This window comes from Mariniflexile ostreae, from assembly GCF_042427585.1.
Classification (GTDB): Bacteria; Bacteroidota; Bacteroidia; order Flavobacteriales; family Flavobacteriaceae; genus Pseudalgibacter; species Pseudalgibacter ostreae.
The window spans coordinates 115,343-171,566 of sequence record NZ_JBHMFC010000010.1; the positions used below are offsets into that span (position 1 = coordinate 115,343).

General features: G+C 35.2%; 52 protein-coding genes and 1 tRNA gene (1 of these 53 only partly in view). 26 read left to right on the forward strand and 27 right to left on the reverse strand.

Translation table 11 applies throughout. The features are described from left to right. The 7 genes from topA to ACFFU9_RS03900 form a co-directional block, all read left to right on the forward strand. Positions 1-2,203: the 3' portion of a type I DNA topoisomerase gene (gene topA / locus ACFFU9_RS03870; protein WP_379860060.1), read on the forward strand. 287 nt of this gene lie to the left of the window's left edge; the window shows 2,203 of its 2,490 coding nt (coding positions 288-2,490); its start codon lies off the left edge, out of view; it ends in the stop codon at positions 2,201-2,203. Between the two features lie 142 nt (positions 2,204-2,345). Then, entirely contained in the window at positions 2,346-3,512 is a 1,167-nt protein-coding gene (locus tag ACFFU9_RS03875; RefSeq protein WP_379860061.1) for a formimidoylglutamase, read from the forward strand. Positions 3,513-3,676: 164 nt separating this feature from the next. After that, positions 3,677-5,047: a T9SS ring complex lipoprotein PorK/GldK gene (gene porK, locus ACFFU9_RS03880; RefSeq protein WP_446685828.1), complete on the forward strand. Its 1,371-nt coding sequence runs from the start codon at positions 3,677-3,679 to the stop codon at positions 5,045-5,047. A gap of 96 nt (positions 5,048-5,143) precedes the next feature. Next, a complete protein-coding gene (porL, locus tag ACFFU9_RS03885) occupies positions 5,144-5,785 on the forward strand; it encodes a type IX secretion system motor protein PorL/GldL (protein WP_379860063.1) in 642 nt (213 codons plus the stop codon). Between the two features lie 48 nt (positions 5,786-5,833). Next, complete coding sequence (porM, locus tag ACFFU9_RS03890) at positions 5,834-7,393, forward strand: type IX secretion system motor protein PorM/GldM (RefSeq protein WP_379860064.1); 1,560 nt, start codon at positions 5,834-5,836, stop codon at positions 7,391-7,393. A gap of 61 nt (positions 7,394-7,454) precedes the next feature. After that, complete coding sequence (gene porN, locus ACFFU9_RS03895; RefSeq protein ID WP_379860065.1) at positions 7,455-8,345, forward strand: type IX secretion system ring subunit PorN/GldN; 891 nt, start codon at positions 7,455-7,457, stop codon at positions 8,343-8,345. A gap of 135 nt (positions 8,346-8,480) precedes the next feature. Then, positions 8,481-9,527, forward strand: a complete 1,047-nt coding sequence (locus tag ACFFU9_RS03900; protein WP_379860066.1) for an NAD(P)/FAD-dependent oxidoreductase — start codon at positions 8,481-8,483, stop codon at positions 9,525-9,527. Between the two features lie 3 nt (positions 9,528-9,530). Here the strand turns inward: ACFFU9_RS03900 and ACFFU9_RS03905 are convergent, their stop codons facing one another. After that, the gene (locus ACFFU9_RS03905; protein ID WP_379860067.1) at positions 9,531-9,923 is read right to left on the reverse strand and encodes a DUF983 domain-containing protein; all 393 of its coding nucleotides are present in this window, start codon (positions 9,921-9,923) and stop codon (positions 9,531-9,533) included. Between the two features lie 156 nt (positions 9,924-10,079). Here ACFFU9_RS03905 and ACFFU9_RS03910 point away from each other — a divergent pair, with 156 nt between their 5' ends. The 4 genes from ACFFU9_RS03910 to ACFFU9_RS03925 all read left to right on the forward strand — a co-directional run bounded on the left by ACFFU9_RS03910 (position 10,080) and on the right by ACFFU9_RS03925 (position 13,356). Next, on the forward strand, positions 10,080-11,990 hold the full coding sequence (locus tag ACFFU9_RS03910; protein WP_379860068.1) for an ABC transporter ATP-binding protein: 1,911 nt from the start codon (positions 10,080-10,082) through the stop codon (positions 11,988-11,990). Positions 11,991-12,084: 94 nt separating this feature from the next. Continuing rightward, positions 12,085-12,912 (forward strand): Two component regulator three Y domain protein, encoded by an 828-nt coding sequence (locus tag ACFFU9_RS03915; RefSeq protein ID WP_379860069.1) that lies wholly within the window; start codon positions 12,085-12,087, stop codon positions 12,910-12,912. Positions 12,913-12,980: 68 nt separating this feature from the next. Further along, complete coding sequence (locus ACFFU9_RS03920; protein WP_379860070.1) at positions 12,981-13,160, forward strand: CPXCG motif-containing cysteine-rich protein; 180 nt, start codon at positions 12,981-12,983, stop codon at positions 13,158-13,160. Between the two features lie 123 nt (positions 13,161-13,283). Continuing rightward, a tRNA-Met gene (locus ACFFU9_RS03925) sits at positions 13,284-13,356 on the forward strand. A gap of 427 nt (positions 13,357-13,783) precedes the next feature. On the opposite strand, the gene fabF is transcribed toward ACFFU9_RS03925, so the two are convergent. Continuing rightward, positions 13,784-15,028 (reverse strand): beta-ketoacyl-ACP synthase II, encoded by a 1,245-nt coding sequence (fabF, locus tag ACFFU9_RS03930; RefSeq protein WP_379860071.1) that lies wholly within the window; start codon positions 15,026-15,028, stop codon positions 13,784-13,786. Positions 15,029-15,033: 5 nt separating this feature from the next. Then, complete coding sequence (locus tag ACFFU9_RS03935; RefSeq protein WP_379860072.1) at positions 15,034-15,585, reverse strand: TetR/AcrR family transcriptional regulator; 552 nt, start codon at positions 15,583-15,585, stop codon at positions 15,034-15,036. A gap of 750 nt (positions 15,586-16,335) precedes the next feature. Between ACFFU9_RS03935 and ACFFU9_RS03940 the strand changes: the two genes are divergently transcribed. From ACFFU9_RS03940 to ACFFU9_RS03965, 6 genes are all read left to right on the forward strand, one after another. Next, positions 16,336-16,680, forward strand: a complete 345-nt coding sequence (locus ACFFU9_RS03940; protein WP_379860073.1) for a single-stranded DNA-binding protein — start codon at positions 16,336-16,338, stop codon at positions 16,678-16,680. Between the two features lie 76 nt (positions 16,681-16,756). Continuing rightward, positions 16,757-17,206, forward strand: coding sequence for a JAB domain-containing protein (locus ACFFU9_RS03945; protein WP_379860074.1), 450 nt, complete (start codon positions 16,757-16,759; stop codon positions 17,204-17,206). Positions 17,207-17,216: 10 nt separating this feature from the next. After that, the gene (locus ACFFU9_RS03950; RefSeq protein WP_379860075.1) at positions 17,217-17,414 is read left to right on the forward strand and encodes a hypothetical protein; all 198 of its coding nucleotides are present in this window, start codon (positions 17,217-17,219) and stop codon (positions 17,412-17,414) included. Positions 17,415-17,844: 430 nt separating this feature from the next. Continuing rightward, positions 17,845-18,225 carry a BfmA/BtgA family mobilization protein gene (locus ACFFU9_RS03955; RefSeq protein WP_379860076.1) on the forward strand — a complete coding sequence of 127 codons (381 nt, stop codon included), beginning with the start codon at positions 17,845-17,847 and terminating at the stop codon, positions 18,223-18,225. Positions 18,226-18,236: 11 nt separating this feature from the next. Next, entirely contained in the window at positions 18,237-19,268 is a 1,032-nt protein-coding gene (gene mobB / locus ACFFU9_RS03960; RefSeq protein ID WP_379860077.1) for a MobB family relaxase, read from the forward strand. 11 nt (positions 19,269-19,279) lie between these two features. After that, on the forward strand, positions 19,280-20,860 hold the full coding sequence (locus ACFFU9_RS03965) for a type IV secretory system conjugative DNA transfer family protein (protein WP_379860078.1): 1,581 nt from the start codon (positions 19,280-19,282) through the stop codon (positions 20,858-20,860). Positions 20,861-21,010: 150 nt separating this feature from the next. On the opposite strand, the gene ACFFU9_RS03970 is transcribed toward ACFFU9_RS03965, so the two are convergent. The 17 genes from ACFFU9_RS03970 to ACFFU9_RS04050 all read right to left on the reverse strand — a co-directional run bounded on the left by ACFFU9_RS03970 (position 21,011) and on the right by ACFFU9_RS04050 (position 40,949). Next, positions 21,011-21,718, reverse strand: a complete 708-nt coding sequence (locus tag ACFFU9_RS03970) for a PP2C family protein-serine/threonine phosphatase (protein WP_379860079.1) — start codon at positions 21,716-21,718, stop codon at positions 21,011-21,013. Continuing rightward, complete coding sequence (locus ACFFU9_RS03975) at positions 21,715-24,810, reverse strand: type I restriction endonuclease subunit R (RefSeq protein ID WP_379860080.1); 3,096 nt, start codon at positions 24,808-24,810, stop codon at positions 21,715-21,717. Before ACFFU9_RS03975 ends, ACFFU9_RS03970 begins: the two co-directional genes overlap by 4 nt. Positions 24,811-24,815: 5 nt before the next feature. Further along, on the reverse strand, positions 24,816-25,589 hold the full coding sequence (locus ACFFU9_RS03980; RefSeq protein ID WP_379860081.1) for a hypothetical protein: 774 nt from the start codon (positions 25,587-25,589) through the stop codon (positions 24,816-24,818). Continuing rightward, entirely contained in the window at positions 25,582-26,733 is a 1,152-nt protein-coding gene (locus ACFFU9_RS03985) for an AAA family ATPase (RefSeq protein WP_379860082.1), read from the reverse strand. The genes ACFFU9_RS03980 and ACFFU9_RS03985 overlap by 8 nt, the downstream gene beginning before the upstream one ends. A 2-nt stretch (positions 26,734-26,735) precedes the next feature. Beyond that, positions 26,736-28,100: a GmrSD restriction endonuclease domain-containing protein gene (locus ACFFU9_RS03990; protein WP_379860083.1), complete on the reverse strand. Its 1,365-nt coding sequence runs from the start codon at positions 28,098-28,100 to the stop codon at positions 26,736-26,738. A gap of 23 nt (positions 28,101-28,123) precedes the next feature. Continuing rightward, complete coding sequence (locus tag ACFFU9_RS03995; RefSeq protein ID WP_379860084.1) at positions 28,124-29,419, reverse strand: restriction endonuclease subunit S; 1,296 nt, start codon at positions 29,417-29,419, stop codon at positions 28,124-28,126. Next, complete coding sequence (locus tag ACFFU9_RS04000; protein ID WP_379860085.1) at positions 29,416-31,770, reverse strand: type I restriction-modification system subunit M; 2,355 nt, start codon at positions 31,768-31,770, stop codon at positions 29,416-29,418. The genes ACFFU9_RS03995 and ACFFU9_RS04000 overlap by 4 nt, the downstream gene beginning before the upstream one ends. Next, positions 31,771-32,622: a nucleotidyl transferase AbiEii/AbiGii toxin family protein gene (locus tag ACFFU9_RS04005; protein WP_379860086.1), complete on the reverse strand. Its 852-nt coding sequence runs from the start codon at positions 32,620-32,622 to the stop codon at positions 31,771-31,773. Beyond that, positions 32,603-33,604 carry a type IV toxin-antitoxin system AbiEi family antitoxin gene (locus ACFFU9_RS04010; RefSeq protein ID WP_379860087.1) on the reverse strand — a complete coding sequence of 334 codons (1,002 nt, stop codon included), beginning with the start codon at positions 33,602-33,604 and terminating at the stop codon, positions 32,603-32,605. The genes ACFFU9_RS04005 and ACFFU9_RS04010 overlap by 20 nt, the downstream gene beginning before the upstream one ends. Positions 33,605-33,747: 143 nt before the next feature. Further along, positions 33,748-34,113: a hypothetical protein gene (locus ACFFU9_RS04015; protein ID WP_379860088.1), complete on the reverse strand. Its 366-nt coding sequence runs from the start codon at positions 34,111-34,113 to the stop codon at positions 33,748-33,750. Positions 34,114-34,120: 7 nt separating this feature from the next. Continuing rightward, positions 34,121-34,954 (reverse strand): DUF4138 domain-containing protein, encoded by an 834-nt coding sequence (locus tag ACFFU9_RS04020; RefSeq protein WP_379860089.1) that lies wholly within the window; start codon positions 34,952-34,954, stop codon positions 34,121-34,123. 27 nt (positions 34,955-34,981) lie between these two features. Then, positions 34,982-35,911 (reverse strand): conjugative transposon protein TraM, encoded by a 930-nt coding sequence (gene traM, locus ACFFU9_RS04025; RefSeq protein WP_379860090.1) that lies wholly within the window; start codon positions 35,909-35,911, stop codon positions 34,982-34,984. A 24-nt stretch (positions 35,912-35,935) separates the two neighbouring features. Next, a complete protein-coding gene (locus ACFFU9_RS04030; protein WP_379860091.1) occupies positions 35,936-36,553 on the reverse strand; it encodes a conjugal transfer protein TraK in 618 nt (205 codons plus the stop codon). 10 nt (positions 36,554-36,563) lie between these two features. Then, positions 36,564-37,406 (reverse strand): hypothetical protein, encoded by an 843-nt coding sequence (locus ACFFU9_RS04035; protein WP_379860112.1) that lies wholly within the window; start codon positions 37,404-37,406, stop codon positions 36,564-36,566. A 2-nt stretch (positions 37,407-37,408) separates the two neighbouring features. Further along, positions 37,409-37,984 carry a TrbJ/VirB5 family protein gene (locus tag ACFFU9_RS04040; RefSeq protein ID WP_379860092.1) on the reverse strand — a complete coding sequence of 192 codons (576 nt, stop codon included), beginning with the start codon at positions 37,982-37,984 and terminating at the stop codon, positions 37,409-37,411. Positions 37,985-37,988: 4 nt separating this feature from the next. Beyond that, a complete protein-coding gene (locus tag ACFFU9_RS04045) occupies positions 37,989-40,391 on the reverse strand; it encodes a TraG family conjugative transposon ATPase (RefSeq protein WP_379860094.1) in 2,403 nt (800 codons plus the stop codon). 270 nt (positions 40,392-40,661) lie between these two features. Further along, positions 40,662-40,949: a hypothetical protein gene (locus ACFFU9_RS04050; RefSeq protein WP_379860095.1), complete on the reverse strand. Its 288-nt coding sequence runs from the start codon at positions 40,947-40,949 to the stop codon at positions 40,662-40,664. 189 nt (positions 40,950-41,138) lie between these two features. On the opposite strand from ACFFU9_RS04050, the gene ACFFU9_RS04055 reads away from it, so the two are divergent. Next, the gene (locus tag ACFFU9_RS04055) at positions 41,139-41,792 is read left to right on the forward strand and encodes an N-acetylmuramoyl-L-alanine amidase family protein (RefSeq protein ID WP_379860097.1); all 654 of its coding nucleotides are present in this window, start codon (positions 41,139-41,141) and stop codon (positions 41,790-41,792) included. 124 nt (positions 41,793-41,916) lie between these two features. Further along, positions 41,917-45,171, forward strand: a complete 3,255-nt coding sequence (locus ACFFU9_RS04060; protein WP_379860098.1) for a DEAD/DEAH box helicase — start codon at positions 41,917-41,919, stop codon at positions 45,169-45,171. Positions 45,172-45,188: 17 nt separating this feature from the next. Here ACFFU9_RS04060 and ACFFU9_RS04065 read toward each other — a convergent pair whose 3' ends face one another. The 6 genes from ACFFU9_RS04065 to ACFFU9_RS04090 form a co-directional block, all read right to left on the reverse strand. Continuing rightward, complete coding sequence (locus tag ACFFU9_RS04065) at positions 45,189-45,851, reverse strand: P-loop NTPase family protein (RefSeq protein ID WP_379860099.1); 663 nt, start codon at positions 45,849-45,851, stop codon at positions 45,189-45,191. Next, complete coding sequence (locus tag ACFFU9_RS04070; RefSeq protein WP_379860100.1) at positions 45,835-46,554, reverse strand: hypothetical protein; 720 nt, start codon at positions 46,552-46,554, stop codon at positions 45,835-45,837. Before ACFFU9_RS04070 ends, ACFFU9_RS04065 begins: the two co-directional genes overlap by 17 nt. 3 nt (positions 46,555-46,557) lie before the next feature. After that, positions 46,558-46,842, reverse strand: coding sequence for a helix-turn-helix domain-containing protein (locus ACFFU9_RS04075; RefSeq protein ID WP_379860101.1), 285 nt, complete (start codon positions 46,840-46,842; stop codon positions 46,558-46,560). Positions 46,843-47,121: 279 nt separating this feature from the next. Next, the gene (locus ACFFU9_RS04080; protein WP_379860102.1) at positions 47,122-47,961 is read right to left on the reverse strand and encodes an RteC domain-containing protein; all 840 of its coding nucleotides are present in this window, start codon (positions 47,959-47,961) and stop codon (positions 47,122-47,124) included. 21 nt (positions 47,962-47,982) lie between these two features. After that, a complete protein-coding gene (locus tag ACFFU9_RS04085; RefSeq protein WP_379860103.1) occupies positions 47,983-48,378 on the reverse strand; it encodes a nuclear transport factor 2 family protein in 396 nt (131 codons plus the stop codon). A gap of 2 nt (positions 48,379-48,380) precedes the next feature. Next, positions 48,381-48,749 carry a hypothetical protein gene (locus tag ACFFU9_RS04090; RefSeq protein WP_198637899.1) on the reverse strand — a complete coding sequence of 123 codons (369 nt, stop codon included), beginning with the start codon at positions 48,747-48,749 and terminating at the stop codon, positions 48,381-48,383. A 124-nt stretch (positions 48,750-48,873) separates the two neighbouring features. Here ACFFU9_RS04090 and ACFFU9_RS04095 point away from each other — a divergent pair, with 124 nt between their 5' ends. The 7 genes from ACFFU9_RS04095 to ACFFU9_RS04125 all read left to right on the forward strand — a co-directional run bounded on the left by ACFFU9_RS04095 (position 48,874) and on the right by ACFFU9_RS04125 (position 54,447). After that, the gene (locus ACFFU9_RS04095; protein WP_198637898.1) at positions 48,874-49,881 is read left to right on the forward strand and encodes an AraC family transcriptional regulator; all 1,008 of its coding nucleotides are present in this window, start codon (positions 48,874-48,876) and stop codon (positions 49,879-49,881) included. A 115-nt stretch (positions 49,882-49,996) separates the two neighbouring features. After that, positions 49,997-51,229 (forward strand): TCR/Tet family MFS transporter, encoded by a 1,233-nt coding sequence (locus ACFFU9_RS04100; RefSeq protein WP_198637897.1) that lies wholly within the window; start codon positions 49,997-49,999, stop codon positions 51,227-51,229. Between the two features lie 177 nt (positions 51,230-51,406). Further along, entirely contained in the window at positions 51,407-52,015 is a 609-nt protein-coding gene (locus tag ACFFU9_RS04105) for a hypothetical protein (protein ID WP_198637896.1), read from the forward strand. Positions 52,016-52,291: 276 nt separating this feature from the next. Then, a complete protein-coding gene (locus ACFFU9_RS04110; RefSeq protein WP_379860104.1) occupies positions 52,292-52,450 on the forward strand; it encodes an alpha/beta fold hydrolase in 159 nt (52 codons plus the stop codon). 223 nt (positions 52,451-52,673) lie between these two features. Beyond that, positions 52,674-53,027 (forward strand): VOC family protein, encoded by a 354-nt coding sequence (locus ACFFU9_RS04115; protein WP_379860105.1) that lies wholly within the window; start codon positions 52,674-52,676, stop codon positions 53,025-53,027. A 184-nt stretch (positions 53,028-53,211) separates the two neighbouring features. Next, positions 53,212-53,910: a formylglycine-generating enzyme family protein gene (locus tag ACFFU9_RS04120; protein ID WP_379860106.1), complete on the forward strand. Its 699-nt coding sequence runs from the start codon at positions 53,212-53,214 to the stop codon at positions 53,908-53,910. Between the two features lie 3 nt (positions 53,911-53,913). After that, positions 53,914-54,447, forward strand: a complete 534-nt coding sequence (locus ACFFU9_RS04125) for a dihydrofolate reductase family protein (RefSeq protein ID WP_379860108.1) — start codon at positions 53,914-53,916, stop codon at positions 54,445-54,447. Positions 54,448-54,496: 49 nt separating this feature from the next. Here the strand turns inward: ACFFU9_RS04125 and ACFFU9_RS04130 are convergent, their stop codons facing one another. Next, positions 54,497-55,831: a tyrosine-type recombinase/integrase gene (locus tag ACFFU9_RS04130; protein WP_379860109.1), complete on the reverse strand. Its 1,335-nt coding sequence runs from the start codon at positions 55,829-55,831 to the stop codon at positions 54,497-54,499. Between the last annotated feature and the right edge of the window lie 393 nt (positions 55,832-56,224).

Here is a 56,224-nt window from a genome sequence, read left to right on the forward strand (position 1 = left end):
AACCCTTAAATTGGATAAAGCGAAAACAAAGCGTATTGTTTTTCATGAAATCACCAAAACAGCTATTCAAAAAGCTATTGAAAACCCAAGAGGTATAGATTATGATTTGGTAGATGCGCAGCAAGCGCGACGTGTTTTAGATAGAATTGTGGGGTACGAATTGTCTCCTGTATTATGGCGAAAAGTGAAAGGCGGATTATCGGCAGGTCGTGTGCAATCGGTTTCAGTACGTTTGATTGTTGAAAAAGAACGTGAAATTTATGAGTTTAATTCTGAAGCATCTTATAGAATTGATGCCGAGTTTTCCAATGAAGAAGGTCAGACTTTTAAAGCAAAATTACCAAAAAACTTTTCAACAAAAGAAGAGGCGCAAAGTTTTTTAGAAAAGAATATCAAAGCAGATTTTAAGGTTTCAGATTTAGAAAAGAAACCGGCTAAAAAATCACCAGCTGCACCTTTTACAACCTCTACATTACAACAAGAAGCAGCAAGAAAATTATATTTTTCGGTAAGTAAAACCATGACGATGGCTCAGCGCCTCTATGAAGCTGGTTTGATCACTTACATGAGAACAGATAGTGTCAATCTTTCAGATGAGGCCAGAAAAGGAGCTGAAGCAGAGATAAAAAATGCTTATGGAGTAAAATATAGTAAGCCAAGAAACTATAAAGGCAAGGCAAAAGGCGCACAGGAAGCGCATGAGGCGATACGACCAACCGATTTTTCAATACATGCCGTAGATATTGATAGAGATCAATCGCGGTTATACGATTTAATATGGAAACGTGCAATCGCTTCACAAATGAGTGAAGCAGAGCTGGAGCGTACCAATGTAAAAATAAGTGCCTCATCGCATAAAGAACTTTTTACAGCAAATGGTGAAGTCATTACGTTTGATGGGTTTTTAAAAGTGTATCTAGAAGGTACTGATGATGAAGATGTAGAGCAAGATGGTATGTTGCCGGCCATGAAAACCAACGAGATTTTACTTAATAATTATATTACAGCAACGGAACGGTATACACGTCCGCCAGCACGATACACAGAAGCATCTTTGGTTAAGAAGTTGGAGGAGTTAGGTATCGGTCGTCCGTCAACGTACGCACCTACTATTTCGACTATCCAGAATAGAAATTATGTTGAAAAAGGTACTGTTGAAGGACAGGAACGTAACTATGTTCAATTAACTTTAAAGAAAGGCGTTGTAAAAGATAAAACCTTAAGTGAAAAAGTTGGTTCAGATAAAGGAAAGCTAGTACCAACGGATATTGGTACTATTGTTACCGATTTTTTAGTGAATCACTTTGAGCATATTTTAGATTATAATTTCACAGCAAAAGTTGAAGCAGATTTTGATGAAATAGCAGAAGGTAGAGAAGACTGGACGAAAATGATGAAAGCCTTTTATAAAGACTTCCATCCTGTTGTGGTTGATGTTCAAGAAAATGCCGATAGAGAGTCTGGTGAACGTATTTTAGGAACCGACCCAAAGTCTGGAAAACAGGTGAGTGTGCGTTTAGGTAAGTTTGGTCCTATGGTACAAATAGGTACTGTGGATGATGAAGAGAAGCCTCAATTTGCTAGTTTAAGCCCCGATCAACAACTAAATACCATTACTTATGAAGAGGCCATGGACTTGTTTCAGCTTCCTAAAAATTTAGGCACCTATAAGGAAGAAATAGTTGAAGTGAATAATGGGCGTTTTGGACCTTATGTTAAGTTTGGAGATTCTTTTGTGTCGCTTCCAAAGGGCGTAGATCCCTTAAGTGTGGAACTCGATGATGCAATTGTTTTAATTAAAGAAAAAGAAAAAGCAGACGCTCCTATATATATGTTTCAAGACTTACCTGTTCAAAAAGGTAAAGGACGTTTTGGTCCATATATTAAATGGAACAACATGTTTATCAATGTTAATAAAAAATACGATTGGGATAATTTATCCGATGCTGATATTGTGGAATTGATAGAAACCAAAATTCAAAAAGAAATTGATAAGGTTATCCATAATTGGGAAGAGGAAGGCATTAGAGTTGAAAAAGCACGTTGGGGCAGACATAATATTATAAAAGGTAAGACCAAGATTGAATTGCCTAAAACCGTTGATGCTGCAAAGTTAACGCTTGAGGAGGTTGTTGCATTGATTGAAAAAAACGCACCCAAGAAAAAAGCAACAAAACGAAAAACAGCTACTAAGAAAAAATAACCTTGTGGGTGCTTTAAATAAAAGCAACACTTATTTATATATTGAAAACGTATAGAACGTTATTTTTATGGATTCAAAATACAGTTATCAATATATGTGCATATTTGTTTTTCATAAAAAATAAGGACAATTTATTAATTTCATGAACTTTAATTTTCTTTCTCCAGTACCAGATTCTGTCTTAGTATACAATGAGCTGCTATCGGCACAGATATTAGGCAGGAAGTTGCGCATACATTCCAAACAAGATGGTATTCCAGATTTAGAGGCTGTTAACATTGCCATTATAGGTGTTCTGGAAAATAGAAACGATGTTAATTATATAGGGGAACCCTTTAGCTTAAACGATATCCGGAAATCTTTTTATTCACTTTTTCCAGGCAGTTGGAGTACTACCGTTGCCGATTTAGGCGACATAAATAAAGGTGAAACTGTAGAAGATACATATTTCGCACTAAAAGAAGTTATTGGCATTTTGGTCAAAAAAGACATCATTCCCATTATACTGGGAGGTACACAAGATCTTACTTATGCAAATTATAGGGCTTATGATGCATTAATGCCTATGGTTAACTTGGTAAATGTAGACTGTAAGTTCGATTTTGGCGATTCTCAAAAACCGATAAAGAATAATAGTTTTGTTGGGAAAATCGTGCTAGAAGAGCCCTTTAATCTATTTAATTATGCTACTATTGGATATCAAACCTATTTTAATTCGCAAGAAGAGATAGATTTGATGGAAAAGCTATATTTTGAATCTTATAGATTAGGACAAATATCAAAAGATATTACAATTGTAGAACCTGTTTTAAGAGATGCTAATATCGTAAGTATCGATTTGTCGGCTGTAAAAGGCTCAGAGGTCAGTTCGCATCAAAAACATTCTCCAAATGGTATAGATGGCAAAGAAATATGTGCTATTGCGCGGTATGCGGGCATTAGTAATAAGGTGTCTTCTTTTGGTATTTATGAGTATAAACCTTCCATGGACGACGAGTTAACCTCGATGCTAGTAGCACAAATGATTTGGTATTTTATAGAAGGGGTTAACTACAGGGTGAAGGATGATGATTTTTCAAATGAAAACAACTATCAAAAGTTTATCACTTTGATAGATGATCAAGAATTGATTTTTTATAAAAGTATAAAAACGGGACGTTGGTGGATTGAAATCCCTTTTTTATCTGAAGTCAATAATAAATTAAAAAGACATACGTTATTACCTTGCACACATCAAGATTATATAGAAGCATGCAACAATACTATTCCAGACCGTTGGTATAAAGCCTTTCAGAAGAACTGTGTATGATAAGTAAAGTATGACTATATGGCTGATATTATCGGTAAAATGCATATTTTTTACGATGAAGCGTGTATTTTTTATAAAAAAAGTTGTTTTTTAAAATTTATATAAATATGTTTACGCTCTCAAAAAATGGAACCAAAATAATTAACCTCGAGTTTTCTATGAATATGAAGAAGTTTGTTTTATTAACCGCAGTATTACTATTGCTTGCTAGTTGTGGCTCTAAAGATAGAGGAGAGCTAGTTGGAGTGCAAGGAAAAAAATGGCACCCAGAAAAACCTTATGGAATGGAATTGATTCCAGGCGGCGCTTTTATTATGGGTAAAGCAGACGACGACCTTGCGAGTATCCACGATTCTCCTGCAAAAACAGTAACCGTAAGATCATTCTATATGGATGCTACGGAAATTACAAATAGCGAATACCGCCAATTTGTAAATTGGGTAAGGGATTCCACTATTAGAACCAAACTTGCCATTCTTGCCGATGAGGTGGGAGCTGCTCCTGGAGATGAATCAGGTATCGGGCAATTTGCTTTTGTTGATGCGAATGTAGATGAAATGAATGTGTATGAAAAATACATGTACGATAACTACACAGGCTTAGGGCCAACGGGTCACGAGGGTAGAAAGCTTAATAAAAAAGTAGACCTTATTTTTGATACCTCGAAGTATCCAGACGAGTATTATGCAGAGGTTATGGACACGATGTATATCCCATTAGCAGAATCTTATAATGGGCAGCGCACCTGGGATGTTAAGAAATTTAAGTTTCAATATACCTATATGGATATTGAAAAGGCTGCTAAAAACAGAAATTTAGAGCGTAAAGACGTTATTATAAAGGAAGAGGTGCAAGTGTACCCTGATACTACAGTATGGATTAGAGATTTTGCATATTCTTATAATGAACCCATGCATAATGATTACTTTTGGCATGATGCCTATGGGGATTATCCTGTGGTAGGGGTCACATGGCAACAAGCAAAAGCATTCTGCCAATGGCGAACCTTATGGAAAAACTCATACCAAAAATCGAAAAAAGGAGCGGCGCTAGTAAACTCTTTCAGGTTACCATCAGAATCTGAATGGGAATATGCTGCAAGAGGTGGATTGCAAGCAGCAACCTACCCATGGGGTGGCCCTTACACAAAAAGCGATAGAGGTTGCTTTATGGCCAACTTTAAGCCTGTACGAGGTGATTATGCAGCAGATCAAGCTCTGTATACCGTTGAGGCTAAGTCTTATGATCCAAACGATTACAATTTATATAACATGGCAGGAAATGTGGCAGAATGGGTAAATGCTTCTTATGATCCTTCATCTTACGAATATATTTCAACAATAAACCCGTCTGTTAACGACGCAAGTAACCAACGTAAAGTAGTAAGGGGAGGTTCTTGGAAGGACGTTGCGTACTTCTTGCAAGTTAGTACCAGAGATTACGAATATGCAGATTCTGCAAGAAGTTATATCGGATTTAGAACTGTTCAAGATTACATGGGGACACAAGTAACAGCAAGTGGCAGTGGTCGATAAACCGTATTGAGAATCGCATTATATTAATAATAAATAACCATTCAATTAACCTACTTAAGTATGTAATGTACTTATATTTTTAAAAAACCGAAAATTATGGCAGTATTAAGCAAAAAAGTCATGAATATGGCTTACGGATTAGGAGCATCTATTGTAATCATTGGAGCTTTATTTAAAATCACGCATTATGAAATTGGATTTTTAACAGGTAACGTCATGTTAACGCTTGGTCTTGTAACCGAAGCCATTATCTTTGCATTATCAGCATTTGAACCTGTGGATGGCGAATTAGATTGGGCCTTAGTGTATCCAGAACTGGCAGGAGGCGTGGCGTCGTCTAAAGAGAAAAACAATAGTCCTAAAGAAGCAGAGGGGCTGTTATCTAAAAAATTAGACGAGTTATTAAAAGAAGCTAAAATTGATAGTGAATTGCTAAGTAGCTTAGGGGATAGTATCAAAAATTTTGAGGGTGCAGCAAGAGGAATTTCACCAACTGTAGATGCTATTCAGTCTACAAAAAAATATGGCGAAGAACTATCTTTGGCCGCCGCACAAATGGAATCTTTAAACAGTTTGTATAAAGTACAATTGGAAAGCATAAACAAACAAGCTACAATTAATGAGGAGTCTGTAGAAAATGCTGCGAAATTAAAAGAACAAATGCAATACTTAGCATCAAACCTGTCTTCTTTAAATGGCGTTTATGGGGGTATGTTGTCTGCAATGAACAAAAACTAGTTAGGGGGTTTATCTCAAATTATTAATTAACCAAAAACCTAATTAAATATGGCAGGAGGAAATTTATCACCTAGACAGAAAATGATCAACTTGATGTATTTAATATTTATAGCGATGCTCGCGTTAAATATGTCAAAAGAAGTGCTTTCAGCATTTGGATTAATGAATGAAAAGCTTACAGAATCTAATGAAGCTGCAACTTCAAGAAACTTGAGTTTTATGGCTGGATTGGAGCAGAAGGCTTCAGAGCAACCAGAAAAATATCAGCCTTTAAAATCTAAAGCAGATCAAATACATGTTTTAGCAAGTAATTTTGATAAGTATTTAGAGGATTTAAAAGCTAAAATGACAGAGAAAATCGAAAATCCTAGAGATTATGAAATCATGGATACAGGCGATTATCTAGATAATAATTTCTTTAAAGGGAGTAAGCTTAAACCAGAGGGCGAAGAGTTTTTAAATCAAATCAATACATTTAAAAATGGTGTTGCCGAAATTCTATCTGATGAGAAAGGCATGCAAAATGTTGTAAAAGATGTTAAAAAGAAATTTGGTACAGAACCTGAAGTTAATAGAGATGGTGTTAAAATAGATTGGTTGGATTACCATTATAAAGGGTTTCCTTTGGTAGCTTCATTAACGAAAATGACGCAATTACAATCCGATATTAAAACCACTGAGTCTGAAGTGTTATCTAATATGATGCAGGGTACGCTTTCTAGTGAAGTGTCCATGACAAACTACACCACGTTAATGGAAACCTCAAAATCGGCTTACTTTAACAATGAGCAATTTGATGGGGAAATTGTTTTAGGCCGTAAAGATACGTCCACCAAGCCAAATAGAGTAGAATTGACATTGGATGGCAGAGCGCTTACAGAAGATCAATATGCTATTGAAGATGGTAAAGTAAAACTTAAAATCAATACTGGTGGTGTAGGAGAGCATAAGATTGAAGGTAATTTGATTTTCTTGGAAGATGGTGTAGAAACCTTAGTGCCGGTTAATCAATCATTCGCAACAGTAGCTAAACCAAACTCGGCTACAATCTCTGCAGACAAAATGAATGTGGTGTATCGTGGTGTCGATAACCCTATGACTATTTCATTTGCTGGAATAGCAGATAATAATGTAAGTGCTTCTGCTCCAGGTTTAAGAAGGGTTAGTGGTAGTAAATACATGATGAATGCAACTACTATTAAAGGAAGGGAAGTGACTATTAATGTTACTGGTAAAATAGAAGGGACATCCGTAGGCGATAGGGCAACTTTCAGAATTAAAGATTTACCAAAACCAACAGGTACAGTAAGAGGTGAAGACGGCACGGTTAAGATGCAACGAAAAAGCCTTGAGATCTCTACGGTTGGTGCTAAATTTGATGATTTCGATTTTGAATTGGCTTTAAATGTTACAGGATTTAAGTTTAAAGTGTCTGGACAACCAACAGTTGAGATAAATGGAAATAAATTAGACAGCAGAGCGAAACAAGTGTTGAGTAAAGCAAAACGTGGATCGGATGTTCAAATATTTGATATTGAAGCTAGATCTAGTGGTGTAAGTGTGATCCTTAAGAAGGTGTCTCCTGTGTTTATTGAGCTTACAGACTAGAGTTAGGGAATAAATGATATTACATCGCAGTCAACCTAATAATTTAAAAAGTATTAAAGAGATGAAATTAAAAAGTTTTTTATTAATCCTTGCAACGGTTTGTTCAGTGGTTACTTCGTTTGCGCAAGCTAATATTTTAAATGCTAAAAGCCCTGATGAAATTGGGGTTAGAACAGATGCGCAAAAAGCAATCGATAACGATAAACCTCTTGAATATGGTTATGTTGACGATAGGGATATTCTTTTTTCTAAAATAGTTTGGGAAAAGATAGTATTAGATGAACGCGCAAATTTCCCACTTTACTATCCTATTGACACCAATAATATAGGTAGCAACAGACGCTCGTTGTACGATGTACTGATGAAAAGTATAAAATCGAATAAAATAAAAAACATTTATGATGATTCTTATTTCAGCTCAAAAAGAACTTTAAAGGATATTGAAGCGTCTTTAAGTAAAGTGGATACCACAGAGATGGGGATTGAACAGCTAAATGCTGGAGAAAATCTATCTGCAGAGTATATCGATAGAAGAGATATCACAGCAGCAGATATCCAAGAGTATCATATTAAAGGACTTTGGTATTTTGACAAGCGCCAAGCTGAGCTTAAATACAGGTTATTGGGTATAGCTCCAGTAGCTCCAGATGTAAACTTTATCGATACAGAACAGCCCGATTTGGTAGAGCTTTTTTGGGTGTTTTTCCCAGATGCTAGAGAGGTGTTGCACGAGGCTAAATCATTTAATAATCAGAATAGCAGTATGCCTTTTTCTTTCGATCATATATTGAATTCTAGACGGTTCCATGGCTATATATATAAAGAAGAAAATGTTCAAGGGGATAGAACGATTACAGAGTATGTTTCACAAAACTCATTGATGCAATTGTTGGAGTCTGAAAGGATTAAAGACAAAATTAGAGACTTTGAACTGGATATGTGGACATATTAGATCTTGCATAACTTTTATAATACTTAAAACGCCCGCCCTTTTAGCGGGCGTTTTTACATTTAATGCATACCATAGAAACTTTTTTATCTTTCTTGTGCATGTGGAAATCTGCTTTCTCGTTATCTTCGCCGTATTATGGAAGTAGATTATATAATTATAGGGAACGGTTTAGCTGGCATTAGCTTTTGTGAGCAGTTAAAAGCCCAGAAAAAAACCTTTGTCGTATTTGATAATAACTCACAACAATCCTCTGTGGTTGCTGGTGGTCTTTATAATCCCGTTGTACTAAAACGGTTTACGCCTGTTTGGAAAAGTGATGAGCAATTGCAAATGGCATTAACTATGTATCAAAGCTTAGAACAAGAGCTTGGAGTTCAATTGGACTATAAAGTTCCTGTAAGAAGAAAATTTACATCTGTTGAAGAACAAAATGACTGGTTTACAGCTTCCGATAAACCAATACTCCATAAATACCTTAGACCGAAAATCATAAAAAACGTAAATAATGCGATAAACGCTCCATTCGGCCTTGGAGAAGTGCTTCAAACAGGAAGGCTTGATGTTAAAACCTTAATAGACCATTATAGAGCGGCTCTTTTGCTAAAAAACATATGTATTGAAGAGGCTTTTCAATATGAGTTATTGCAAATCCATCATAACAAGGTTCAATACCAAAACATTATTGCGACATACATTGTTTTTGCAGAAGGCTTTGGTATTACGCAAAACCCCTTTTTTAACGATTTGCCTTTAGTGCCAACAAAGGGGGAGTTGCTTACCATTTATGCTCCAGACTTGAAAATAGATTATGTATTGAAAGGACCTGTTTTTTTAATTCCTTTAGGAAATGATTTGTATAGTGTTGGAGCAACTTATGAATGGGAAGATACCACACATAATATAACAGAAAAGGGCAAAATTGAGCTTTTAGAAAAGCTTAAAACACTTATTACCTGTTCTTTTAAAATCATAGGACAAGTGGCAGGTATACGGCCCACTGTAAAAGACAGACGTCCTTTGGTTGGACAGCATGAAATCCATAAAAACATGTTCGTGCTTAACGGATTAGGTACTCGGGGTGTTATGATAGGTCCTTATGTGGCAACACAACTTTTTAATCTCATTGAAAATAAAGAGCCTCTTGATAAAGAAATTGATAGCTCGCGTTTTAGTAAAGCTTAGTAATTAAAGGTTTTGTCTTTTAGCAAATGTTTTATCATAATGTATAAAAAAGTTAATCCAAATTGTTCTGGAAAGCCTTAGAATTATAGGCATAAAAACCACTAGTGTTGCAGATATGGCGATAAATACAACATTAATGTCTGCTTTAAATATAAAAAAGCTAATAACAAAGGCAGCCACAGCAAAAGCAATACCCACTGCATAACTTACATACATGGATCCAAAGAAAAAAGAAGGTTCCATTTTGTATTTTGTGTTACAGTTGCTGCACCTTTCGTGCATGCTTAAAGCCTCTGAAAGGATGTATGGGTTTTTATTCTTAAACATACTCTCTTCATGGCATTTTGGACAAGCACCTGTAATAATACTATATAATTTCGTTCCTTTTTTAAACATATAATTTAATGTACTTTTGCACTTTCAATTAAAAAAAAATACGTTAACAATCCGTTTTTCGGTATTTCTGCTGAATGTGCTTTTGCAACAGCGAAAAACAGTCTTACAAAACTAAGTTTTATAATATTAATTCTTAGTAACAATAGTTATAAATTTATGATGAACATTCACAATTTATCGATTTCATTCCAAGGAGAATACCTGTTTGAAGATATTACTTTTAAACTTAGTAATGGCGATAGAATTGGGCTTATTGGAAAAAATGGAGCAGGAAAATCGACTATGCTTAAAATTTTATCTAAAGAGATGGAACCCGATACGGGGCAAATAGCAGCGGATAAAGAATTGAAAATAGGATTTCTTAAACAAGATATTGATTTTGTTTTAGGCAGAACGGTTTTGGAGGAAGCTTATGAAGCCTTTACTGAGATTAAACTGTTAGAAGCCCAAATAGACCAGGTAAACGCCCAGCTAGCCGAACGAACCGATTATGAAAGCGATGGGTATCATCAGTTGATGGTGGATATAAACGATGTTCAACATCAGTATGAAATTTTAGGCGGTTATAATTACCAAGGAGAAACCGAAAAGATACTTCAGGGATTGGGGTTTCAGCGTAAAGATTTTAATAAACTTACTGATACATTCTCAGGGGGATGGCGTATGCGTATAGAGCTAGCAAAATTACTGCTCCAAAACAATGATGTATTACTCCTGGATGAGCCTACCAATCACTTGGATATAGAGTCTATTATATGGCTGGAAGGGTTTTTAAGGAATTATGCCGGAGCAGTGGCTATTGTTTCTCACGATAAAATGTTTTTGGATAATGTTACCAATAGAACGATTGAAATTTCTTTAGGACGAATTTATGATTATCCTAAGCCATACTCTAAGTATTTGGTACTTCGTGAAGAGCTTAGGGGACAACAATTGGCTTCTCAAAAAAATCAACAAAAGCAAATTGAACAAACAGAGAAACTGATTGAGAAATTTCGTGCCAAAGCATCAAAGGCCACAATGGCACAGTCGCTTATAAAGAAACTCGATAAAATTGATAGAATTGAAGTTGATGAGGACGATAATAGTGTCATGACCTTAAATTTTCCGGTATCTATTACTCCAGGGAAGGTGGTTGTAGAAGCTGAAAATCTTTCAAAAAGCTATGGTAAAAACCAAGTGTTAAAAGATGTAGAATTACTTATAGAGCGTGATAGTAAAACGGCCTTTGTTGGTCAAAACGGACAAGGTAAATCTACTTTGGCAAAAATTATTGTTGGCGATATAAAGTGTGAAGGTACTTTAAAGCTCGGACATAATGTGCAGATAGGGTATTTTGCACAAAATCAAGCCGAGTATTTAGATGGAAATAAAACGGTACATGATACTATGATAGACGCTGCGAATGAAACAAATAGAAGTAAGGTTAGGGACATTTTGGGGTCGTTTTTATTTCGAGGGGACGAGGTTGATAAGTATGTAAAGGTATTGTCTGGAGGTGAGCGTAACCGTTTGGCTTTGGCGAAACTTATGTTACAGCCCTTTAATGTGCTAATTATGGATGAGCCTACCAATCACTTGGATATTAAATCTAAAAATGTATTAAAAGAAGCTCTAAAGCGTTTTCAGGGCACTTTAATATTAGTGTCGCATGACCGTGATTTTCTTCAAGGACTTACAAGTAGTGTTTATGAGTTTAAAGACCATAAAATAAGAGAGTATTTAGGCGATATCGATTTTTATTTGGAACAGCGAAAGGTGGAAAACTTGCGTGAGGTAGAAAAGCGTACTATAATAAAAGAAGTTCCTAAAGAAAAAAAGCAGCAGTCTTATGATGACCAAAAAAAGTTAAAATCTTTAAACAATAAGTTGAGTAATGTAGAGTCTAAGATTAATCAATTAGAACGTGAAATTAAAGCACATGATTTAGAGCTTGAATCTCACTATGACGAGACTGCATCAAAGCCAGGTTTTTTTGATCTTTACCAAAAAAAGAAATTGGATTTAGATGAATGTATGAAAAAATGGGAAATCATTCAAACGGAAATAGAACAGTTTAACGAGTAGCATGTGTTAAAACATGTTGCTTTTCGTCGAATAAAATAGTTTTTCGTCTGGTTTTAATTTATTTTCGTGAGATAATTAACCAAAACCAATTAAGATGAAGACCTTGAAATTGATGTTCTTTTTTTGTTTAATAACCGCCTATTCTTTTGCAAATGTTTCTCCTAGCGAAAAAGAAGCACTATTGGTACTGTACAATGCTACCAATGGGTCTGAATGGAATACTACATGGAATATTAAAGCGCCTATTGAAACTTGGCATGGTCTTAAAATAGAAAAAGGGAGAGTTGTAGAGGTCAATTTACCCTTTAATAACCTAGAAGGTACTTTGCCTCAGGAAATAGGGAATCTTGTTTATTTGAAAAAAATAAACCTGGGATTTAATAAATTAGGTGGAACGCTACCGGCTACTCTCGCGAATTTGAAAGACTTAATTTCTTTAGAGTTATTTATGAATAAATTTGAAGGGCCTATTCCTTCGGAGTTAGGGGCATTAAAAAAACTAAAATGTTTAAAGTTATACAGTAATAGTTTAACGGGTGATATTCCTTCTTCTTTAATGCAACTTAGTAAATTAGAAGAACTTTTATTAGGAAGCAACTTTCTTACGGGGCCCATTCCAAGTGAAATCTATGCTTTAAAAGAATTAAAAAAATTAAGTTTAATGGATAACAGAATGGATGGCGTTATTCCTGTTGAAATTGCACAACTATCAAGGCTTGAAGAACTTTTGTTATCCAGCAATCAGTTTATAGGGGAGGTTCCTATGGAGCTTCTAAATTTAAAAAACTTAAATACTATGATGGTGAGCGACAATAATTTAAATCAAGACTATACGAGTGTTTCTGTTAAAAATCCTTCAAAAGGATTAAGGCTTTTAGATATACAAAGTACTGCAGCAAGCATAGATATAGAAAAAGAGTGATTTTAAATGTTATTTTAATTTGAAAAAGCAATACGTTTATGTATTGCTTTTTTTTTATATTTGACTTTATGAAAGAACATTTTTTTACTTGCCCGCATTGTTGGGAAAACATTTCTATGCTTTTAGATAGTTCTGTTTTCGAGCAGTGTTATATCGAAGATTGTGAGGTGTGTTGTAATCCTATTCAGGTGTCTGCACAATTTTTTAACTCGGAACTTGTGAGTTTTGAGGCAGTTACAATTGGTTGATATTTTTTTTTAATTTTATTGTTGTAAAAGTCAAAAAGAGTTGTATCTTTGCAGTCCCAAACAATTAGTTCGGCATTATGAACCGAAAAGTTAAAAGCTAAAAAATTGTTTAAAACCAAATATCGCGGGATAGAGCAGTAGGTAGCTCGTCGGGCTCATAACCCGAAGGTCACTGGTTCGAGTCCAGTTCCCGCTACTAGGAAAGGCAAGGCTTCACAGAAATGTGAAGCCTTTTTTAATTTCATATAGTACAGAATAAGTACAGAATCAAAGCTTTTTCGATTTGATATTTATTTTGAATCCAAATGATATTATTTTTTAGCAAGAAATAGTATTTTTCATTAATTTCATTTCTAGGAATACCTAAAATAATCGCTAGTTGTTGCCACAGACCTGTATTCTGTTCAATCGTAATCAAGAAAGAGGAAAAGTTTAGCAGGAATGTTCAACTTGTTTTCAATCCTCAATACAACTTTAACACAACTTATAAATCCATTCAAAATTTTTTAAAACTAATCTGAGGGCGATATGAAATTAGAAAACCGCTTAAGTGTGTTTTAAATGAATACATTTTTATAAGCATTAGAAGCTTATGCAACAACTACCTGAATTGACTGTAACTTTTATTCTATATGCTTTTTGAAAATACTTGTTGCAATATGGCCACCAAAACCGAAAGTATTACTCATTGCGAAGTTTATTTGTTTTTTTTGTGACTGGTGCAAAGTCAGGTTAAATAAGTCCTTAAATTCGGGCTCAATATCTATAGAATTGATTGTTGGTGGAACAATATCACTCTGAATAGCTTTAATACAAGCAATCGCTTCAATAGCGCCAGCGGCACCTAACAAGTGACCTGTCATTGATTTTGTAGCGCTAATGCTTACTTTACTTTGTCTTCCGAAAACCCGTTCTATCGCTTTTAACTCGCTAGCGTCTCCTTGTGGTGTTGATGTAGCGTGTGTATTTAAATAATCAATTTCATTGGCAGAAATATGGGCATCTTCCAAGGCAGCCATCATTCCCAAATATGCTCCTTCACCTTCGGGGTGGGTTCCTGTAAGATGATAGGCGTCTGCTGCCATACCACCACCAGCAATTTCCGCAATAATTGGTGCATTTCGTTTTATGGCGTGTTCATAGCTTTCCAAAATGATAGCACCTGCTCCTTCTCCCATTACAAAACCGTCCCTATTTATATCAAACGGACGAGAAGCAATTTGTGGATTTTTGTTTTGCGTCGATAATGCTCTAGAAGCATTGAAACCACCTATAGAACTTTCGGTTATTGATGCTTCTGAACCGCCTGTTATTATCATATCTGCTTTTCCCCAACGTATATAATTAAAAGCATCAATAATAGCGGTATTTGAAGTAGCACAAGCAGAAACAGTTGTGAAATTTATTCCACGAAGTCCATATTTTATAGAAATGATACCCGAAGCAATATCAACAATCATTTTCGGAATAAAGAACGGATTGAAACTGGGTCTACCCTCTCCTTGTGCAAATTCAGTTATCTGTTGTTGAAATGTGCTAATACCACCAATTCCCGATCCCCAAATAACACCAATCTTATTCTTGTTCAATTCTTCAAAATTGATATGTGCATTTTTAATAGCTTCTTCAACTGAAATTAAAGCGTATTGAGTAAACAAATCATATTTTCTTGCTTCTGCTTTTTCAATATGGTCTAGTGGGTCGAAGTCTTTGAGCTCACAAGCAAATTTTGTTTTGAATTTACTAGCATCAAATCTTGTGATAGCTCTCGCACCGCTCCTCCCTTCAAGTAATGATTTCCAAAAATCATTTACATTATTTCCTATTGGCGTTAATGCGCCCAATCCAGTGATGACTACTCGTTTCATTCTAACTATTGTATTAAATTATTTATGATATTTTCTTTAATATTCCGAAAATCGTGTTGATAAGTAACTCGTGATAATTGTTCTGCACCAAGTATATTAGTAATGATCATAAGTGCTTTGTTTCTATCTGACATTTTATATTGAAAAACCCCCTCTTTTTTACCCTCTTTTAATGTACTTGTAAGCCAATTAAGAGTATTGTCTGTTAGTATCTTCAATGCTGTTTGTACTTCTGGTTCAAATGTGAAATAGTCATTTGCTAGTGAACCTAAAATGCTGATTTTTCCATCAGCTTTGGCCATTGTATAAACCGAGAGAAACTTTATGATTTTTTGAATCGAATCTAGGTCCGTTACATTTTGTTTGAATTTCTCCAGAAGTATATGATGTTTCTGAATTACAGCCATTACTAAAGTGGTTTTGGTGGGGAAATGATAATGAATAGAGGCATTCTTTATATTTAACTCTTTAGATATATCACTAAAACTAAATGCATTACAACCTCTTTTTCTTATTAGATCATCTCCAATTGAAATAATTTTATCTCTTGTATTCATATTGCAAATATATATACCTACTAATAGGTAGGCAAATTATTTAACTTTTTTAATTTGATATTGAAAAGTTTATGATGAGACGGGGGTATATATCCAATTTAAATAAGGCTCAAAGGTCTCAATTATATCCATTGATAATGTATATAAAAAATAGCCAATACGCTTCACTCAGCACATTCCCTCCATTCCGCGAAAGGCTACATTCTGGGCAAAGAGCTTCCCTTAAAAGTCTTGGACACCATCCCCAATTTCTCCTTTCCATTTAGGTAACCCTTTCCGATACTCTTGAAAGGAACACTACATTTCCAATCCGAAATCGTGAACGGAGTCCGCTCCATCGGAATTCCATTAATTCATTTGGTGCCGCTTCCTATGTATTAGTACTTCACAAAAGCCTTTAGACCTACTCCCGCACCCTCACTGTCCATCCCTTTTTTTGACAGCAAAATACCAACATTGGGAAGTTGAACGGACTGCATAACCGGTCGTGCCTCCCTTTTATAAGTCCTTATCAATTCCAAATATTGAAACTGTATCAGCAACAAAAAAAGGTAACAGCGAGGGCGCTATGGGAAGTAAATCTAAAATGAATCTTATGAAATCGTACAAAAACATCAAAAAGGAAGCGGCACCAAAAAAAAACAAAAAAGGAAAACGCTCAAGATATAATAAGTAAATCACTTCAAAAAAATAGAAACGCATACTGTCTGAATGGTTCGGACAGCATTATTAACCTTTAAATATTTTATTATGAGTACTTTAAAAAATCACGTACAGTTAATCGGAAACGTTGGACAGGAACCAACCATTACCAACCTTGAAAGCGGTAAAAAAGTAGCCCGTTTTTCACTTGCCACAAACGAGTATTACAAAGATTCCAAAGGCGAAAAAGCACAAACTACAGATTGGCACACGGTTGTAGCTTGGGGCAAGACTGCGGGGATTATCGAAAATTATGTAGGTAAGGGAAAGGAAATAGCCATTACGGGAAAATTAAGAACCCGCACCTATACTACCGATGACGGAAACCAACGCTATGTAACCGAAGTGGAAGCAAAGGAAGTGCTTTTACTAGGCAATAAAAGCGACAAGTAATCCTTAAAATTTAAGAGGGCGTTCCCGTGGAAAGTTGCGCCCTCTTTTAATTATTAACCCAATTAATAAGTTAACAATGAAAAGCAAAGTTAATGAAATAGCGATAAGTTACAGCGGAAGTTTAAAAGCAAATTTGCTTCCCAAGATAACCTGTTCCCAAAGTGCCGCAGATTTAGCCTTCAGCCAATGGAACAAAGAAACAATTGAACTGCACGAGACCTTTAAAATAATGTTGCTCAACAACGCCAATAAGGTAAAAGGAATATACGAAGCCTCCAACGGAGGAATTACAGGAACTTTAGTGGATGTCCGCATCCTGTTTGCCGTACTCTTAAAGAGCTTGACAACCGCAGTAATTTTACTTCACAACCACCCGAGTGGCACTTTAAAACCTAGTGAAGCGGATAAAAACCTGACCGAGAAAATTAAAAAGGCTGGGAAGCTTTTTGATATCAAGGTTTTAGACCATTTGATACTTTCCCCTGATGGCGATTATTACAGTTTTGCAGATAACGGAATCCTTTAAATTGAAAGCTATGATTTATTTAAATTTTACCGACTTGAGCGAAGAGACTCAAAACCGACTTTTGGAAGATTCTAAAAAAGATGTGGAACGAAAATTTGGGGAGGACATCCGTAAATACGTAAAAGAAAATTATACCAGTTTTGAAACGATGATCGAAGAAGAAGCATTACGGAATTTGTATTCCTACACGTTTGTATTCAATATCTAATTTTCAAAACTCACTGGGCAAACACCTCTCAAATTGTGGGGGTGTTTTTCCCTTTAATCAATTTCAATTCAATAAAAATCATTATCTTTATTTAGCTGAAATTCAGCATTCAAATTTACGTAGGGTTATCCATTTTTTTACTTTCGCCGATAACCGTACCCATCGAAATAATATATAACAGGAAATTATTTTCTTGAAAATGGCAATTGGATTTTGATCCAAATTGTACGGAATTTTGTTCGCCTGGGGCGAACGAAAAGGAGTAGCAAGAGGGTAACACGCGATGCGATGTTTAGGACTCCTTGTTGTTTTTAAATTACTGATATTCAGTATTTTAAAAAATTGTAAAATTCTCCACCTCCTACAATTTGCGACAAATGCCCTGTAAAAGCCCATTTTTAGGGAATAATTTGCGACAAATCGGCGAATTATGGACTCATTTATCGGCATCAGGTTCAAAAAGGAAACGGCAAAACGTTTTCAGGAATTTTCAAGGACACACTTCAAATCACACACCGAAGCATTGGAAACAATGCTCGACTTTTTCTTCTATAACGAGATTTCACCAAAGGAAAAATTGGGGCCTACTGGTAGGACGATCGAAGCTTCCCTAAAGAAACGTATCAATGCGGTCATCGCCATAATGCGGGATATGGAAAAGACCCAGACCAAACCCACGGTCGCAATGATAGAATCTCTTTTCCAGACCGAAGATCCCAGAAAGAAACCGTTAATATTGGAAAAGAAAACGGTCAAAGAAAAACCTAAAGTAAGATTTCAGGAAAAGCAAAACCATAATAACGAACTCTAATTTCTTGAGCTATGTATATCACAATCACACCTCAAAAACTGGGAGGAAATTATTCACAAAGTTCAGCGGATTTTGTCGGTTATCTGGAGAAAGAAAACCAAGGTTTGGAACAGGAAGAAATGGAGCACTTTTTCAATCAATATGGAGATAAGATTTCCGCTGAAGAAGTAGTGAAGGGTATCGATGGCAACGGTGCCAAACTGAAAAAGACCGAACCGAAATTCTATTCGATCACGGTCAGTCCTTCCAAATACGAACTGAACCGGTTAGAGAACAGTAGTGAAGATTTAAAAAGATACACCCGTGAACTGATGAAGGACTATGTGGCATCATTTAACCGTGAAATCAATGGAAGACCCATTAACATCGATGATATAAAATATTATGCGAAAATAGAACACCAACGAACGTTTAAGGGAACGGATTGGCAAATCAAGGAAAACCAACCTTATGCAACGAAAATCCTTCAGCTCAAAACTGAAATCAGAAATATTGAAGAAGGGCGGGCTGAAGGCAATAGCAAACATTTACAGCAAAAAATTGACCGATTGGAAAAGGAAGCACCACAACAACAGGATGGGAAACGAATTGTCCAGGGAATGCCAAAGGCGGGTAACCAAAGTCATATCCATATTATTGTCAGCAGGAAGGATGCCTCCAACACCTTCAGCCTTTCACCAGGGAGCAAGCATAAGGCATCGGAAGTCGAGATGCACGGTAAGACTATAAAACGGGGCTTTGACCGGGATCATTTTTTTGAACGTGCAGAAAAAACTTTTGACAATACCTTCGGTTACCAACGAAACTTCGCCGAGACCTACAAGGCAAGAAAGGATTTCGTCAAGAACCCGAAAATCTATTTTGCCTCGCTGATGAAATTGCCCACCAATGAAAAGACCATTGCTTTTAAACTGATGAAGGAAAGTAGTGTTCCAATGCTGCCCAGCATTCCGGTTTCTCAGGCACAACTGGCAATGAAAGTATTCAACAAATTACGCCGTGGTGTGGAAGTGGCCATTAAATCAAGTTCCATAGGCATCTAATTCGAATAACTATGTACATAGACAACCTTTTTACCGCTCTTTTAACTATTGGCTTCGCCAGTATGCTATTTTATGGAATCTATAAGATATCAAGATATGCATTTGCCCTGAACAGTCTTGTGTTATTTACGCTAGCTTATTTTTTACAGCATTGGAACGGTTTGGTTTTGGTGTTACTTAATGTGGTCTGTCCGCTTTTGCTTATCAATACGGTCTTGTATGTTTTCTTGCATAAAAAAGAAAGACCAAAAAATGGAGATCATAGGTATCAAGTCAATTTTGAAACTAACAAGGGAAACTTCAAGCTTGACAATATCAAACGTGGTGCATCCGTCATTGGTTCTGCGGGAAGCGGAAAGACCGAGAGTGTGGTGTATGGATTCCTGAAACATTTCAGGAAAGCAGGGTTTTGTGGCATCATTCACGATTACAAAGATTTTGAGCTAACGGAAATGGCGTACCCACTTTTCAAGGATGGTGATATTCCGTTTAAGGTGATTTCCTTTGATAAAACCATCCATCGAGTCAATCCCATTGCTCCACGTTATTTGGAGAACGAGGAAAGCGTAAACGAGGTTTCCCGTGTACTGATAGAGAACCTTTTGGAGCAGCGGGAATCAGGCACGACCGGAACTACTAAATTTTTTAACGATGCTGCCGAAGGTCTGATCGGGGGATTGATTTGGAAACTCAAAACGACCTACCCCCAATTCTGCACCCTTCCGCATTTGATTGCCATTTATCAATATCTGGACACCGACAGCCTGATACAGTTTCTGGAAACCAATACCACATCAAGGGCTATGGCAGATGCTTTTATAAGCGGAAAGGATTCGGAACGGCAAACTGCTGGTGTAAAAAGCACCTTGGCCAATGCCTTAAAGCGTATCAGTACACAACGGATATTTATAACGTTGTCCGCAGATGAAGTGCCATTGAATATAAATAGTAAAGAAAATGGGTGTGTGATTTCGATTGTCAATAATCCGAAGTTTGAAACTTCGTTTTCGCCTGTTATAGCAACAATCATCCATACGATTACAAAGCAAATGAGCGTCCGCAATAGCGAACCTTCATTTCTATTAATGGAAGAAGCGCCAACTATTCGTTTATTAAATATGCATCGGATTCCCGCAACATTACGGAGCTATAATATTTCTACGATCTATGTGATGCAGGATAAGATCCAGAACGATATGATGTACGGCGATAAGGCAAGCAAGGCGATATTGAGCAATCTTTCCTATCAGTTTTTTGGAAAGGTCAATGACCCGGACACGGCAAAATATTATGAACGCTTTTTTGAGATTATAAAGGATCCTACAAAGAGTGTGAGCCGTGGTCATAATCTTGATTTTGATACAAGAGTTACCACAGGGGAAAAAGAAATTCCCAAAATCAGGGCGGATGTTTTCTTTCGGTTGAAACAGGGCGAGTTTATTACGTATGCTGATGGAACTGACAAAAAAGTGCAGTTTAAATTAGCAAAGATTCAAAGGGGATTGCCGGAGGAATCGAAGCAATTTTCTCAGGCTGATTTGGAGAATAATTTTGAACGGATTTATGATGAAGCAAGGTCGATATTTGAGTAGTTAATTTAATCATTAACAGGTTTTCCAAATTTGGGACACAGTGTGTCCCAAATTAAAACTCATTTATAAGGTTGTAATCCTGTACCTTATCTTTTAAAATTTGATTTTTTTTATATCTCCTTCATCGACAATGCAAAATTCTCGCATAATTTAATCAAAACTTTCTATCAAAATCAAACTAGTATTATCACTCGCTTCTTTTTGAAGTCTGTGGTCAATAGTTGCAATGAGAGCTCCGGTTGACTCCTCTTTATTGAGTAAGTATTGAAGCGTGTTTGGATCTATGATGTTGTGAACACCATCCGAACAAATAAACAATTTGTCATTTTTATTCAATATGAGTTCTTGATAGGAGGGTACAGATTTCTTAACATCACCTTGAATAGAGCGGGTGACAATATGGTTATATTTAGATAAATTTACGCTACCATTTGAATTGTCAGTTTCATAAAGCTCATTACTTAGATTATGTGATTTGCTCTCAAAGCAAAGTTTGCCATTTGAATAATGCAGGATTTTTACATCTCCCACCCAAAATGTCTTTGCGGTTCTTCCTGAAACTATTATTCCGCCAAGGGTGGATCCAAGTTTTGATTGGTGTTGTTCTTGGTATTGGCGCAAAGCTAAGTTCGCTTTGTTTATTGCCTTATGGATAAAATTTTCGTTAAATTGAGTGTTGTTGGATATAAAAGTAGTCAGACTGTCGATAACCATTGCTGCGGCAATATCACCATTGTCATAGCCTCCCATTCCATCTGCAATTAGATAGAGATAAGAATCAGTATTGATTTTCTTAGCTAATACTCGATCCTGATTAGTTTTTCGCTTACCTATATGTGATATTACTTTAGATTTCATTTATTTGTCGGTACATCCAATTGAACCATCCGTTTCAGCGTATCGAAAAAAGCTTGTTGAAAGGCACTATCTTGGGTGTGCAATTTGTACAGTTCCAGTTCATTTTTTCGTTGTCTGGACAACACTTCCTGAATAATTCGACGTAAAGCAATATCACTGTTTTGTTCGTCTGGGTTTTGTTTAACCTTTTCTTCGAAGTCTGGATGAGCTTCTACAAATTTCTGCAAGCTTAGCATTTTAACGCGTTGTTCCTCTGGGGTAGCATCCCAGCCTTGAAAATAACGTTCGTTAAAAGATTTGATGATGGCTTCCAGTTCATCTTCTTCGTTTTCTCCGTGAGCACCACGGATGCTCGGGTTCTGCGGATCGAGCTCAGAGTCACCTTCGTCCAAACCTATTTTCACCCCTATTTTATCACGCTGTTCCAACCCATACGTGGCCAAGTCAACGGCATCCAATAATTTGTCCAAGTCGTCTTCGTCGGGGTCTTTGACAATCATTTTAGGGATAAGAAACTTTAGGAACCAATATAGCATTTCCCATTCCGGATTATCGAAATCCAAGAGTGCTGCCACTTGGCCATAAATTTTAACAAATTGCCGCGCCTTGATTTTATAATCTGCCTTTTGCTTCTGGTCTAACTGCAATTCCACATCAAAACGGGCTTGGGGTTTGCTTAGAGCTGCTCCCAAGGTTTCCGTATCTGCATTTGAAAAGAATAAGTCGTTGAACAGTTCCACTTCAGACCATTCGTAAACACCTTCTTCATCCAAAATCATTTTGGCATCGTGCAGCACATTGACATCCGTTGCACTACTTAACGTTGTTACTGTATAATAAGGGTCAAAAGCTTTTTTAATATCCTCTTTGTCATTGAAAAAGTCCAACACAAAAATATCTTCGGTCTTTTTTCCCAGTTTTGAAGCTGAACGGTTTAACCGAGATAAGGCTTGCACAGCCATTACGCCTTGCAGTTTTTTATCTACATACATAGCGCAGAGTTTTGGTTGGTCAAATCCTGTAAGGTATTTATTGGCGACTACCAAAATACGGTAATCGTCCATATCAAAATAACGTGCAATCTTGTCCTGAATATAATCGGGATCAGATGACTGGGCGGTATCCAAATGAGCGGGTAGGTTGTTGAGAGATTCTTCGGTTAAGGAAATGCCGTCTACTTCTTTTTCTCCTGAAAAAGCGCAGATGGCTCCATATGGGTTGCCACGCTCTTCCAACAAACGTTGAATAGCTTTAAAATATCGAACTGCAGACTCTATACTCTGCGTCACAATCATCGCTTTGGCTTTTCCTTTTAATTTTTTCTTTTGCACAAAGTGCTTAGTGAAATGATCCAGCATCACTTCAGCTTTGGTATCTATGGTTTGCTGGTCTTTTTCTACAAAGGCTTTTAATTTCTTTTGGGCTTTTTTGGTATCAAATATCGGATTTTCTTCTGCCGACTTCGTTAAACGGTAATAGCTTTTAAATGTGGTGTAATTGTTCAGTACGTCTAGAATAAAACCTTCTTCTATGGCCTGTTTCATCGCATACAAATCGAAAGGCTCAAAACTGCTATCTTCTTGTGGCATTCCAAACTTTTCTAACGTACTGTTTTTGGGTGTTGCTGTAAAGGCTAAATAAGAAGCATTGGTTTGCATCTTTCGGGATTGCATCACCTGCGCTATTTTATCTTGAACATCTTCGGCTTCTACTTCAGTTGATTCTTGTCCAATAGCCCGGTTTAGGTTGTCTGCCGTAGTGCCCGATTGCGAACTGTGTGCTTCATCAATAATCACAGCAAAGCGCTTATCGCTTAAATCAGAAATGCCTTCCACGATAAAAGGGAATTTTTGAATCGTAGTAATAATGATCTTTTTACCTTGCTCCAAGCTTTCTTTTAAACCCCGACTGGAATAAGCAGGGGCTACAATATTTTTGACTTCCGAAAAACTGCGAATGTTTTCACGAATCTGTCGATCCAATAAACGCCGATCGGTTACGACAATAACAGAATCGAAAATAGGTTTGTCTATTGCTTTTTTACCAGCTGCGTGTTCATTTTTTGGATAGGCTTCTATCAACTGGTAAGCTGCCCAGGTAATAGAATTTGATTTTCCCGAACCGGCAGAATGTTGAATAAGGTAACGGAAGCCCGTTCCATTTTCGCTCACGTGTGCCATAATTTTTCGTACCACACGCATTTGATGGTATCTAGGGAAAAATAAAGTACGTTTATTTATAGGGTCTTTAGACTTCCCATCTAAGCGCACAAAGTGTTGAATAATATTGGCTATGCTTTTTGGCTTAAATAACTCTTCCCATAAATAGGCTGTTTTATGACCAAATGGATTAGGCGGATTGCCTTTACCATTTTCATAGCCTTGATTAAAAGGTAAGAAAAATGTATCTGTGCCGTTCAGTTTGGTCGTCATAAATACTTCATCGGTATCGGCAGTCATATGTACAAGACATCTCCCAAAATTGAGTAAAGGTTCTTTGGGATCACGCTGCTTACGGTATTGGTTTTGACCGTGCAACCGTGCATTTTGACCTGTCCATTGATTTTTGAGTTCAAGGGTAATTAGCGGTAAACCATTGACAAAAATTACCATATCAATTTCTTCCCTCGGATTACTTTCTGAATACGGCACTTGGCGGGTTACGCTAAATTGATTACTGTCAAAATCTTTAGCAACTCTTGCGCTGCTACTTCCTAAGGGTAGCGGAAACAACAACGTGAAGTGTGCATCATCAACTCCCAAACCTTTTTTGAGTATGTGCAGCACTCCTTGTTTTTTGATAATGCGATCTAAACGTTGCAAGATTTTAAGTTTCCAATCGTTGCTACGTTTGAGTTTACCGAGTTCTTCTTCCTGTGTGCTTTCTAAAAAACCCCAAAACCGCGTGGTATCTAGTGCATATTTTGAATCAAAATGAGAACGGTCTCCATTATAATACCCGTTTCTTGTTCTATATGCTACATTAGCTTCTGCTACTGAAGTGCCTTCTTCTTTAAGTGTTTCTAGTGAAACCCCGGTTAAGCATTTTTGAATAGCAGCTTCTAAAGCTTGTTCGTTGGTGTTTGTTTTCATACTTTTTAAATAGGTAGATGTTTTCCGATATATCCTACCATAATTTTTTTGGAAGCATTGTCTTCTAAAATATGAATACGAATATTTCCTAGTTTAATATGTAATTCAAATATGTCGGTTCCTCCATCAGGTAACGAAAAGATGCGATCTTGGCTAAACTTATTCATCGTTGTAACTGACTCTGGGCTTAATGTTATTGCGGTAGAATTATTTAGATCTTGATAATTGAAATTACCTTCGCTCCAATTTTGCACATATTCATTGAGAATAGATAATTGTTCTACACATTGTTGAAAATACTGCCCATTTCCAAATAATTTTAATTGTTGCTCTGAATTATCACAAAAAATAATATTTGGGAAACAAATTTCTTTAAGAAATGAGATATTTGAGTGATTTAATAAAACAAGATGATACTTTTTAAATTCTTTAAACTTATCGTCGTTTTCAACACAAAGATTTTTATCAATTTCTAATTGTGGAAAATTTATTCCTAAAAAGCCTACTGCAGTATTTGGAAAAATCTCACTCAATTCATCTAGGGATTTTGGATTGGAATCAGATCTTTCAATTTGTTCTAAAAATGTTGCTCTAAATTGATTTTCTTGGGAATAGTTTTGATATAATTCAGAGTAATTCTCTAATAGATTAATACTATTATTTTTATAGAAGATGTCATTTTCCTCTTTATCAATTAGTATTAAGTCATCCAGCCCTTTTTGAAATTCATCGAATTTAAGGTTTTGCATAGACTCTTCTAGCAAAAATAATCTAGTCATTTTTCCTTAATTTTAGAAGAGTGGCGTAATCTTTTTGAGATTGATCAAAAAAGCCAGATGGCCATTTCGATAATTCACCTTTATTATTTATTTTGATACTTTCTATACTTGGTTGAGTATTTTTACCATCATTAGAAAAATAATTAATTGTAGTTTGGTCTGGAGGTAAATCATTTTTTGTGACAGCAATTTGGATTCCATTTAAAACGTGATCGCTATGAGTTTCAATTATTATATTAATTCCTGTTGAAGCCATTTTGGTTAAAAACTTTCCTATTCGGGATTGGGCAGATGGGTGTAAATGAGCTTCAGGGTTTTCTACAATAAATAGTGTATCTTGTTTAGCGATAAGTGCAGTAAGGATAATAGGTAATACATAACTTAAACCAAATCCAATATTTGTAGCTAAAACAGATTCATTATTACTAAACGAGTTTTTCATCCTAATTTGAGAAGACATTAATTTGGTGTTGAAAACCCCTTCAACTTCATTTCCTGGTAAAATATAGTTTAGCCATTTATTTACTTGTGTTCCTAATCGTAGGTTATTGGTATTTTCAAATTTCCTCTTCTCATCTACTTTAAAACCATATTCAAAGGAAGGATCTCCTAATAGTTGTGCACAGAGAGATCCATTATAGCCGGTATTGGGAAAGTCATAAAATTTAATATCGTTGTTTACTCGTGGTCCAACTCGTTCAGCGTTTAGATAATAAAACTCTTGCTTGAATAAATAAAAATCGTTTTTAAGATTATTGTTTACATTATCGGGTTTAAGCCATAATACATCTTCAACTGGAACGTCATATTCAACCAATAATTTTGATTGTTTTATATTTATACCTAGTTGAATGCATTGCTCATTCGCATTGAACGATATCACTTCTGAACTTGTCCCCAAAGAAAGGCCATACGAACCATTCAATTCTACAGAAAGACCATTTGACTTATTAAAGTGATAATTCGTATCATTCGAATCATCCGTCCAAATAGCACAATGTTCGATTGTTCTTCTCAAGAACAATAATGCTTGAATAGCCGAGCTTTTACCATTTGCGTTACCTCCAGCAAAAACTGTTAATCGGTTAATTGGAATAGAAATATCAGTAAAGCATTTAAAGTTTTTGATTTCAAGGCTAGTCATAATTACTTTTTTAAATTTGTGTCGATTAGTTCTTGAATCTTCTCAAAAACATATATCAGGTTGTTTCTAGAATTTGTCCCATATGAAAGAGAATCTAACAAATTTTGATCATTCTCGATCAATTTCGCTAAAGGTTGTAAAAAAGCGCCTTCTTCATTTTTTTGTTGTATGATATTTGGATTTTCATATGATAATAAAACAGAACAGGACACAAATAAGGCCTTATTAATAAGTTGTTTTCGGGCTTCAGGTTCTAAATCTTTCGTTCTGATCTTCCTAAAGGCGTACCTACTACCAAAAAGATACTCTGAATTAATCATTGCTTTTTTAAAATTTTCAGTATGATGTTTTAAATTGATTAGTTCGGTAGTTCGAACCTTTTCAGTTAAATCATTTAATGAAGCTTCCATATATCCAGAATACATCTCCACATTTCCATTTTTATCAAACAACTCTCTAAACAAAATAAAGCGCAAAGCAATCTCTTGATCATCCATCCTGCGAGATCGAATACTATAATTAGTAGCGGTTTTAAACTCATTCAAATCCGACATATCTCTGAGGGTTTGTCTTAAGCCTTTGCCTGCTAAACAGTTTCTGATTTCTTGGTTATTCAAGGGTTTTCCTCCAGTATTAATTCTCCTAAATATGTCATATTTCACTTTTGAGGGAGAAGAAGGATCAATTACATTGACAGAAAATTGAGTTTGATTAAACCATCTGAAATATTTTTTATCTAATCCTTTTTTGCCATTTTCATTTGTATAATATTTACCTCCACAAGTTTCATCTAAGTATTCAAGACCCTTTAAAGGAAACTTATTTTCCATAAACTCTTTAATTGTTGTAAGTCGCTGCAATCCATCAACAATAGTGATTCGTCCATCTGATTCTTCAGCAAAATAGAACATTGGCAAAGGGATTCTTAGAAGTACACTTTCAATTAGTCTTGATTTCTGATTTGAAGTCCACACAACATTTCTTTGAAAGTCTGGTGATAAGTCAATATCCTCATCTTTGATCATATCATAAATTAGGCGAAGGCTAAATTGTTTGGCGTGAACTTTAATATCTTCGGGATCAAAAGGTTGTATGTCAGATTCATTATCAATGTCAGTTTTTTCTGTTCCTTGTTGTTCCGATTCTATAAAGTCAATGAAGATTGCATCTATTTTTTCTCTTAAAACCTCTTCTTGCTCGGAAATTTCATCATCTTGAAATTTAATAGAGGTTTCATTATTTTCTACCTGAATGATTATCCAATCTCTGCCATTTTCGTCTTTTAATAGAATATCTCCAGAATCATTGGATGAACTCTTTACAGCATTTAGAATAATTGATTGATTATTTTTAAGGCTTATTTCCATATTCATTAGTTAAAATTAGTTATTCAACTCACTTTAATTTTTCCCAATACACAACTATCTATCAAGCTCGCCTTATATTCTTTTAACTTTATAATAGCCTGCTCTTGTTGAGTAACGGCTTGATCTAGTTTTTGGGATTGCGCATCAATGTAATTGACAATTTTTTCTTGTTCTTGTTTAGCTGGCACTAGGAAACGTGCTTTTTTCATATCTGATGTCCCTAAACCAACTCTTGTAATACCATTAGATTCTACTTCAAATTGAGCGTTGAATAACTTGCATTGCAAAGAACGAAATAGATACCGTCCTATAATCTTTTCGTTTGGTTGAATCACTGCAAGATGGTAACCACATATAACATTGGTAAGGTCTTCACTTACATAAGCTGGTTCGGCTATATCGGAAGCTGTTTCAGAATCTTTTGTTATGACAATATCTCCTTTTTTTAGGTGGAATTTACTTATTTGATCTTTAGTGGCTGTGGCAATCATCAAATCAAGATTATCCGTGATAAATTCGTTCTTATACACATCTGTGTAATTACATAGTCTGACTTCAGTTTCATTTGGTTTACTGTGTTTATCTACGTTACTTGGGAAACTATTGGAAATAAATTTCAGTTTCATAACTTCCCAATTTTTAGGAATCTCACCGATCCAATCTACTCCCGAATCTTTCATCGGCACGTTTTCATTCAAACCTCGTGTTACTGCCTTTTGTATCAAAGCTTGTTTCCGCTCTTTCAGTAAGGCAATCATTTTTTCTTTTTGGGCTACGACGGTGTCCAATTTTCCACAGGTTTCGTCTAAAAAATTGGCGATAGCTTGTTGTTCAGGTTTTGGTGGAAGAGGCATTAGAGAGTAGGAAAGTTGACTAAAACTTATGTTTTTTCCTTGTCTGATACCCACAACACTTGTTTGGAGTTCTGAAATAAAACTAATACTCTTAAATAGGTATTTGAAATAGTTATCTTGAATATTTTGCTTCCACTTTTTTAGAACAGTATATGCTGGACTAATTATTCCATCGTGAAAACAATATTCTAAACCACCTTGGAAAGAACGTAGGCTAATTGCAAAATCACCTTTAGCTATGAATTTAAATGAATCTAAATTTCCAGAAGGCATTACAGACCTTTCTTCAATCCAATCTCTGGGAATTACACCTCTATTTTGGGTTACGGAAAGCAATTCTTCTTCAGGTTTGCCTTTTATTGAAACATCTCTAAATAAATATTTCATTTTTATAGCTTGCCAATCCTTAGGAATTTTGCCTAACCAATTTACATCACTGTCTTTATATGTTGGATAGGTTTTCATAGGTTCACGCTGTTTAAAATATCCATAATCAAGCCTTCACTTTCGGTTTCTAATTCGCGAATGTCTTTATCAATTTCATCAAGCGGTCGTAAGGGTTTGTGCTGATAGAAATACTTGTTGAAACTGATCTCATACCCAATTTTGGTTTTATCCAAATCTATCCAAGACTCTTCCACGTGGGGTAAAACTTCCCTTAAAAAATAATCATAAATGGTTTCATTTAAAGGAACATTTTCATAATCCCGTAAATCACTTTCACTTTCGTAAATGGTGTAGGTGTCTTTGTTTCCACCCGGGAAATAGCCAAAATGCGGGAGTTGGTCTGGGGTGCAATCCAAATGGGCACAAAGTCTTTCCAGTTTTTCACCTTTTAAGATTTTGGTGGCTTTGATGACTTTTTTAGCTTCAGGATCGTAAACACTTACCGCATCCAAAATGGCTTTTTTCTGAGCGTTGCTTAGTTTTATCTCCAATTTTTTGAGTGCTTTGTTGACCTGTTTTGAAAAATGGTTAAAGTCCATAAACACCGTGTCTCCAATAACTTCATATAATTTGGTAGCGGTATCTACCAAGAATTTAGCATCTTCCCAAGTTTTCTTTGCGGTAAGCTGAGCTTTCTTTTTAGAGCTCAAACTGATATCATTAGCCTCACACCAGTTTAAGATTTCTGTTTTAATACTGGGCAATTCTGTATAAACCTTTTTACCAAAGGTTTTATACGCATACTCCATTGGTTCTTGCAATTGACTATGGTAGCGTAAACTTTCAATAGCTTCTAATGTAAACTGAGACCGCAAGCGCTTGGGACGTTCAATAGTTACTTTATAATATCCAAAATCTGTATTGTTGAAAATTTTGCTTGCCAATTGGTCGTCTTTCTCTCTTTCTCTTGCTTCTGAATTGAGAAAAGTCTGCGTGATTTCTGCAATATGTTCCGGGGTAAATTCACAATTTTTTTGTCCCAGGTTTTTTCTTAGTTTTTGGTAAAGCGGCTGCGCATCGATGAGTTGTACTTTGCCTTGACGTTCTTTGGTTTTATTATTGCTAAGCAACCATATATAAGTGGTAATACCCGTATTGTAAAATAGGTTATTGGGTAGTTGCACAATGGCTTCCAGTAAATCATTTTCAATTAAATAACGTCTAATGTTGCTTTCCCCACTGCCTGCATCACCAGTAAAAAGACTACTGCCGTTGTGAACACTGGCAATTCGGCTTCCTAATGGACTTTGTTTTAGATTTTTCATTTTGGACACCATTTCCATCAAAAACAATAATTGCCCATCGCTGCTTCTCGGGATGGCTTTTTCGGTGTCTGTTTCTTGCCAATAATTGGAAAGTTGAATGGTAAAACGTGGGTCTATAATATCCTTTCCGTCTTTGATGTATTTCTGCTCACTGGCCCAGCTTTTTCCGTAAGGCGGATTGGAGAGCATAAAGTCGAAATTCTTTTCGGAAAATTCATCGGTAGAAAGCGTAGATCCCAATCTGATATTTTGAGGGTCATTTCCCTTAATCATCATATCACTTTTACAAATAGCATAGGTCTCGTCATTGATTTCCTTTCCAAATAAATAGACATCTCCTTTAGCTTGAATGGCACCAGCTTCATCTTTGATGAAATTCTGACTTTCCGTGAGCATTCCGCCACTACCACAGGCGGGGTCGTAAATAGTCATTACGGGTGGGAGTTGATGCTTAACAGGTTCGAATACCAAATGCGTCATTAATTCAATTACCTCACGAGGTGTAAAGTGTTCTCCGGCTTCTTCGTTGTTTTCTTCGTTGAATTTTCGTATGAGTTCCTCAAATACATAACCCATCCCCAAATTGGATAATGCGGGAAGTTTATAACCATCGGGATCTTCTTTCACAAATGGAGTTAAGTTAATTCGTGGTGAGGTGAATTTTTCCAGCACATCGAGTAATACATCCTTGGTGGCCATATGTTTAATTTGGCGAACCAAATTAAATTTTGAAATGATTTCCTTAACATTATCGCTAAATCCTAGAATATAATCTTCAAAATTAGCCAAGAGAATGCTCTGATTGTTAGAAGCCGTATCTTTTAGTAATTGAAGTGTCCATTTGCTGGTATTGTAAAATTCATAACCAGCTGCCGTTTTCAGTCCTTCAGATTCCAGCTCTGTAAAGCCTGCTTCTACCGTTTGGAACCGGACTTCGTCCATTACTTCTTTCTTCGATGGTTCGAGTAGAGCATCCAGTCGGCGCAAAACAACCATTGGTAGGATAACATCACGATATTTTCCGCGTACATATACATCGCGTAAACAATCGTCAGCAATAGACCAGATAAAAGCTATAAGTTTAGAATGCGAATTTTGAGTCATTTATTTTTCGTTTAATCCATTAACTATATTTTCAATGCATTGTAGCACTTCGTCATAGTTTAGGGATTTATGGGTTTCTATAATTTGATTAATCAGTTTACTTTCTTCCTTTTTATCGATTTCTTCGTTTAAGGTTGTAAGAATAGAGTCAACTGTTTCTGTGTGTTTTTCTAATAATTCTTTGCTATCCTTTCCTAAAAGAACCGCTCCTCCTGTGGTGCTTTTGAATGGCTCTTGGCCATATACAGCATCATAATAATGGGTTGCAGCTCTTTCTTCGTGAATTGATAAGTAGTTTTCTAAAATAAAACCTATATCATCCGCATCTTTATTGTTGCGCTGGTGGCGATCCTTCCAAGCGATTATTTTCAAAATGAAAATACCGCTGAGAGTCGCAATTTTGATTTCGGTTTCATTGTCTATACGAACTGGTAGTGCAGCTTCATCAGCAGCTGTAAAACCTAAAACGGACATTGCTATTTCTTCGTTAGGAGGCCAAAATATTTTGTGCTCTTTTTTCATTATTTCTCCGAAAGGCACAATATCTAATTGGAATTTGCCTTTGTAGATAAAACGTTGTTTTTGATCCTTATCCTTGGTGAAATTTTCAAGCTTTACAAGCTCCTGTTCAACACTTAACCATTGTCCCCAATCGTTCACCGTAATCGCGATATCAAGATCGTAGGTTAAGCGACCGGACTGTGCATCGTGTAATTCCATAATGATATCCCGTGCGGTAGCACCGATCACAAAAAAGGAAATACCCGCTTCTTTGAAGTACTCTGTAAGTTCTAACAGAATAGGTTTCAATAGTGGATGCGTAAATTTCTCGCTAGATATACTGTAGCTCATTCTCTAGTATTTTTTTTGCGGTTTCGATATTTCTTCCATAGCCACTGTTTATTAAATCTGCATATACTAAAAGTGGGGGGGCGGTTTGGTTGTTAGTGTCGCTATCTTTCCAAAATTTTTGTAAGATCTCAACAGTACCGGTTTCACTTGGGATTAAACGTAGTGTTTTTGCGACTTGAGAAAGTTCTAAATCTGTAAATAAGGTAAATTGCTCAGGCCTTAGATTATCTGTATAAATCGCCCCTCCTGGTTCACCTCCCCAAAGGATAGAACCATTTTCAGAATGTAAATCTATAGTGCGCCAATTTTTTAGTTGTTCCTGATCTATAAAACGCATTCTTTTTCTGAGAATTCGAGGTCTAAGCGTTGCATTAAAATCAACCACCCAACGCTCTAATAATTCTCTTTTATTTTTAAGAACTCGTTTATTACTTGTTTTTAATAAGTAATTTAAGGCTTCAAGTTCAGCCATTACATTGCTTACCGATCCTACGGATACGTCAGCTCGTTCCGAAATTATTCTGTAAGAATCTTGAAGGTTTTCTGGTTTATTTAATAAATGAAAAATAATTTTTAAGCCTGTTTCTTGAAAAGCTCGTGATTGATTTGTCTTATCTTTCTTTGTATTCTTTTGACCTTCTACGAAGATCGTTAAATCTATATGCTTTATAAACGCATTGCCGGCAACATCGATATAGTTAATACCACGCCCCTTTAGTTCTTGGGTTGCCTTTTTTGAAATATATTCAGCTATTAAAATAATAGGTCTGTTACTATTATTTTTCAGTTCTTCTAATTGAGATAAGATAAATCCTTGGTTAGATGTCCTAACAGCAGATTTGCTCTCTACTATAAATTGTGTGTTGTTTATAGTCAAAAGCGCATCATAATCAGCCCTATTGCTATCTACCTGAATAGAAACTTTAGTTAGTTCTTCCAGCTTAGAAGCAGCCTCGTAGATGAAGTCATTATTGCGATACATAGTTCTTTATGTTCATTATTTAATTTTGTTCAGTGACAATGAACATTCAAATATAGTGAACGAATTTAATAAAGCAAGCTAATTTCTAAAGAATTTAATAAAGTAAAGGGAACTAAATGGACGATTAAGCTATTCGTGTTAACTTAAAACGGTCCTCTATCCTTCGGTCCATTATGGGTAACCTTCCATATACCATCTTCCTTGACCAATTTAAAGATACCAGGTTTCGGGTCGTAGGATGTTAAATATTTAATCCAAGTTACCTCACCTTCTTTTTGTTCATCCACGACCTTAAAATTAGATTCAGAATTTTTGTCTTCGGCAAACATTTCTTGTATGCTCGAAAGGTTTGCATATCCGGATTCTGTTGTGTATTCTTTTAATGTTGCCTTATCACCGTGATAAAAACTTTCGGCGACGAATTTGGCGGTTTCTGAAGGAGATAAATTTTGTTTTCCGGCACAAGAGAGAAATAATACTACTAACGAAAAAACTGCTATTTTTTTCATAACAATGTTAATTTGGGTTATTGATAAATCTATGCGATATCTTTAATTTTAAGTTCCTTTCCCCGTTCTTTTCATTGAGTTCTAAAATTGCCCTACGATCATTCGATAATGAAAATTTAGGCATCACATACACCAACCTTACAGTTTCGTTTTCTTTTATTTTTGCAGGCAAACTATATTTAAAAACCGGTTTTTGATAAAGCCGCTGTAATGACTTCTTCTTGCCTTTTTTTCTTGTCGCAATAGATAATTTTAGAAAGTTGAGGTCATAATCCAATGAAGATTTATTTTCAACTTGAATCACGAAATAAAGTTCTTTCTTGTCAAAAACAATATTCTCAACACTCAATACGATGCCTTCGTTTCGTTTTTTTATACGACCAATGCGTTGCTTTCGACCAATTAGATAAGAACAAAATTTATTATAATAATAGGTGCTGTTATCTATTGTGTCTTCACGTTTAACAATAGTAGTTGAATCAAGAGCAATAGGCTTTTCATTACCAATGCTTTTAGACGTTGGTATAAAATAATTCAGCCGATCTAGCTTTTTCCTATACTTTACAATATACGAAAAAACAGATCCGTTTTTGTTGACTACCAAAAGATTGCTTTCTTTTCCGGGCTTTGCCTGGAGCAATCCGAAATATTGCCCTTTCTCACGATTATAGGTAAAGACAAAGTTTTCAGATCCTGTTATCCCTTGACGGATAGGTTCTGGGAAGAACAATGCTACATTTTTTTGATCATTCGCATAAATGGTATCAAGATGAAAAGATGTTTGTGCTGTAGTGAGAACTGTACTAAGCAGGAATATTGAGATAAAAATAAAATTCTTCATAAGAATAGGTTTAATGTTGTTTTGAGTCTATAACTTAGGCTTCAGGATGAGCCTGTAATTGTTGAGCACGGTAACCTTAATATTGCGGTTATTGCGCTGGAATATCTTTTTAAAACCACCTACTTGTGGCACACCGGCAATATTGATATCATCCACCATATCTCCGATTACCTCGGTTGAAACTTGGGCGCGAAAGTTGTTTTCTACATAAACCCCTTCACTTCCATCCTGAAGGTCAAAGGCTTTTAATTGGGTTGGATGATTCTTTATGTTTTCGATTTCTATCAAGACCCGGTTGGGCTGAAAACTAATAAAGCCATAAATAGGTGTGTTTTTTGGAACCTGTTTGCTGTTAATGGTAGCGGCGTTTGTCAGGCGCATCCGTAAACGGGAATTGGCTTTAACCACTTGGTCGCCATCCACAACGGCGTAAATCAATGCATCGGTATTACCGGAAACTGAAATATCACTTTCTTTCGGATCTGAAGCAAAGAATAACTGGTGTTCCAGTCCCATTTCTTTAGCAGCAATTTTTTGTTCTGCTTTTATTTCTGAAGAGTCCACTACTTTTTCGGACTTCGGGGGAGATTTCCTACTACCAATATGCTGATAATTTCTTTCGGAATACTTTATTTTCCCTGCGGAATAGATGCTATCCACAATACGTTCTTTTTCATTTTCGGCGAAGTCTCCATCATAAAAACCAAGTGAATCAATCAACTTTTCATCATAGATGCTGGGAGCATTGGTTTCACGCACTTCTTTTAGATCGTTAATGGCATCCAGTTTGGAATCATATTCCTTTTGGTCTTCTTCCAGTGCGGGAACGGACGTTTCTTTAAGGTTTGTGTTCTCACTTTTCTCATCTCTCATTACCATAATAGAATAGGAGATCAAGAAAATCACAACTACGGCGAGTACTGCCGCAAAAACTATTTTATTTTTTTCTACCTTCATAATCATTTGTTTTTTAAATACCCATTATCGGTTTTCATCGTTTAGTTTTTTAAGGGATTTTTCAAAGTAATCGGTGATTAGCAATCCGTGTGGATTGTTGGGGAAGTTTCGGTCTACGGTAATTAGGTTTCCGGTGGAGACCAATTGATAAGTGTCGATTATCGACCCCCGGTTGATCTCAAAAATGGTAACCGTCCTGAAGGTATAAGTTCCGTTTTTTTCTGCGATTTTCGAATCGATGCTCAGTACTTTTTGAATTAAGGAATACTGCAAGAGTCGATTGTAAACACCATCTGCCTTTTTTTGACTATATAAATTATCCACAGTGCTATTGCCCAGCCACAACGCCTTTTCTAAATTCTTTTCATAATTGCTTGCGTCAATATTGTAGAAATAATTATGGAATAGATCTAAATGCGCCAAGGCCTCCACTTTAAAATTTTCTTTTTGGGTAACAAGCTTTAAAGGGATGATACTTCCATCAGTGTTGATGGCAAAAGCGTTGTTCAGGACTTTTTTATGGGTTGAGAATGCCATCCATAAAGCAAAAATATTGGAAAGCAACGTGCACACGATCAAAGCCAAAACGATGAACCGGTTCAGTTTTAAAACAGTATAGATATTTTTATAATATGTTTTCATTATGCATTAATTAATTTGTAAATAATCTAAGGGTAAAGGAAGTCGCGCGGCGGTACAATTTGAACTTCAGAAAAACAATGAACCCTATTGATCCCAGTTGTACCACAGGGGCGAATATTCCCTGGCTGACATCTGAACCAAATAGGTTTGGCCAAAAATTAGTATTGATTTCGGTATAGAGCGCATTGACAAAAACATTGACCAGAAAGAAGGCGGGAACTAACATATAGACCGCAGCATAGAGCTTAAAAAATGTATACGCTAGTGAGCGGAATTTTTCAAAAACGGCCAGGCTGATAACCAACGGGAAAAATGCCTGCATTATCCCGAGAAGGAAAAAGCGCTCAGCCAAGAATAATGGATAGATAAATAAATCCAGAATCCACAAAATAACACCTCCGACAAAGGCGATTAACTTGAATCCATATAATGGTGTAACTAGAGCTTCATAAAGCAATGTCATTGCATTTTTAGCAGCATCTATTAGATTTACATCTTCTTCAATAGGAATATCTTGCATCTGCAAGGGGAGCAAAGCGGGAGCTGTGTCTCTATATTGTCCTTCGATGGAAACAAGAATACTATCAAAAAAGCCCAATACTTGTGTGGAAAAAATAACTAAGACGACAACCGCAAAATTCTTGGCGAGTTCCCCCGGGCTCAATCCCCAAGTATAGCCATCTTTATCAGCTACGCCCTCATTATATTTTTTTAGAATATTAATCAGGAAGAAAAGTACCGCAAGGGTTTTCATTCCGCCAATGGTATATTGGGAAAAATCGCCGTTTTGAATGGTCTGAAAAACGGTGTCCACATATTCAAGACCAATTCCTAAAATAATTACCGCATTCATCATCAATATCCTGTTTCCCTGTTATTGATTTTATCCTGCATTTTTCGAAAGGAAATAATCTCCCAGTAACGTTTGGTTTTCACCCTTATGTTGGAGACCATTTCCTTCGATTCCATTTCTTTTTGCTTTAGGATTTCAGCGCGATCGGCGTCACTCATTTTTAGGTAATCGCTGGACAATACCTGGTCAATAAAATCCATTGTTTCCAAAGAATTATCTATGATGCTGTTGAAGGATTTCGTGACCCGGTTAATCTCATCGGGTTTGATATAGGGAGAGTTTAAAATATCCTGAAGGTCATTTTGCATAACATTGATGAGCCGCTGATTGTTTTGTCCTATTTCTTGCACTGCTTTTAATTGCTTCACGACATTATTGACCTTTTCAAGGTTTTCCTTTTGGGTTTTCAGAAATTTTACGGTCTTTACAAGATTGGAAGTCTGTTTTGCAGACTCAACAAGTGATTTTACCAAGCTTACAAAGTTGGTATTGTCATAAACGGGCATCCCTTGGCACGCAGCGCGTGTAGGCAAGAAAAGGATGATTACTGTTGCAACGATTAAAATTTTTGTCTTCATAATATTATGTTTTAGCGATGAATTCTTTTATAGCCATTTCCATATCTTGTGTCTTTTTATAAATGGCCATTATAACCTCATTTTCCTGTCCATCGGTCAAGTAAGCGGCATACACTTCCTTCGGAACTTCCAGCCGGAAAATGTTACTTTCCTTTCCAATTTTGATAAACATTTCGGTATACTTCCTTGAGCCAGAAAGGTTATTTTTAATGGATTTTAATTGGTTTAAATCGTGGCGGGAGAGGTTGAGCCGCTTGACCAGTTCGTCATAACCTTTTTCATTATTTAGGCTATAAATGACCTGTGTGTTTTCGAGAATACTTGCTGAAGTGGAATTGTTCGGAAGCTGATTAATGGATTGAAGAATGATGCCAATCGCACCATTTTGTTTTCGGATGGCTTGATAATAAAATTCCACGCTTTCCAGTACATTTTCAAATTTCAGTTGCTTGGCAAACTCATCAAAAAGGATAATCCCTTTTTCAGCTCGATTCTTCCAAATGGTTCGTTGAATGGCAGATTTAATCAGCTTCAACATTACGGACAGGATTTCCTTATTGTCCTTGACTTCGTCCAGTTCGAAAACTATGAGCCGTTTATCCTCAATTTTGTAGGTCTGGTCTTCGCTGATTTCAAAAAGGAAACTATATAGACCATCGCCAACATACTCTGACATTACGTGCAAAAAGCTGGTAATATTGAAGTAGTCAGGATGGATTTTAAGAGTATCAAGAAGGTCTTCCTGATTGCTTTCAATAAAGTTGTAAAAACCATCCAACGAATGATTTTCCGAAACACTATTGTAATAATGGCGTAATATCTTTTTTACGGAAACCGATTGTGCCTTGGTTACTTTCAAATCAGATGCAAACAGTTCAAACAGGAATACCGATAAATCCTCAAGGCGTTCTGGGGTCAGGTCATTTATATCGCTGATGTAAAACGGATTGATGTCCAGATTCTTTCCGCTCTCGTAGCGCAGCACGGAGTACTGTTCGGGATAAAGCTTAGCAAATTTGGTATAGGAACCACCCAAATCGATAATGACCAAGCGCACCCCACTCTCAAAATATTGGCGCAGAATGTTATTAGCCAAAAAGGATTTTCCCTCACCGGTTGGCGCAAAAATGGCAAAGTTTCTTGCCTTGATGCGCTTTTTTTGCTCGTCCCAGACGTCTTTAAGAACAGGAATATTATGTTCCCGGTCATTGAATATAATTCCGGTGGAATCTGATTTGTAATTACTGTTGTTAATGAACAGGCAAAGTGCGTGTTTCAGGTCCGTTACATACAAATCGTTATTGGAGAAATTAGAAGAAAAACCGCAGTAGCTGTTCAGAATATAATTCTTCCTTTCCTCACCCCTTGGATAATAAGGAATAATGTCCAGTTCCTTAAACTCCGTTTTGATTTTAGAACTGATTCGGCTGAGATTTGCCGGATTTTTATCCCAAAAAATGATGTTTAAGTGCCCGCGTATAATCCGGGCATTGTCATCGGCATTGATCTGATCCAAGATGTGCTGGATTTTTCCAAGAACCACTTTGTTTTGTGAGCCGAAATTAGAGCTCTTGTTCAGTTCCTCGACTTTCTTATCAAGCAACTTGCGCCATTTGTGTTTGTCATCCAGATACAAGATTTGGTTGACAATATGGTTCTCGTTTAGCGTTAGCCCTATACCATCAATAAACCCTTGATGAAATACAAAATCGTCTGAAGTGAATTTATCATTGGTTTTGCTACTCTGTACACTTTCGCCAAAGCACAGTTCGCTGTTGATGGCAAGGGCATCAAAATAATTTTCGCCTATATTGACGTTTGTCTTGTCCAGTATGATATCGGTGTCAAAACCTTCATTGAAGCCATTGAAATATCCCTTGGTTATAGTTTGAATTTCTTTAGCGTCAAGTGGGAGAAATTTCATTTTCCGACTATTATTGATAAAGGATACTGAATCATTTACGGCGTTTATAAAACGCTTTACATTATCATCCAATTCTTGTATGATACCTTTTGAAACCTTGCGGAAAGGATTGACATATTTAGGATTGTTCAGTGATTTATTTTTTGTCAGCGTGAAGAAGAGATAACAGTTGTGGTCAATATACTCGCGGCCTTTGAAATGATTACTTGTGGCTTTTTCCAAAAATGTCTTATTGGGAAGCTGCTCGGAAGTATAGGACTTTTTGAGATAGACATCCTGTTTGTGAACTACTGTTCCTAAGGGTAAAGATTTCAATGCTTGAAACCAGGCACCGTGCATATCTTCAAAGTCTTTTTCAGACAATGAATAGATTTCAGGTAGGTTTCCTTTGTAGCATAAAACCACATTACCATTGTTGGCAAATAAGATATTGCCCTGAATATCTGCAAGGGGTTGGTAGGTAGAAAGGTTAATCTTATTCATAATCTAGACCGGAATTTCGTTTGTTACTGATGCTTTTTGGGAAGGTTTTTGTCACTTGGAATAGCTGCGAATTGCTTGTAATTCGGGTCAGGGCGATATATAAGACTGAATTAAGAACAAATCCGCCAATGATCACTCCAAAACTGAACGAGAAGATAATTACCAATAAAGAAGCAATGATGGAAATCATCATCACTGCAAAGAGGGAAATGGGCAATCCAAAGATGACTGCCCTTTTTCTGATGTTTTTATAGACCTCGAACCTCTTCATTATACTACGATTGAGATTAGATAGGTAAAAATTCCTACGACCGCGCCCGCAATTAATACGAAGACAAGCACACGGGTAATCCCTTTTTTTAGGTCTGCATTTTCTCCAAAAAAATGCCCGGCATTAAATAAGAAACCTACAAGAAAAATAACCCCGAGAAGGATGGGGAAAATGGTTCTAATGGTATTCGAAACATCATCAACAGAATCTTCAATTCCCCCAATTTGAGCAAAAAGAGAACTTGAGAGAAGCGAAAGACAGGTCGCTAGGTAAATTGATTTTTTCATAACGGAACGGTTTAAATTTTTGATTCGTTTTTGTTATTAGAAAAGTACATATATTTGTTTTTAAATAACTGTAAATCAGATAATTGTGAATAAAATATTATTTGGTTTCATTTGGATTTCGATACTGTTATTTAATATCAAATTCTATGAAATTTGGAAGAGAGGTTGTTAATAACTCAAAAAGTTAAAATGAAAAAAGTGCTTAAAAACGTCAGTTTTGTGATTTTGCTACTGAAAATGTGCATCTTTTTTGGGCAGGAATCGCCAACAAGAAAACGAATTGTTATTGATGTTGGACACGGTGGAAAAGATTCCGGTGCCATCGGAATAAATGGCATTAAAGAAAAGGATGTTGCGTTGAATATTGGTTTGGAAATTATAATGCTTAACGCAAAATCAGAAACACCATTGGATATTTACTTAACCCGTTATAGTGACACGCTAATTTCCTTATCGGATAGGACTAAGCTTGCCCAAACCCTTAAAGCAGGTTTGTTTGTGTCTCTGCATTGTAATCATTCTCATAATCCGAATGCAAGAGGGGTTGAAATTTATGTGGCCAGCATTATATCAAAGTATTCCGAAAATTCTACTTGGTTTGCCTATCAATTACAGAACCAGTTTAAAAAGAAATTAGGGTTTGAAAGTAGAGGTGTGAAGTTTGCCGATTTTCAGGTGTTGCGGGAAACAGTTGATTATTGCCCTTCCGTGCTTTTAGAATTGGGATTTTTGAGCAATTGGGATGAAGCTGATTATTTTTTTAAACCTAAAAATTTTCAATTAATTGCGTTTGCTATTTTAATGGAAATAATTAATTGTGCACGTTATGACAGGTTTTTTTAAAGAATTAATCAAGATTTTGAAAGATGTTTTATTATCTATTTTGAAGGAAATCAGACTTTTATTAAAATTAATATAATAAATTCACAGACTTTATTATATTGTTTTGAATTTTGAATAATATCTTATGAAGATAATTTTACCTGATTTGGTAACTACTAGAAAAGTAGGAAGCAGAACAAAAAAAAATATAATTAAACATTTAGTATCTGCAGGAGAAGAACTAAATGTAACTCCCATCAGGCAATCAAAATCTTCATTTGAATTTAAAGATTCTTTCGGAAATATATACTACGCTACTGAAGACAAAAAGGGCATTCCTGTAAAATTTGAGTATGTAGTTCTATATGAAAAAATAAAACCCAATGGATTTAGAATTACCAGCTGGTTAAAACACCCATTGCTCAGAAGATATAAGCCCAGTGAAATTGTTGAGTCTTGGAAGGGTGAATTCAGATTTAAAAAGGAAAATATTCTAAAAGGGCTGCTAGGTCTTAGAACCCCTCAAATAGGAGCGATTCATACTTTACTAGGGCATTTAACTAATGCAAAGGAAATTGCAACCATAGTTTTGCCAACTGGTACTGGTAAGACAGAAACAATGTTGTCCTTATTAGCTGCAAATCCGTGTAATAAATTACTTGTTACTGTACCTTCTGATTCTTTAAGGACTCAACTTGCAAATAAGTTTTTTGATTTTGGCTTGCTTAAAGTAAAGGATAAGGAAGGAAACTGTATTCTTGGTGAAAAAGCTCAAAACCCAATAATAGGTATACTTAATACAGGTTTTAAAACTGAGAGAGAAGCCAGGGAGTTCTTTGATGAGTGTAATGTCATAATATCAACAATGAACCTCGTATCTCGTGCTTCCCCGAGTGAAATAGAGATTATGGCAGAAATCTTTTCACATCTTTTTGTAGATGAAGCACATCACTCAAAAGCTGGTAACTGGGGTAAGTTTATAAGGTCATTTGACAAAGGTAAGGTAATTCAGTTCACTGCTACGCCTTACAGGAATGACGGTAAAATGCTCGATGGGAGAATTATATACAACTTTACATTACAAGAAGCTCAAGAACAAGGATATTTCAAAGAAATTGATTTCCTTCCAATTCGAGAATATGATAAGAAACTTGCAGATGTAAAAATAGCAGAGACTGCTGTTAAAAAGCTGAGAGAGGATATTTCCGATGATAAAGATCATATTTTAATGGCACGTTGCGAAAATCATCCAAGAGCAGATGAGGTATTTGAAATTTATAAGCAATACCAAGATTTAAAACCAGTATTAATACATTCAGATATAAAAAATAAAAAACAAGTAAAGGAAAGCATTACTAAAGGAAAACATAGAATAATTGTTTGTGTAGATATGCTCGGAGAGGGTTTTGATCTGCCAGAATTGAAAATTGCTGCTTTCCACGATATAAGGAAAAGCTTACCGATAACGCTTCAATTTGCTGGGCGTTTTACCAGAACTAGTAGGGATTCAAAGTTGGGTAAAGCTAGTTTTGTAGCAAATCTCCATCAGCCAAATATTGATGATGAAATAGGTCTCTTATATGTTAAACAATCTAACTGGAACACAATTTTACCAACACTTAGTCTTAAAGCTACTCAAGAGCAAATAGACCTGCAAGATTTTCTTTCTGGTTTTAACAGAATAGATGAGTCTCATATTCCATTTCAGGAAATACGTCCAGCGTTTAGTGCTGTAGCTTATCAAAACAAAACACAAGAATGGTACCCAACAAATTTTAAAGAAGGCATAAAAGGTTATGAAAATTATGACCACAAGTATTATTCTGTAAATTCTTCAGAGCAAACTTTAGTTGTTTTTTTAGGGAATAAGAAAAAGGTTGATTGGGGAAATTTCAAAGATGTATATGATATTGTTTGGAACATTTTTATAGTGTACTGGGAGCAAAAAAATAATATTTTGTTTATTCACTCGTCGGAAAAAGGAAGTGAATTCAAGGAATTGGCAAAAGCGATTGTTGGAAAAGATGCCACACTCATTAAAGATGAAAATGTTTTTAGGTCATTTTATAAAGTAGAGAGAGTAAAACTCTATAATGTAGGTTTGAGGAAGGGACTTGGCAGAAACATAACTTTTCAGTCATATTATGGCAAAGGAGTTCAAGAAGCACTTTCTTTAGCTGAAGAAAAATCTGGAATTAGTAATAACGTATTTGGGGTTGGTTTTGAGGAGGGTGAAATAACCTCAATAGGATGTTCAAGAAAAGGAAGAATATGGTCTTACTCTAGGGGTACTATAAATGAGTTCATTAACTGGTGTGATTCTATAAGTGAAAAACTTTCTAATAAAGAGATTGACCCAAATAAGATTCTTCTTGAAAATTCCATTAAGCCCACTCGGGTATCTAGTCGTCCAAATTTATACCCACTAACTGTTGATTGGCATCCTACTGTTTATAAAGAAACGGAGGATAGCTATATTTTCAGGTCTAATGGAAAAGATTATGATTTATCAAATTCTGAGCTTAATATTAAAAATCCTGATTTTAATAGTCTGTTAGAATTCACTTTTGATACTGATGATTTTAAGGTAAGTTTCACTTTGGAATTATCGAAAATAGGTCAAGGTGAGCAAACTCAATTTGACTATAAAATTACAAGAAAGACAACCAAAGTAGTAAATGTAATCAAAGGGGCAACGACAAAAACTTTGGAAGAATTTTTAAATGAGAATCCACCATTGATATGGTTTGCAGATGGCTCTTATCTTCAAGGTAATGACTTCGTAAATTTCAATGAAGAAATTTTACTCTACCCTAAAGAAAGAATAGAAGCTTTTGAATGGAAAAATGTTGATCTAAGTCAAGAGTCGGAAAGATTTGCAAATATTAGAAAAACCTCCATACAGTATTGCTTTTTCGAGCATTTACTTACAAAAGAGTACAGTATACTTTTTAATGATGATGACAGTGGTGAAATTGCAGATATAATTGCCATAAACGATTTTGAGCAAATGATTGAGATTGAACTTTATCATTTGAAATATGCTTTAGAGGGCAAAGTGTCTGGTCAAATCAAAAATTTTTATGAGGTTTGTGGTCAAGCACAAAAATCTCTAATATGGAAGTATAAAGAGGGTGCAGAATTCATAAATCATTTGATTAGAAGAGAATGGAAAAAGAGAAAAGTTAATCAAACAAGATTAAGAAAAGGGACAATTGATGATTTGGAATATTTACTTGGCGCAGTAAAAATGACTAAGCAAGTGAAGTTTAAAATTTATATTGTTCAACCTGGGGTTTCAAAGGAAACTATAACCGATGATATCTTACAGCTTTTAGGTGTCACCGCTAATCATATTAAAAAACAGGGTAATATAGAACTTAATATTATTACTAGTTGATGAGTCGAAATTTCAAATTATTTCCTCTTATCACCAGCTCGCTTATCAAAAGCAATCAAATTGAATAGTTCGCGCATTCGGCTTCGCACCCGATTGCCGTAGCGTTCTTCAAGTTCATCAGCATTTAGATTTGTTGTGGCGTGAGTTTTGATTTTATGTTTGGTTTGCAAATACAAATCATAACGAGATAAAAGAACTTCGCCCATAACGTTTAAATCTTTTCCGTAAAACCTACCGGCGGGTTCAACTCCCAAGTCGTCGAAACAGAAAAATTTCGTATTACCGTATTCTTCGATAGTTTTAAAACCTAAATGATTGAAGCTAAAACTTACATTCCGGCAAGGAATCATTTCATAGGGTCGCTGGAAAGGAACTAAATGGCGAAGGAGTTTCATCAAACTGGTTTTTCCGCAGCCAACAGGTCCTGAAAGCAAAATTCCTTTGTCAATATTAATACCGTATTTTTTGCAGTTCTCTCTGTCTTTAATAAAGTAAGAACAGAGTTTCATCAGAATATCTTTGTCTTCATCATAAATCTTGAATTTCTGACCAAAAAGCAGTTTACCCTTGGCATTCAGATATATCAAGATTTTCGGAAAATCGTAATGCACGCATTTTCCGTCAAATTTCCCGAGTGAATATTCCACGCCACCTTCGGTAATTTTAGAGGGGTTGTCCATAATCCTTACTTTTAGTAGTTCGCAGGTTGTTCCGATTCTGGGACCCTTCCTTTTTGTTTGGTGTTTTTTCTTCGGCAAACAATTCGGTTCTAGCCATCCAATTTTTGGCTAAAGCCTGCCAATCCCGAATTGGTTTTCCGTCACTTGTTTTCCAATAGTTGGCTTCATAATGCGCAAAGAATTTTTTTCCTTCATCAGCATTAAAACTTTTTTCAATAAAAAAATCTAAAACGGCCTGCCTGCCCTTTGGCTGTTTATTAGTGTTTACCTGTTTGGTATTGTTTATATTAGATACCAATGCTTGTCCACTCACGGGACGGTGCTTGTACACTACTGGTTCACGTATAGGACGGTACTGTTCCGCCAGCTGTTCTAATTCGGGATTGTAGTGTCCCATAACCGGTTCATCGCTTGTCCCGATTATGGACATCTTAATTTTACTCCCTTTGTAGGGATTGTTCGATGGAAAGTAGGTAAGGTAATTCCACGAGTCAAGGTCAGTTACGCAACGATGATAAGTAGATTTCGAACCAATCTTGGCCGCGCGCATCAAATCCCTGCGGTTCACGAAAAACTCATCTGCAAAACGGCTGCTGTTCCATTCCTGAAACAAGGCCATATAAAGGCTGATGTGAGTAGGATTTAAACGGTCATCAAAATAGAACGTTTCAAAAGCCGAATTCAATAGCTTGATGTAGTTCATCACTTATGAATTTAAATCTTGCTGTACACGATTGGCATCCATAACATTTTGAATCTCTTCCACATCATAATAAATAATGCCGCCTACCTTGGTGTAGGGTAGGGTGCCATTAATCCGTAAATTTTGAAGTGTTCCTGGACTTATTTGGAGTAGATCCATAACTTCAGAGGATTTAAGATACCTCTTGATTTTTCCAGAAGATTGTTTGGTTAGAAGATTTTTGATTTCATCGAGCAATTCCATTTTAAATTCTCGAAGATCGTCTGTGGTGATAATACTTGTTGGCATAATAGAACGATTTATGGAAAAGCCTCAATATATTAAGTAGTAGACTTTTACCTGATTTAACTTTCGTTCTACGAATTTGAAGAGTTTTATTGGGTTTTATTCACAAGTCGAACCCAAGTTGGGTGAAGATTTAACATTCTATTATTTAGCGTTTTTTGAGATAATTTAATTGATTAAAAGCTAATTCCATTATACAAAATGGGCTTAAATTTACTTTTAAAAGAAACACCCAAGTTGGTTGTAACTTGGGTGTCTATTCTGTGGATGATTGCTTTTAATTTAGTTATCTGCTTCTCTGATTTTTTTGATGAGACTTATTTTTAATAAATCTGCAAATCTAGCGTAATCCTCCTTACGGCCTCGAATTTCTAAAAAGCTTCGGTAGTAATTCCCTAGATCAATGTCAAATATTTTTTCGAAAGCGGTTGCCAAATCCTTAATATCTCCTTTTACTGCTCCAGATGCTATTAGTGCATATATAAGTTCAATTAAATCAATCTTATTTGAGGTCCAAGTGAGATTTAGACTTTCCAGTAATTTTTCGTTATTGGAAATCTTCCTTGTTGATTTTTTCAAGTCATTTAATTCGTTAGTGTAGTGGTTTAATAATAGGTCATATGCCAAAATCTTTGCAACGGCGTTATCGTGGCTCGTAGAGAATTCAGCATCTGTATAAAAATGGGAAGTGTCGGACAGTAAACCTATGTTATCATTACCGCGTAAAAAATAAAACTCATCTAGAAAGGTGGCATTCTGTCTGTAATATTTGATGAATTCGCTATTGTAATAATAATATTCTTGTAGTTTTTTGATTTCATTATCCAAGTAAGTGCGTTTAGACTTATCGGTGCCTCTTGGTTTTTGTATTAAGTACTTATATAGTTTAGCATAAAATTTGAGATGTCCGTAGATAAATGGTTTTTGCTTTTTAAAAAATAATATTTCATTTTCTTTATTGATAAAATTTCTATTGCGTAGCACAACCCTTAGTTGCTGTAAATATTTTCGAGATATTTTAATCCCTTTTTCAACACTTGAAAAATCATTTAGATTTTTCTCATTAACTTCATCAAGAGCTAACTTACATTCATCAAGTATATGTTGTATTTCATTTGTCACAAACAAACTACATTCTAATTTTTAAATTAAAGCTTCTGAAACAGCATAGCTATCTTCCAATAGAGTGTATTTAATAATCTTCTGGTCTTTTACTACCATATGTATAAAAAATATAGAATCTACTATTTTGTTTGTCTTCAACATCCTAGTAGAAAAGGCACCAGCAATTACTGCTTCGTCGTCCTCCATAAAAATTTTATTTATCCTCACAGATAAGGGTTCTGTAGCAGACCACAACATCTCGAATTTTTTTTTTATTTCATCTTTTGAACTTCTCTTTCCCAACCAATCTACCTTCTCCACATTTCCGGGGATTTCCCATTCTATATTTTCAGAAAATAGGCTGATAAGATTATTTAAATCTCTTTTTCCTAAGTAGTCTAGGAATTCTTCTGTTATCTTTTTTACGGAATTCATATTTATATCTGTTTTATGTATTTCTTCTGTAAATATGCCATTAAGCCAACCCATAAGGCTACACCAATAATTAAAAATGAGCCCCAATTACTTATTGAAGAATAAAGTATTGCCACACAAATTATACTTGCAACCACCCAAATACTGTCCATAAAAATAATCGCTCTCACCCAACTTATTTTAATAGGTTTACTAAGGGCTGAAACAAAAACAAAAGAGGAAAATAGTATTAAGAAAATACCAGTCGCTAAGAAAGGGGTTGTAACTTTTACTTTGAAAACATCAGTAAAAAATTGAGGTATAAATGTTAATAAAATACCTGTTGCGCCTGAACTGAGGGCGTTAATGAGTAAAACGGTCTTTAATTTCATATTTAATTATTTTTTTACAAAGTTAAATCCTTCCTTTTTTTGAATTATTATCCTTATGCGACACTTAGCTGTCATTTTGCGCCATAATAACAATTCTTTGTCAACTTATTTTTATCTTTGAACTATGAATTACAAACGAATTTTTCTTCAAGCATTACTTTTATTTTGTGAGCAGCAAAATATTGACATTGAGAAGTTGGCGTCAATTTCTGGTTTTAAGGTACAGGACTTATTTTCTGCGAAAGACTTTTCTATAGATCATAATCAACTTGAATTGTTGTGGAGAAATTTAATTCAAAATTCAAGAGACGAATTAATAGGTCTTCGTTTTGGCGCAACAATGCAAATAGCCGCTTTAGATGCAGTAGGCCAAATAATACAAACAAGTAATACGGTAAAGGATGCACTTCTACAAGCAGCTTCCCTCATTCATCTTTTTACTGATATGTTTTCTATGCAGCTAATAGATAATGGCGAAACATTTAGTATTGTGCTAAAGAAAAATAAAAAGTTCAAGAACTATCCGAATACATTTAATCAGATGGGAGATTTTCTTATGGCTTTTACGCTTCACGAGTTAGATGGACTGCTTTTAAAGTCACTCCACCCTATTAAAGCAGAAATACCAACTTATAAAGCAGAACATCTTCCTATATATGATGAAATTTTGAATTGTCCTATTCAAAAAAAGGAAATCTATTTACTGGAATTTGATAATAAATATCTTAATACTAGAATCATAACGGCAAATTATGATCTTCAGAAGCTACTATTAAAGCACGTGGGAAGTAAAGAAAATAGTTATGAAGGAAAAAAGGAGTTTTCTGCTGCCATTTTCAATTTTTTAACGGCAAATTCCTATTTATTTTCAATATCGGTAGAATTTGTGGCATCAAACTTTAATATGAGTGTCCGCACACTTCAAAGAAAATTGAAAGAAGAGGGGGTGTCTTATATTCAGATTGTTGAAGAAGTTAAGAAATCATTGGCAATACATTATATCCAAAACGGAAGCTCATCGGTAAAAGAAATTGCACATATTTTAGGATATGCCGAAACAAGTGGATTTGCAAAAGCTTTTAAAAAATGGACGGGGAAATCACCAATTACTTATAGAAAACAGAATATCTAAATTGATAAAAATAACGAACCAAAGTTTACTAATTATGAAAAAGAAGGGGATATTGTAAAACAGTTAATTATAGAATAATTCAAAAACAGTAAAAGAACAACAGTTCAATTTTTAAATGGTACCATCGCAAAGAAAATCTATATTATTTGTCTTAATTGTTACAGCTTTAGATACCACGGGGTTAGGGATTATCTATCCTGTTTTGCCACAACTCATAGAGGATTTAGTAAATACAGACATAAGTACAGCGGCAACTTATGGAGGTTGGTTAACTTTTGCATATGCGTTGATGCAGTTTATTTTTGCCCCTGTTTTAGGTAATTTGAGTGACAGGTATGGCCGAAGATCGGTTTTGCTAATATCACTTTTCGGTTTTACAATTGATTATATATTTCTTGCATTCGCACAAAACATAACCTGGCTTTTTATAGGTCGAATAATTGCTGGGATATCAGGAGCAAGTTATTCTGTTGCAGCGGCTTCTATTGCTGATATAAGTACTGACCAAGACAGAACCAAGAATTTTGGGTATATAAATGCGGCCTATAGTTCTGGTCTAATAATCGGACCGGTAATCGGTGGATTACTCGGGCAATTCGGGACGCATATCCCTTTTATTGCAGCAGCAATTTTAAGTTTCGGGAATTTTATTTTCGGTTATTTTTTGTTTCCAGACACTTTGGAGAATTCAAATAGAAGAAAGTTCGAGTTAAAGCGAGCAAACCCTTTTGGGGCATTTAAACATTTAAGTAAATTTCCAACTATTATTACTTTAATTGTGGCAATGTTCTTTGTAGCAGTTGCAGGGCATAGTATGCCAAGCGTTTGGGCATATTTTACGATTGAAAAATTTAATTGGAGCGTAGAATTAATAGGATATTCGTTAGCGTTTTTAGGTTTACTTTCGATTATTGTTCAATCTTGGCTTGTAGGGATATTAGCCCAAAGGTTTGGAGATGATAAAATGACCATATTTGGTTTGCTCTTCTCAATCACAGGTTACTTACTCATAGCATTTTCAAATGTTGAATGGTTGTTATTCCCGGCAATGGTAATTAATGTTATTGGGAGTGTACAGCGAACCGGCTTTCAGAGTATTATATCTTCTCAAGTATCAAAAAGCGAACAAGGTGAATTGCAGGGAAGTTTAAGCAGTCTTTTAGGTTTATCAACGATTATCGCGCCACCCTTATTGACAATGGTTTTTACACATTTTACAAAAAATGAAAATTCAGATATTTATTTTCCCGGAGCCCCATACTTGGTTGCGGTATTATTAACATTTGTAGGTCTCATTATTATGCTTATAAATTCTAAAAAACGAAAAAACAATGCTGGAGGTCTGTAGATAGTTACTTGATTAAATTGATTCAAAAGTGTCAAGCTGGGCACAGTTGAAGCCTCTTTTGGCATTCTAAAAGTTATCGACTGCGAATTGACTTATATTAACATTTTAAATAACCATTAATAATTAGTTTAAATCTAAAGAAAACCATACATAGTTAACAACAAACCTCTAAAAACAATGAAAAAAATATCTCAATTAATAATCGGATTTTATGCAGGAATTGTCACAGTAGCATTTTTAATATTATTTTATTCCTTTAAAACTTTGGATCAGAAATTTGAAGAAATTACTGTAAAAAGGATAAATATCGTTGATGATAACGGGATAAATAGAATGGTTATTTCAAATCAAGAACGGATGGAACCTCCCATTTTATTAGGTAAAAAATACAAACGGGCTCTTAATCCAGCAGGTATTATTTTTTATAATGAAAAAGGAGACGAATGTGGCGGGATAGCAATTTCTAAAAATCCAGATACAGGGACATATGCGTTGGCCTTTGATTATGATAATGCAGATGCTATAGGGCTTTTAACCCAGCAAAATAATAATACAAATATGTATAAGTCGGGTATTGTAATTAATGATAAAGATCTTTCTGGTAAAATAGGAAGTAATACAAATAGAATTAATTTAATGACTACTAATGGAAATTCAAGTTTAGTAATTAATGGTCCAGATGAGAAACCAAGAATAATTATCTCTGTAGATAGTATTGGAAATCCATTGTTCAAAATGCTAAATGGGGAAGGTGAAATTATTCAGGAAATTAATTCCTTCAAATAAAATTTATTATAGATCAATGTACAAATTTTGTTCATATTTAAATGACACATTCACGGACAACCTATTTTGTTCGATTCTGCTATAAAAGATAGAAGCGGATTGATCTAAACTGTGCTTTGGATGAATTAAAATTGAATTAGGACAACCAAGAAAGTAGTATGTGAAAACTGAAAAAGATGAACATTTAAACAAAAATTCAAGACAAAATAATTTTCTGTTTTTGATTTAGATGATTGTTCTCAGTTGATTTGTACAAAAAACATTTTAAAAAATGATATGTTTTCTGAAAACTTGATCACCTGTCCGACTTTAATTGTGCGGGGTGATAAAGACTTTTTAGTAGAAAAAAGACATACGTTGGAATTATCAGAAAGAATCAATGACTCAAATTTGGCAAATATCCCTTTTTGCGGCCACTATGTGAATAAAGAATAACCCGAACTATTGATGAGTATGATAAATCAATTCTTGAATAACCCTTAAGTACGATATTTAAAAAATAATCAATAATAAAAAGCTTTAGATAAATTAATTTCCTCAAAGCAGCCTTTTTATTTTTAGGAGAGCACTCCTTCTGAACGGAGTAAAGCCCTTACAAGAAATAGGGATGGAATCAAGCAGATAAAATGAAATTTTTACAACCGAAAACAGATGAGATATGCGAAGGATAGTTCCAAATATTTATTCAAATGATTTAGAAAAAAGTAAGCAGTTCTATACCGAATTTTTGAAAATGGACTTAGCGATGGATATGGGGTGGATACTCACTTTCGTATCAAAAGAAAACAAAACCGCACAAATATCGATTTTCAAAAATGAAAATAATAAGCCTTTAGATAATTCGGCTATATTTTTATCAATAGAACTTTCCGATATTGAGCAGTGGTATGAGGAAGCCAGAAATCGAGGAATAGAAATTGTTTATCCCATTACGAATGAAAGTTGGGGGGTTAGGCGTTTTTTTGTCAAAGATCCAAACGGGGTTACTATAAATTTATTAACCCACTTATAAAAATACCCATTTGAAACCAAAATTTCAATATTGACAAAATTGACAATTTGAAAAAGTCAGTTGATGTATAGTCGGACTTGGGTGGTCAATACAATAAATTAAAAGAATTATCGGAAAGGGATTTACTTAAGAATCTTAAAATTATCAAAGGCAAGAATCGCTTAGCTATTATTGTAGGAGAGCATTGGAAAAAATAAATAATGATATAAAATTAATTGACGAGTTGTTTGTTTCAATCCCGTCAGGTACTGTTGAAATGAGAGATGACCGGACCAAGGAAGTTTGGTTATCTGAAATATCCTCATTCGAATTATCGAAATATCCAGTAACCCAAGAATTATATGAAGCAATAACTAAAGAAAACCCCTCAACCTTCAGAGGAGAAAAATTACCGGTTGAAACTATCTCCTGGATTGAAGCAGTGAATTTTTGTAATCAACTATCTGAAATTCTAGGAAAAACCAAATGCTATTCGATTGATTTGGATACTGAAGAAATAACGTTGAATTCAGTTGCAACTGGCTTTCGATTACCTACAGAAGCTGAATGGCAATATGCTTGTCAAGCAGGTAGTAAATATATTCGATACGGAGAATTGAATGATATTGCTTGGTTTAAAGATAATTCTAATAATCGACCCCAGGATGTTGGACAAAAGCAACCCAATGAATGGGGGCTTTATGATATGCTCGGAAATGTTTGGGAATGGTGTACGGACATATATGACGAAAAAATTTATGGTTCCTATCGTGTTTTTCGAGGTGGAGGATGGTGTGACCAGGAAAGAAGTGTAATGGCAACAACCCGAAGAAGAAGTCATCCTTTTTCTTTTAAAATTGATGATTTAGGATTCAGAATAGCAAGAAGTAAACAAATAAAATAATAAATGCGAAAATTATCACTATTTATTGCAACGAGTTTGGATGGCTACATTGCCAAGCCAAATGATGACCTTAATTTTTTAAACCTAGTTGAAAAAGAAGGTGAAGATTATGGGTATGCTAAATTTAACTCCACAATTGACACCCTTATTATTGGCAGAAAAACCTATGATTATGTACTAAAAGAAATCGGTCCCTCTCATTATGATAATGGGGAGAGAGACGTGTATGTAATCACAAGAACCGAAAGACCAGACGTTGGTAAAATAAAATTCTACACGGGAAATCTAACTGAATTGGTCTGGAAACTAAAAAACGAAAACGGTAAAAATATCTATTGTGATGGTGGTGCAGAAATCATAACCGAACTCTTAAAAAATGACTTAATTGATGAGTTTATTATTTCAGTTGTTCCAATATTATTAGGGAATGGGATACGATTATTTAAAGATGGAAGACCTGAGCAACTACTTGAGTTTGTGAGTGCAAAAACATATGATACGGGACTAGCGCAATTGTATTACAAAAGGAAAAAATAAATTATTCAGTAAGTTTTAAGGAAATTAATTCTCACTAAATGCTCTTGGTTCAAAAATTGATTACACTATCCAAAGCATCATCTGCATCCTTATGTATAAAATTAGCTTGATAATTTAAAGTTGTTTTTAAATCACTATGACGGTATAATTTCTGAAGCATTAGTGGATGTATTTTATCTCCAGCAATATTTCCAAAACTATGCCGGGCAATGTGGTTTGATAAATTCTTATCAATCTTACATTGAAGAGCTATACGCTTTAGATATTTATTGAAGAGTTTTGTGGCATTTCTCGTTTTTCTAAAAATATCTTCATCATCTTTAGAGTTGGCATCCTTTAAAAAAGGAAAGACATATCCGTTATTTTCTGCTTGGTTCTTTCTGTAATAATTTAATATGGTACTGGCTTTATCCGGAATTTTAAGGCTTAGGGGCTTTTCATTTTTATTCATAATATAGTAAAGCCTATTATCATTAAAATCTGACCATTTTAATTTTACAACATCAGAGATACGTATTCCAGCAAAGTAAAAAGCAATTAACCATACATTATGTGTATGCCAGATTGATGATTGGGGTTCAAATTCCAATGATTCTATTTTTTTAATTTCCTTAATCGTAAGACCGATTTTGTTGCCAGAACCAATCCGTATTTTTTCTTTTTCTCCTGCAAATGGATAAAATTTAGGAGCAACAATCCCATCTTTTATGGCAATATTATAAAGAGTTCTTATAAAAATTAATTGATTTGTAATAGTACGTGTTTTCTGATTTAGATAAACTGAACAAAAAGTTTTATATTTCTCTATAAACGCTTGATCTATATCCCGGAATTTTAAGGTTTTACTTTTCTTAAAATGATTAATGCCATCCATAAAAGAATATTGGCCTTTACGAGACTTGCTAACCCTGTCCTTTCTTCTTTGTTGTATATCTGCAATCACCTTCTTTTTGGGGGATGAGGATTTAAGCGTTAAAAACTCTTCAATGTTATATAATATAGATAGTTCAGATTTGGCTACTGAAAAAGTTCCGCGGTCATATTTACTTTTAACTCGTTCAGCAGCAACTGAAAAAAATGATTTAGAGCCTCCAGGTCCTTTCAGTTTTTGTTTAGCTTGTTTGGGCGTGATGCTGTCATCTTTAGAATCAAAATATAGATCATTAGCTTCTGTTAACTTCTTCATCAAGAAGTTATTTAGTTTTTTGTGATTAGGATGAGTCCTTTTAGCTTTTCCGGCAACTTTGTCCCAGTCTTTTTCAAAAACATATTGACCAAGCCATTTATAATTTGTCTTGTAGTTTTCACTAATTCTTATAGCCAAAGGAATAGTACCATCCTTTTTCATCATATTTTTACGCAATACAATTTTGATACTTGCCATAATAACCTTTTTAGAATAACACAAAGATACTAAAAACTAGTACAGAATAAGTACAGAATAATTTGATTTTGGATGATTTTATTCTAATCTATAAAATATTAAATAGCTTTAAAGCAATTGATTATGAAGGGTTTTGTGTTGTTTTAATGATGCTAAGTCTCAAGCTCATAACCCGAAGGTCACAGGTTCGAGTCCTGTTCCCGCTACTAATAAAGAGAATCTAGAAATAGGTTCTCTTTTTTTATGCTGTAAATTAAGGGTTTACATGAATAAAGGGATCAAGGGATCAAGGGATCAAGTCATAAAGTTGTGGGATTTTAAGATTATGCATAAATTGTTGTAAGTCTATATAGGAAGAACTCTACGTTTCTAACCCCTCTGAACTGCGCTCTA

Excerpts from the sequence above, each read along its gene's own strand:
- ACFFU9_RS03875 (WP_379860061.1), top strand. The coding sequence starts at position 2,346 with ATGAACTTTAATTTTCTTTCTCCAGTACCAGATTCTGTCTTAGTATAC.
- porK (WP_446685828.1), top strand. The coding sequence starts at position 3,677 with ATGAAGAAGTTTGTTTTATTAACCGCAGTATTACTATTGCTTGCTAGT.
- porL (WP_379860063.1), top strand. The coding sequence starts at position 5,144 with ATGGCAGTATTAAGCAAAAAAGTCATGAATATGGCTTACGGATTAGGA.
- porM (WP_379860064.1), top strand. The coding sequence starts at position 5,834 with ATGGCAGGAGGAAATTTATCACCTAGACAGAAAATGATCAACTTGATG.
- porN (WP_379860065.1), top strand. The coding sequence starts at position 7,455 with ATGAAATTAAAAAGTTTTTTATTAATCCTTGCAACGGTTTGTTCAGTG.
- ACFFU9_RS03900 (WP_379860066.1), top strand. The coding sequence starts at position 8,481 with ATGGAAGTAGATTATATAATTATAGGGAACGGTTTAGCTGGCATTAGC.
- ACFFU9_RS03905 (WP_379860067.1), bottom strand. The coding sequence starts at position 9,923 with ATGTTTAAAAAAGGAACGAAATTATATAGTATTATTACAGGTGCTTGT.
- ACFFU9_RS03910 (WP_379860068.1), top strand. The coding sequence starts at position 10,080 with ATGATGAACATTCACAATTTATCGATTTCATTCCAAGGAGAATACCTG.
- ACFFU9_RS03915 (WP_379860069.1), top strand. The coding sequence starts at position 12,085 with ATGAAGACCTTGAAATTGATGTTCTTTTTTTGTTTAATAACCGCCTAT.
- ACFFU9_RS03920 (WP_379860070.1), top strand. The coding sequence starts at position 12,981 with ATGAAAGAACATTTTTTTACTTGCCCGCATTGTTGGGAAAACATTTCT.
- fabF (WP_379860071.1), bottom strand. The coding sequence starts at position 15,028 with ATGAAACGAGTAGTCATCACTGGATTGGGCGCATTAACGCCAATAGGA.
- ACFFU9_RS03935 (WP_379860072.1), bottom strand. The coding sequence starts at position 15,585 with ATGAATACAAGAGATAAAATTATTTCAATTGGAGATGATCTAATAAGA.
- ACFFU9_RS03940 (WP_379860073.1), top strand. The coding sequence starts at position 16,336 with ATGAGTACTTTAAAAAATCACGTACAGTTAATCGGAAACGTTGGACAG.
- ACFFU9_RS03945 (WP_379860074.1), top strand. The coding sequence starts at position 16,757 with ATGAAAAGCAAAGTTAATGAAATAGCGATAAGTTACAGCGGAAGTTTA.
- ACFFU9_RS03950 (WP_379860075.1), top strand. The coding sequence starts at position 17,217 with ATGATTTATTTAAATTTTACCGACTTGAGCGAAGAGACTCAAAACCGA.
- ACFFU9_RS03955 (WP_379860076.1), top strand. The coding sequence starts at position 17,845 with ATGGACTCATTTATCGGCATCAGGTTCAAAAAGGAAACGGCAAAACGT.
- mobB (WP_379860077.1), top strand. The coding sequence starts at position 18,237 with ATGTATATCACAATCACACCTCAAAAACTGGGAGGAAATTATTCACAA.
- ACFFU9_RS03965 (WP_379860078.1), top strand. The coding sequence starts at position 19,280 with ATGTACATAGACAACCTTTTTACCGCTCTTTTAACTATTGGCTTCGCC.
- ACFFU9_RS03970 (WP_379860079.1), bottom strand. The coding sequence starts at position 21,718 with ATGAAATCTAAAGTAATATCACATATAGGTAAGCGAAAAACTAATCAG.
- ACFFU9_RS03975 (WP_379860080.1), bottom strand. The coding sequence starts at position 24,810 with ATGAAAACAAACACCAACGAACAAGCTTTAGAAGCTGCTATTCAAAAA.
- ACFFU9_RS03980 (WP_379860081.1), bottom strand. The coding sequence starts at position 25,589 with ATGACTAGATTATTTTTGCTAGAAGAGTCTATGCAAAACCTTAAATTC.
- ACFFU9_RS03985 (WP_379860082.1), bottom strand. The coding sequence starts at position 26,733 with ATGACTAGCCTTGAAATCAAAAACTTTAAATGCTTTACTGATATTTCT.
- ACFFU9_RS03990 (WP_379860083.1), bottom strand. The coding sequence starts at position 28,100 with ATGGAAATAAGCCTTAAAAATAATCAATCAATTATTCTAAATGCTGTA.
- ACFFU9_RS03995 (WP_379860084.1), bottom strand. The coding sequence starts at position 29,419 with ATGAAAACCTATCCAACATATAAAGACAGTGATGTAAATTGGTTAGGC.
- ACFFU9_RS04000 (WP_379860085.1), bottom strand. The coding sequence starts at position 31,770 with ATGACTCAAAATTCGCATTCTAAACTTATAGCTTTTATCTGGTCTATT.
- ACFFU9_RS04005 (WP_379860086.1), bottom strand. The coding sequence starts at position 32,622 with ATGAGCTACAGTATATCTAGCGAGAAATTTACGCATCCACTATTGAAA.
- ACFFU9_RS04010 (WP_379860087.1), bottom strand. The coding sequence starts at position 33,604 with ATGTATCGCAATAATGACTTCATCTACGAGGCTGCTTCTAAGCTGGAA.
- ACFFU9_RS04015 (WP_379860088.1), bottom strand. The coding sequence starts at position 34,113 with ATGAAAAAAATAGCAGTTTTTTCGTTAGTAGTATTATTTCTCTCTTGT.
- ACFFU9_RS04020 (WP_379860089.1), bottom strand. The coding sequence starts at position 34,954 with ATGAAGAATTTTATTTTTATCTCAATATTCCTGCTTAGTACAGTTCTC.
- traM (WP_379860090.1), bottom strand. The coding sequence starts at position 35,911 with ATGAAGGTAGAAAAAAATAAAATAGTTTTTGCGGCAGTACTCGCCGTA.
- ACFFU9_RS04030 (WP_379860091.1), bottom strand. The coding sequence starts at position 36,553 with ATGAAAACATATTATAAAAATATCTATACTGTTTTAAAACTGAACCGG.
- ACFFU9_RS04035 (WP_379860112.1), bottom strand. The coding sequence starts at position 37,406 with ATGAATGCGGTAATTATTTTAGGAATTGGTCTTGAATATGTGGACACC.
- ACFFU9_RS04040 (WP_379860092.1), bottom strand. The coding sequence starts at position 37,984 with ATGAAGACAAAAATTTTAATCGTTGCAACAGTAATCATCCTTTTCTTG.
- ACFFU9_RS04045 (WP_379860094.1), bottom strand. The coding sequence starts at position 40,391 with ATGAATAAGATTAACCTTTCTACCTACCAACCCCTTGCAGATATTCAG.
- ACFFU9_RS04050 (WP_379860095.1), bottom strand. The coding sequence starts at position 40,949 with ATGAAAAAATCAATTTACCTAGCGACCTGTCTTTCGCTTCTCTCAAGT.
- ACFFU9_RS04055 (WP_379860097.1), top strand. The coding sequence starts at position 41,139 with ATGAAAAAAGTGCTTAAAAACGTCAGTTTTGTGATTTTGCTACTGAAA.
- ACFFU9_RS04060 (WP_379860098.1), top strand. The coding sequence starts at position 41,917 with ATGAAGATAATTTTACCTGATTTGGTAACTACTAGAAAAGTAGGAAGC.
- ACFFU9_RS04065 (WP_379860099.1), bottom strand. The coding sequence starts at position 45,851 with ATGGACAACCCCTCTAAAATTACCGAAGGTGGCGTGGAATATTCACTC.
- ACFFU9_RS04070 (WP_379860100.1), bottom strand. The coding sequence starts at position 46,554 with ATGAACTACATCAAGCTATTGAATTCGGCTTTTGAAACGTTCTATTTT.
- ACFFU9_RS04075 (WP_379860101.1), bottom strand. The coding sequence starts at position 46,842 with ATGCCAACAAGTATTATCACCACAGACGATCTTCGAGAATTTAAAATG.
- ACFFU9_RS04085 (WP_379860103.1), bottom strand. The coding sequence starts at position 48,378 with ATGAATTCCGTAAAAAAGATAACAGAAGAATTCCTAGACTACTTAGGA.
- ACFFU9_RS04090 (WP_198637899.1), bottom strand. The coding sequence starts at position 48,749 with ATGAAATTAAAGACCGTTTTACTCATTAACGCCCTCAGTTCAGGCGCA.
- ACFFU9_RS04095 (WP_198637898.1), top strand. The coding sequence starts at position 48,874 with ATGAATTACAAACGAATTTTTCTTCAAGCATTACTTTTATTTTGTGAG.
- ACFFU9_RS04100 (WP_198637897.1), top strand. The coding sequence starts at position 49,997 with ATGGTACCATCGCAAAGAAAATCTATATTATTTGTCTTAATTGTTACA.
- ACFFU9_RS04105 (WP_198637896.1), top strand. The coding sequence starts at position 51,407 with ATGAAAAAAATATCTCAATTAATAATCGGATTTTATGCAGGAATTGTC.
- ACFFU9_RS04110 (WP_379860104.1), top strand. The coding sequence starts at position 52,292 with ATGTTTTCTGAAAACTTGATCACCTGTCCGACTTTAATTGTGCGGGGT.
- ACFFU9_RS04115 (WP_379860105.1), top strand. The coding sequence starts at position 52,674 with ATGCGAAGGATAGTTCCAAATATTTATTCAAATGATTTAGAAAAAAGT.
- ACFFU9_RS04125 (WP_379860108.1), top strand. The coding sequence starts at position 53,914 with ATGCGAAAATTATCACTATTTATTGCAACGAGTTTGGATGGCTACATT.
- ACFFU9_RS04130 (WP_379860109.1), bottom strand. The coding sequence starts at position 55,831 with ATGGCAAGTATCAAAATTGTATTGCGTAAAAATATGATGAAAAAGGAT.